The sequence below is a fragment of the Enterobacter sp. 22466 genome, assembly GCF_052044775.1.
Taxonomy (GTDB): Bacteria; Pseudomonadota; Gammaproteobacteria; order Enterobacterales; family Enterobacteriaceae; genus Enterobacter; species Enterobacter dissolvens.
This window is the reverse complement of sequence record NZ_JBQENX010000003.1, coordinates 285,160-340,142: the sequence shown is the minus strand read 5'-3', so window position 1 is coordinate 340,142 and position 54,983 is coordinate 285,160. Positions and strand designations below refer to the sequence as shown.

Sequence of the window (54,983 nt, the reverse complement as noted above, 5' to 3'; positions counted from 1 at the left end):
AGGACTTCCACACCCTGCTCGCGCAGCGTGTTTGCGAAAATGTCATGCTCCTCACCCGCCCGCTCAACCGAGAGCACATCATCAAATAACAGCTCCTGACAGTTTGATGGGGTTAAGCGTTTCAGACTTAAATTAGGGCGGTGCAGCATCACGCTACGCAATTGACCAATTTCAGAACCGACATAATGCTTTTCCATAATTATTCCTTTAACTGTTTTTCAGAATAAAAAGGGCATGCGCCATATTCGTGTAATGATATGGCGGCTAAGCTCAATTGATTTCGTGGTCAATAGTAGGCGCTTAAATAAACCGTATTGTGACGTTGCTCACGTGAAATTAGGTATTGAGGGGTTTGTTTTCATTTGCATGATTCGCATCAGATAATGATTAATTTAATATTATTAACCGGTGAATAGCTAAGCAGGATCCGTTGGCATTATTTGAAGTTGTTATTATTTTGTAGAATTTAATGTTTTGACATATTTGGTTATGCTATTGATTTTAAATGATTTAATTCCGGTCTAGGAATGGCTATGCAGAATAGCCAATTAACTATTTTTGACTTAAGAAAAATCAATAAATAATTATGGAATTTAATAGCAAATAAACAAAATGATAAAGTGTGAAGCTGACGCGAGTTTTATGATGAAGGCAGTACGATCAGTGAGTTAGCGCCACGGCATCGTCACGGCGCGCTGAGGTTATGCATAACAACTGCATAAATGCCTGTGAGGGATTAACAGCAGATTAACACCTTTCCCGATAAACATGCGTTCGCGCAACTCTCCGCGAAAAAGGGCTGGTATGGCAGTTTGAATTCTCGTATAAAAGATAAAAATGAAACAATGTTTTATAATGAGGGTTTGATTATGATTATCGGCAACATCCACCATCTGCAAGTCTGGCTACCAGAACCCCTGCGTCAGGCCATTGAGCACGTTAAAGCCCACGTCACCGACGCCACGCCGCTGGGCAAACACGATATCAACGGCAACAACCTGTTTTATCTGGTCTCCGAAGACATGACCCAGCCGTTTGCCGAGCGCCGCGCGGAGTACCATGCGCGCTATCTGGACATTCAGATTGTGCTCAAAGGACAGGAAGGGATGACGTTCAGTACCTTGCCGCACGGCACCCCGGACACAGACTGGCTGGCGGATAAAGACATCGCGTTCCTGCCGGAAGGCGAGCAGGAGAAAACCGTGGTGCTGAGCGAAGGGGATTTCGTGGTGTTCTGGCCGGGTGAAGTGCATAAGCCGCTGTGCGCGGTGGGGGCGCCTGCTAAGGTCAGGAAAGTGGTTGTTAAGATGTTGGTGGGGTAACCCCTTACCCCTCACCCTAACCCTCTCCCCGTGGGAGAGGGCCGGGGTGAGGGCACCAGACCGCACCCTCTAATATGTGATCCAGCTTAAACTTCCCACACTCCCTCTTCCCTTCCCATTTACCTGCGCTTTTTCTGCGTCATAGTATGATCGTTAAATTAATGAACGCTGTTCTATAATGTAGAACAAAATGATTCAGCAAGGAGATCTCATGCCGCAGTCCGCGTTGTTTACGGGAATCATTCCCCCTGTCTCCACCATTTTTACCGCCGATGGCCAGCTTGATAAGCAGGGCACCGCCGAGCTGATCGACGATCTGATTGCGGCTGGCGTTGACGGCCTGTTCTTCCTGGGCAGCGGCGGCGAGTTCTCCCAGCTCAACGCCGAAGAGCGTAAAACCATTGCCCGCTTTGCTATCGAGCACGTCGATCGTCGTGTGCCGGTGCTGATCGGCACTGGCGGCACCAACGCCCGGGAAACCATTGAACTGAGCCAGCACGCCCAGCAGTCGGGGGCGGACGGCATCGTGGTGATCAACCCCTACTACTGGAAGGTGTCGGAAGCGAACCTTATCCGCTACTTCGAGCAGGTGGCCGACAGCGTTACGCTGCCGGTGATCCTCTACAACTTCCCGGCGCTGACTGGACAGGATCTGACGCCGGCGCTGGTGAAAACCCTGGCCGACTCGCGCAGCAACATCGTCGGCATTAAAGACACCATCGACTCCGTGGCCCATCTGCGCAGCATGATCCACACCGTCAAAGCCGCCCATCCGCACTTCACCGTGCTGTGCGGCTATGACGATCATCTGTTCAATACCCTGCTGCTCGGCGGCGACGGGGCGATCTCGGCCAGCGGCAACTTTGCTCCGCAGGTGTCGGTGAATCTTCTGAAAGCCTGGCGGGATAAAGACGTGGCGAAAGCGGCTGAGTATCATCAGACCTTACTGCAAATACCGCAGATGTATCAGCTGGATACGCCGTTTGTGAACGTCATTAAAGAGGCTATTGTGCTCTGCGGCCGCCCGATTTCTACCCACGTGCTGCCGCCCGCCTCTGCGCTGGACGCGCCGCGTAAGGCGCAGCTGAAAACCCTGTTGCAACAGCTCAAGCTCTGCTGAGCCGGACGATAACCATGACCATCGAGAACATTTTCACCCCGCAGGATGATGCGTTTTATGCGGTGATCACCCATGCGGCGGGGCCGCAGGGCGCGCTGCCGCTGACCCCGCAGATGCTGATGGAATCCCCCAGCGGCAACCTGTTCGGCATGACGCAGAACGCCGGGATGGGCTGGGATGCCAACAAGCTCACCGGCAAAGAGGTGCTGATTATTGGCACCCAGGGCGGCATCCGCGCCGGGGACGGACGCCCGGTTGCGCTGGGCTACCACACCGGGCACTGGGAGATCGGCATGCAGATGCAGGCGGCGGCGAAGGAGATCACCCGCAACGGCGGGATCCCGTTTGCGGCCTTCGTCAGCGATCCGTGCGACGGCCGCTCGCAGGGCACGCACGGCATGTTTGATTCCCTGCCGTACCGCAACGACGCGGCGATCGTGTTTCGCCGCCTGATCCGCTCCCTGCCGACGCGGCGGGCGGTGATCGGCGTGGCAACCTGCGATAAAGGGCTGCCCGCTACCATGATTGCGCTGGCCGCGATGCACGACCTGCCGACCATTCTGGTGCCGGGCGGAGCGACGCTGCCGCCGACCGTGGGGGAAGACGCGGGCAAGGTACAGACCATCGGCGCGCGCTTCGCCAACCATGAACTCTCCCTGCAGGAGGCCGCCGAGCTGGGCTGTCGCGCCTGCGCGTCGCCGGGCGGCGGATGTCAGTTCCTCGGCACGGCGGGCACCTCGCAGGTGGTGGCGGAAGCGCTCGGTCTGGCGCTGCCGCACTCCGCGCTGGCGCCGTCCGGTCAGGCGGTGTGGCTGGAGATCGCCCGCCAGTCGGCGCGGGCGGTCAGCGAGCTGGATAACCTCGGCATCACCACGCGCGATATCCTCACCGATAAAGCCATCGAAAACGCCATGGTGATCCACGCGGCGTTCGGTGGCTCCACCAATTTACTGCTGCACATTCCGGCCATCGCCCACGCGGCGGGCTGCACGATCCCGGACGTTGAGCACTGGACGCGGGTTAACCGCAGGGTGCCGCGCCTGGTGAGCGTGCTGCCCAACGGCCCGGACTATCACCCGACCGTGCGCGCCTTCCTCGCGGGCGGTGTGCCGGAGGTGATGCTCCACCTGCGCGATCTCGGCCTGCTGCACCTCGATGCCATGACCGTCACCGGCCAGACGGTCGGCGAGAACCTCGACTGGTGGCAGGCGTCCGAGCGCCGGGCGCGCTTCCGCCAGTGCCTGCGCGAGCAGGACGGCGTGGATCCGGATGACGTGATCCTGCCGCCGGAGAAGGCAAAAGCGAAAGGGCTGACCTCGACGGTCTGCTTCCCGACGGGCAACATCGCGCCGGAAGGATCGGTGATCAAGGCCACGGCCATTGACCCGTCGGTGGTGGGTGCCGATGGCGTTTACCGTCATACCGGCCGGGCGAGGGTGTTTGTCTCGGAAGCACAGGCCATTAAGGCCATCAAGCAGGAAGAGATTAAACAGGGCGATATCATGGTGGTGATCGGCGGCGGGCCGTCCGGTACCGGCATGGAAGAGACCTACCAGCTCACCTCTGCGCTCAAACATATCTCGTGGGGCAAGACGGTGTCGTTAATCACCGATGCGCGCTTCTCGGGCGTGTCGACGGGGGCCTGCTTCGGCCACGTGTCGCCGGAAGCGCTGGCGGGCGGGCCGATAGGCAAGCTGCGCGACAACGACATCATTGAGATTGCCGTGGATCGCCTGACCCTGACGGGCAGCGTCAACTTTATCGGCACCGCAGAAAACCCGCTGACGCCGGAAGAGGGCGCGCGCGAGCTGGCAGTAAGACAGACGCACCCGGACCTGCACCCTCACGACTTTTTGCCGGACGATACCCGCCTGTGGGCGGCATTGCAGTCGGTGAGCGGCGGCACCTGGAAAGGCTGTATTTATGACACCGATAAAATTATCGAGGTAATTAACGCCGGTAAAAAAGCACTCGGACTTTAATTATTTTCTGAGCAATACCGTCTACGGGAAATATTCCGTGGACGGTTTTTTCGTATCTTAAATTTATCAATATAAACAATGCGTTGTGATATATCGTTGGCGTCACAAAAGCAAAATATCGTAATTCGGAAATAAGATATGACCATTGCTGGTTAATTGAACAGCTCATTACACTCCATTAACACGATGTTGTGAAATCAGCATACGAAAATAAAGGTGCGATGATGATGCAATTAACCATGAAAGATAAAATTGGCTACGGGCTGGGTGACACCGCCTGCGGCTTTGTCTGGCAGGCCACCATGTTTCTGCTGGCCTACTTTTATACCGACGTGTTTGGCCTGTCGGCGGGGATTATGGGCACGCTGTTTTTGGTCTCCCGCGTGCTCGACGCCGTGACCGACCCGTTGATGGGGCTGCTGGTGGACCGCACCCGCACGCGTCACGGCCAGTTCCGCCCGTTCCTGCTGTGGGGGGCGATCCCGTTTGGCATCGTCTGCATGCTGACCTTCTACACGCCGGATTTCTCCGCGCAGGGCAAAATCATCTACGCCTGCGTGACCTACATTCTGCTGACCCTGGTCTACACCTTCGTTAACGTGCCGTATTGCGCCATGCCGGGCGTCATTACCGCCGACCCGAAAGAGCGTCACGCCCTGCAGTCGTGGCGTTTCTTCCTGGCGGCGGCGGGCTCGCTTGCCATTAGCGGCATCGCGCTGCCGCTGGTAAGCATCATCGGCAAAGGGGACGAGCAGGTGGGCTATTTCGGCGCCATGTGCGTGCTGGGGCTGACAGGCGTGGTGCTGCTCTACGTCTGCTTCTTCACCACCAAAGAGCGTTACACCTTTGAGGTGCAGCCGGGCTCGTCGGTGGCGAAAGACCTTAAGCTGCTGCTGGGCAACGGCCAGTGGCGGATCATGTGCGCGTTCAAGATGATGGCGACCTGCTCCAACGTGGTGCGCGGCGGGGCGACGCTCTACTTCGTCAAATACGTGATGGATCACCCGGAGATGGCGACCCAGTTTTTACTCTACGGCAGCCTCGCCACCATGTTCGGCTCGCTCTGCTCCTCCCGCCTGCTGGGCCGCTTCGACCGCGTTACCGCCTTCAAGTGGATCATCGTCGCCTACTCGCTGATCAGCCTGCTGATTTTCGTCACCCCGGCGGAGCATATCGCCCTGATTTTCGCCCTCAACATCCTGTTCCTGTTTGTCTTTAACACCACCACGCCGCTGCAGTGGCTGATGGCCTCTGACGTGGTGGATTACGAAGAAAGCCGCAGCGGGCGACGCCTGGACGGGCTGGTGTTCTCCACCTACCTGTTCAGCCTGAAGATTGGCCTGGCAATTGGCGGGGCGGTGGTGGGCTGGATCCTGGCGTACGTCAACTACTCCGCCAGCAGCAGCGTGCAGCCGGTTGAGGTGCTGACCACCATCAAAATTCTGTTCTGCGTGGTGCCGGTGGTGCTCTACGTGGGCATGTTCATCATGCTGTCGTTCTATAAGCTCACCGATGCCCGCGTGGAGGCCATCAGCCAGCAGCTGATCAAGCACCGCGCGGCGCAGGGCGAGGCCGTTCCCGACGCTGCGACAGCCGCATCCCATTAACCGGAGGCAATATGGAAATCACCAACCCAATACTCACCGGCTTCAACCCGGATCCGTCTTTGTGCCGTCAGGGCGAGGACTACTACATCGCCACCTCGACCTTCGAGTGGTTCCCGGGCGTGCGCATCTACCACTCCCGCGACCTGAAAAACTGGTCGCTGGTCAGCACGCCGCTGGACCGCGTGTCGATGCTCGACATGAAGGGCAACCCGGACTCCGGCGGCATCTGGGCACCGTGTCTGAGCTACGCCGACGGCAAATTCTGGCTGCTCTACACCGACGTGAAGATTGTCGACTCGCCGTGGAAAAACGGCCGCAACTTCCTCGTCACCGCGCCGTCCATTGAGGGACCGTGGAGCGAGCCGATCCCGATGGGCAACGGCGGGTTTGACCCGTCCCTGTTCCACGATGACGACGGCCGCAAGTACTACCTCTACCGTCCGTGGGGGCCGCGCCACCACAGCAACCCGCACAACACCATCGTGTTGCAGGCGTTTGACCCGCAGACCGGCACGCTCTCGCCGGAGCGCAAAACCCTGTTTACCGGCACGCCGCTCTGCTACACCGAAGGCGCGCACCTGTATCGCCACGCGGGATGGTACTACCTGATGGTGGCCGAAGGCGGCACCAGCTACGAGCACGCGGTTGTGGTGCTGCGTTCAAAAACCCTCGACGGGCCGTACGAGCTGCACCCGGAGGTGACGATGATGACCAGCTGGCACCTGCCGGAGAACCCGCTGCAGAAGAGCGGCCACGGCTCGCTGCTGCAGACCCACACCGGGGAGTGGTACATGGCCTACCTCACCAGTCGCCCGCTGCGCCTGCCCGGCGTGCCGCTGCTGGCCTCCGGCGGGCGCGGCTACTGTCCGCTGGGGCGCGAAACCGGTATCGCCCGCATTGAATGGCGCGACGGCTGGCCGTACGTGGAAGGCGGCAAGCACGCGCAACCAGCCGTGAAAGGCCCGCAGGTGGCGGAACAGCCTGCATCCGTTCAGGGCAACTGGCGGGAGGACTTTGACGGCAGCACGCTTGACCCGGAACTGCAGACCCTGCGCATCCCGTTCGACGACACCCTCGGCTCGCTCACCGCGCGGCCGGGCTACTTACGGCTCTACGGCAACGACTCGCTCAACTCCACCTTTACCCAGTCGACCGTGGCGCGCCGCTGGCAGCACTTCACCTTCCGCTCCGAAACGCGGATGCAGTTCTCGCCGGTCCACTTCCAGCAAAGCGCCGGACTGACCTGCTACTACAACAGTAAAAACTGGAGCTACTGCTTTGTGGACTACGAGGAGGGGAAGGGGAGAACCATCAAGGTGATCCAGCTCGACCACAACGTGCCGTCGTGGCGGCTGCACGAGCAGCCCATTCCGGTGCCGGAGAGTGCGGAGAGCATCTGGCTGCGGGTGGATGTGGATACGCTGGTCTACCGCTACAGCTACTCGTTCGACGGCGAGACGTGGCACACCGTGCCGGTAACGTATGAGGCGTGGAAACTGTCGGACGACTACATCGGCGGGCGCGGCTTCTTCACCGGCGCGTTTGTGGGGCTGCACTGCGAGGACATCAGCGGCGACGGCTGCCACGCGGACTTCGACTACTTCACCTACGAGCCGGCCTGACGGCTCAGGCCGGGTAGCCCAGCGCGCGTGACAGCTGGAGCCCGGCCTGCTGAAGCTGCTCGCGGAAATTAGCCAGCTCTTCGTCGTCCACGCGGGAGGTCAGCGTCGACAGGCTCAGGGCGGCAATCACGCGGGATTCATGGTTCCACACCGGTACCGCCACGCAGCGCACGCCCTGCTCGTTCTCTTCGCTATCCAGGGCATAGCCCTGCTCGCGGGTCTGCGCCAGGGCGCTCATTAAGGCTTCGCGAGAAGCAAGGGTAGAAGGGGTATAGGTTGTGTACTGATAGCCCTCCAGCAGAGCGTTCAGCTCGGGCTCGCCCAGCCAGGCAATCAACACCTTGCCGATGGCGGTGGCGTGAACCGGCAGGCGGCGACCGATGCGCGAATAGGCGATGGCGGCCAGCTTGCCTTCAATCTTCTCGATATAGACCCCTTCACGCCCGTCCAGGATCCCCAGATGGGTGGTCTGCCCGGTCCGCCGGGACAGCTCCGTCAGCCAGCCTTTCGCCTTCTGTCGAATATCGATGGAGCCCACGACGAAATGACCGCGCTCGACCAGCTTCATGCCGAGGCGATACTTGCCGTTCTCCGGGTTCTGATCGATATAGCCATGAAGCTGCAGGGTTTTCAGCAGCGAGTGGAGGGTACTCTTGCTTAGCCCCATCAGTTTGCTGATGTCGGTGATCTTAAGCTCGGTGGCCTGCTCGTTGAACAGGTCGAGGATCTGCAACGCACGTTCAACAGACTGAATAATCGGCATAATGCTGGTATGTCCACGCTGGAATTAAGGCGAAAACGTACCTTTTTCGGGGTGAAAAATCAATGAAATGGAGCCGGTGTTCTCCCTCTCCCTGTGGGAGAGGGCCGGGGTGAGGGCACCAGCGTGCAGAGGACCCAATCACTCCCCAAGCGTCGCCACCATCACCGCCTTAATCGTATGCATCCGGTTTTCCGCCTGGTCAAACACGATGCTCGCCGCCGACTCAAACACCTCGTCCGTCACTTCCATCCCGCCGTGCAGGTCGAACTCCTTCGCCATCTGCTTGCCGAGCGTGGTCTGGTCGTCATGGAACGCCGGCAGACAGTGCAGGAACTTCACGTCCGGGTTGCCGGTCAGCGCCATCATCTGCGCATTCACCTGATACCCGCGCAGCAGCGCAATCCGCTCCGCCCACTTCTCTTTGGCTTCGCCCATCGACACCCACACGTCGGTATAGATAAAGTCTGCGCCCTTCACGCCCACCGCCACGTCTTCCGTCAGGGTGATCTTCCCGCCGTGCTTCTCCGCCAGTGCGCTGCACTCCGCCACCAGGCTCTCTTCCGGCCAGCAGGCCTTCGGAGCCACCAGACGCAGATCCAGCCCGGTCAGCGCCGCTGCTTCCAGCATTGAGTTGCCCATGTTGTTGCGCGCGTCGCCCGCGTAGACCAGCGTCATTTCGTTAAACGCCTTGCCCGGCAGGTGCTCCTGCATGGTCAGCAGGTCCGCCAGCAGCTGCGTCGGGTGGAACTCGTTGGTCAGCCCGTTCCACACCGGCACGCCCGCGTACTGCGCCAGCGTCTCGACCACTTCCTGGCCGTGACCGCGATACTGAATACCATCGTACATCCGCCCGAGCACCCGTGCGGTGTCTTTAATTGACTCTTTATGCCCAATCTGGCTGCCGCTCGGCCCTAAATAGGTGACGCGCGCGCCCTGATCAAATGCGGCAACTTCGAAAGAGCAACGTGTACGGGTCGAGTCTTTTTCGAAGATGAGCGCGATGTTTTTACCGGTAAGCTTTTGTACTTCCTTGCCATTTTTTTTATCGGCTTTGAGCTGTGCGGCAAGAGTCAGCAGAGAATTGAGCTGTGCAGGGGTAAAGTCGAGCAATTTCAGAAAGTGTTTCTTGTACAGATCAGACATTTTATCCTCACATGGCGAACGCCACTTATTGAATTAAAATTCACTTTATATGTGTAATTATTCATTTGCAACCCCGTTTAACAAATCTTTCTTACAAAGGTGGAGGCAAACCCGTCCGTGTGTGAAAATAGAAGTATCTGCCGCACTTTAAAGAGGAATGAGCCATGGCAAACCCGGAACACCTGGAAGAGCAACGCGAAGAGACGCGTCTGATTATTGAAGAGCTGCTGGAAGACGGTAGCGATCCGGACGCGCTGTACACCATCGAGCACCATTTCTCTGCGGATGATTTCGACGCGCTGGAAAAAATGGCGGTGGAAGCTTTTAAACTGGGTTACGAAGTCACCGAGCCGGAAGAGCTGGAAGTGGAAGAGGGCGACACTGTCATCTGCTGCGACATCCTGAGCGAAGGCGCGCTGAAGGCGGAGCTGATCGACGCGCAGGTAGAACAGCTGATGAACCTGGCCGAGAAGTTTGACGTGGAGTACGACGGCTGGGGAACCTACTTCGAAGATCCGAACGGTGAAGACGGCGAAGAAGGCGACGACGAAGATTACGTCGACGAAGACGACGACGGCGTGCGTCACTAAGCGTTTCAGGCGGTGGCCCGCGCCACCGCTTTTTCAAGGCAGAACCATGGATTACCCGCAGATACTCGCCCCCGTACTCAACTTCCTCCAGTGCCCGACCCCGCAAGCATGGATTGATAAAGCCCGCGACCCGGCGAACCTGCCGCTGCTGCTCACCGACCACATGGTGTGCGAGCTCAAGGCCGCCCAGACCGCGCTGCTGCTGGTGCGTAAATACGTCGCCAATGAAAGCGGTGCCGACACGCTGCTCGACTGGCTCAAGCCCTACGAACTGTTCACCTTCCGCGACGGCCCGGAGCCGGACTTTATCGCCCTGCATAAGCAGATTGGCAAAAGCGTGATGCCCAAAACCGACGACCCGTGGGGCCAGGCGCTTATCGACAGCATGGTGTTGCTAATTAAGGAAGAGCTGCACCACTTCTGGCAGGTGCGCGAGGCGATGCTGGCCCGCGATATTCCGTACGTCAAAATCACCGCCAGCCGCTACGCCAAAGGGATGCTGAAGGAAGTGCGCACCCACGAACCGCTGACGCTGATCGACAAGCTTATCTGCGGCGCCTACATTGAAGCCCGTTCCTGCGAACGCTTCGCCGCGCTGGCTCCGTTCCTCGACGACGACCTGCAAAAGTTCTATCTCTCGCTGCTGCGCTCGGAAGCGCGCCATTATCAGGATTACCTGACGCTGGCCCAGCAGGTGAGCGACGACGATATCTCACCGCGGATAAAGCTTTTTGGCGAAATTGAAGCCACACTTATCTCGACACCGGACAACGAGTTTCGCTTCCACAGCGGCGTGCCGGTGTAAACCGGCATAATTCAAGGATAAGGATGCGAGATGAATAAAAAGTGGACCCGTATTGTGATTGTCGTCATTGCGGCTGCCGCCGTGGCGTTCTGGGTGTTTTTCGACAGGCAGCGCGCCCCGGAACGGCAGATGGATAACGCCCTCAACGCGATGCCCGCCTGGCAGGTGATTAAGGAGCAGGAGCCCGCGCTGCATCAGCGCATCCTCGACCAGATGGCCGCCCTGCAAAAAGCGGGCGAGCCGGAGCAGCAGATTATCGACACCATCCAGCCGCAGATCCTGCATCTGCAGATGACGCGCCTGCAAAACGCCCCGGACGCCAACGTGGTGAACTACATGACCATCAATATGGAGCAGACCGCCGCCATCCAGAAGGTGAGCGACGACGCCTGCTTCCGCTTCCTCTACCCGATGGTGAAGGGCGGCATCAACCCAATGCGCATGCTGGATAAAGACCTGATGGCGCGGCGCATGCAGGCCGACGCCGACATGATGCGCGCGGCCTACGGCAAAAACCGCCACACCGTGACCCCGGCCGAACGCGAGGCGGCCGTCGAGGATGTGCGGCCGATTATGAAGCAACTTGCCGACAAGTACGGTGAGGACATCCAGCTGCTGCAGATGCCGGAGAAGGCGGCGGGCAAAGAGAAGCTCTCCTGCGATATGGTGCAGGAGATGTGGGCGAAGGTGCTGGCGCTGCCGGAGCTGAAGGCGGCGAGGGTGATTCGGCTGGCGGTATCTGAGTTGGACTGACGAAGGGCGCTGGTTTTTTGGGCACTTAGCGCGGGTTTCGCGCGTCGTCGCTTGCATGGCGGCGCGCGACAGGTATAATCCACAACGTTTCCGCATCCCCTTCAGTGCCGAAGTGGCGAAATCGGTAGACGCAGTTGATTCAAAATCAACCGTAGAAATACGTGCCGGTTCGAGTCCGGCCTTCGGCACCAATCTACGCTGAGCGCGCAGCTCCGGCGGCACGTCTGTCTCATCGAAGCTGAAGATCTTAGGGATGATGCGCATAGGGCAAGTGGCGATATAGAATGGTCGTCCAGCCTGGACACCCCTTACGGCGGGGAAAGAGTAGCAATAATCTGCATCAAAGTTAGCCATGTTCTAGTCCCTGTATTAAAGACGCAATTACGTTACATTTTACGTAAAAAATTTCTTAGAACGAAATTTTTATGATGATAAAACACGAATTGTTAAAGTTTTACGTATGGTTTGACGTAACTCTTTGCTGTGTTTGGTTCTTTTTGAATGTAAACCTCGTGCCAAAATTTGAAGTAACAACGTGGCCTTATGAGCTCTGGATTGATACCAATTGCTTTGGCATGGAAGAAGTTTACTTTGTTCCACGGTCTTTCAAGAGCGTTAATCGTTGTGTAGGAGCTGACACCGAAGTTGGCGAGCGAAACCTCGTTCCTTTTCGAGAGCCGCTAAAACATATGCTTTGTACCAAACCATTCTTCATATCCTCTTGGAAAAAATGATTAAACCAGACACTACGATATTCGTAGCTCCTTTGGAATCTATAAAACTACGTTTTACGTAGTTTTGCGAGGGTGCTCGAGGATTTGTGAAATCCTTACGTGAAAATCAATCTAGTGTTTGCACTACGTAAAACGTAGTATCTTCCTTGGGCGTTAACTACGATTATCGTAGTTATGAAAACATCCAATTCCCACAATCAGCTCTTCAGTCGACGCCTCAAAGAGGTGCGCTTAGACATGGCGTTATCGCAAAAAAACCTGGGTATTTTGGCTGGCATAGATGAGTTTGCAGCAAGCGCGCGTATCAACCGCTACGAGAAAGGAGTTCACCAGGCAAGCATTGAAGTCGTCCGTCATCTCGCTAAAGTTCTCGAAGTGCCTGTAGCATACTTCTACACAGAAGATGATGAACTGGCCTCTTTAGTCCGTCTTTGGCCGAAATTGGACTCGGAGAAGAAAAAAAACATCCTTCAGCAGCTCTAAACAAAAAAGAGTGCTTCGCTGTGCTTTCTCGTCTCGAAAGGCTTTCCAGTGATTTAGAACCAAAACCTTGAGTTAGAATCTTGCTTCAGTTCGTCTGATTTCATTTCCTGAATCCCCCTCGCAAATTCCAAATTTCCCCCACACCAAACTGCTGTATTTATATTCAGCCCTGTATAATGAGCACCAGAAATTACGCCGAACGGCAAAGGAAGTATCAAAGAATATTTAACGAGGAATTCGCGATATGAAGGTGCTGCAACACCCCCATACCGCTAACCACAAACAACTATGAAGGAGTTGAAAATGGCTGCGACGAATTTTAAGCCAGAGTTTACTGTTTGCAAAACAGAATCAGACGCTTTCACCGGCATGATTGAAAACCGCGTGCTGGTACGCAAAAACAGCGCCCGCCGTCTGCACGGCAACCAGACCAATGCAGCCCCCGTCCATCCTCGCGCGGAAACGCCGCAGGACAGTGCAGCCTGTTGCGAACTGTATGCACGCATAGACATGAAATATCTTCTTCTGGGCGGAGAGTGGTTAACCCGCGCGGGCTTTATCAACGGCATGCCTGTGAAAATCCGCGCCATGAAAGACTGCATTGTGATTACGCCACAGCATACAAGAGAATTATGGGGATGCCTGGAAGGTATGAGCGTGGTGAATATAAATAAACAGAAAGTCGTGCAGTGGTTAAAAACGTTTCCGGGCGCGTTGAATGATACAGGGGATATACCGGTGATAAAGCGTGGGAATGGGCAGACGAAAGCGTAACGTTTAGAAAAAATAATTTTTTTTGCCCCTCATACTGACAGGCAAGTAATGCTCTTCGGTAAATGCTGCTAACAGTTCCGGTCCAGGCATCCTGCTACGATGGATGAATCTGCATCTTACTCAGTTTGGTGTTCAACTTTTGGGATGCAGTTCATTGTTATGGAGGGGTATGTTTGCCCTGAATTTCCGTAACAGCAAAAAGTGGAGTGATCCTATGTTTGTGACTGGCATCACACTTATCGATTTTTATTAGCACTTTTTAGGGATAGTCCAGAAATGGACATAAATATTACGCTTTTTATCACACCCCTGCGTAACATCTGGCGGTGCGGTGGTATTTAAGGGTTATTCGTTGGCGTAATTTATTGAGATATTTCTCTAATTGATTGCAAAACATTACCACGTTGAGATGGATCAACTTTTAGCGCGTTTTACAAATTTAATTGCCGAGCGACTGCATTTTTCATCTTCTTTGGATAGTTGTTCTGGGAATTAAACAAAATCTGGAGGATTTTGCGAGCTTTCTGGTGCCCCTCGTTTTTATTTTTTCGGATTAATTCCTGTTGTCTGAAGGAATATTCTTAAGAATTTTCCTGTTGAAAAACAAAGATCTGCGTATTTGATTTTGTTCAGCCATTTACCCTGTTATCCGCGTGTAAAGAAATGTAGTCAGGAAACTTTCACACAGTGGTGATAAGAGGGGTTTATGAGCGAGAAAAGCTTCCAGAATGAGATTCCGAAGGCGCGCGTTAATTTAAAACTGGATTTACATACCGGGGGAGCCCAGAAGAAAGTTGAATTGCCGCTTAAATTGCTGGTGACTGGCGATTTCAGTAATGGTGCAGAACAAAGACCGTTATCAGAGCGTGAAAAAATCGATGTAAATAAAAATAACTTTAATGCTGTGCTTTCCGAATATTCCCCAAAAGTGAATCTCACTGTTGAAAATACACTGGCGGGTGATAGCAGCGAAGAGAATATCAGCCTGACATTTCGCGACATCAAGGACTTTACGCCAGAAGAGGTCGCGCGCCAGATCCCCCAACTGAAGGCCATGCTCGCCATGCGCAATTTGCTTCGCGATTTGAAAGCGAATCTGCTGGATAACCAGGGCTTCCGAAAAGAGCTGGAAAAAATCCTGCTTGACCCTGCGCTCAGCCGCGAACTGCGTGATGAATTGTCTGCTCTGGCACCGAAACAGCCGTAACGGTCGCAATGAATTAACGGATTAATGAGGAAATGCTGATGTCTGTAGAAAATCAAAATGCCGTTACGGGCGAAAGTGTTGTGCTGGAACGCCCGCAGACGGGCGGTGTTTATGCTTCCCTGTTTGAGAAAATCAATCTCAGCCCGGTTTCTGAACTGAGCGCGCTGGATATCTGGCAGGATGCGCAGGCCATGTCTGATGCGAGCGCTGACGAGCGTCTGACTGCCGGGATGCAGGTATTCCTGGAATGCCTGAGTAAATCAGGTGCAAAAGTTGAGAAGCTGGATAAGACCCTGATTGACCATCATATTGCCACGCTGGACTACCAGATTAGCCGCCAGCTGGATGCCGTGATGCATAACCCGGAGTTTCAGCGGGTATCGTGCTGGCTCTGCCATTGCTCAGCGCAAACGGTGGCAATCTTGATGACGGCAGCGACAGCGAGCGTCCGCGCCGCTGGAAAGCTGAACGGGTTACCGTACAGGAGCTCGCCGGACATGAGCGCAGTGAACTGGCTGTCCTGCGTCACAGCCTGACGTTGCGTATGGCCCATCAGGAAAATGCGGCGTACCTGACCTGTCCAGTCACCCGGCTGGTACGGGATGCGCAGGGACTGTGGCGGCGCGACAGCAGCTTTATTCCGCCACTGCTTGCCCTGTCGGCCTGCCCGGCACTGGTCTGTGACCTTGCCGATTTACTTCATCGTCTTCAGGCCCGCCGTCAGCGGTTGATGTCCATGCGCCGGGAAAGCAATGCCAGGCTTGCCGATTTTGCCGTGGCTGATGTGTCGCTGTTCTGGCTGCTGAATGCCCTGAACAGCGCAGAACCCGTACTGGCCGAACTGCTTGCTGTACCGGACCGTCATCCGGAGCTGGTTTACCGTGAACTTGCCCGGCTTGCCGGCAGCCTGTTGACCTTCTCTCTGGAGCACGATACGCGTGATATTCCTGCGTACCGTCATGATGCACCGGAGCAGGTTTTCCCACCGCTGCTCTCCCTGCTCGACAAACTGCTGGAAGCCAGCCTGCCGTCCCGGGTCGTCTCTATTGAACTGAAACAGGATGGCGTGATGTGGAAAGGCGCTCTGCATGATGCTCGCCTCAGGGAAGGTGCCGATTTCTGGTTATCGGTTCGCTCCGCCATGCCCGCTCATGAGCTGCAGACGAAGTTTCCACAACTTTGCAAGGCCGGGAGACCGCGCTGGTCGAAGGGCTGGCGCTGCGCATCGCCGAAGGGAATGTACCGGAAACCCTGAAAACGGTGAGCCTGCGCACGCTGGACCTCGGTCTGTTACAGGCGGGGGCGGGCGTGAAGGGGGAGTTTGAACAGCGCCTGAAAAACGTCATTGACGCGGTGCAGCAGTCTCCGTCCCCGGTGCTGCTGTTCATCGACGAAGCGCACACCATTATCGGTGCGGGTAATCAGGCCGGGGGCGCGGATGCGGCCAACCTGCTGAAACCGGCGCTCGCCCGCGGCGAACTGCGGACCATCGCGGCCACCACCTGGAGCGAGTACAAGCAGTATTTTGAGCGCGACGCGGCACTGGAGCGGCGTTTCCAGATGGTGAAGGTGGACGAGCCGGACGACGACACCGCCTGCCTGATGCTGCGGGGGCTGAAATCCCGCTACGCGCAGCACCACGGGGTGCATATTACCGATGACGGCAAATATAAAAATAACGAATTGATGGGTGTTATTTTGCTAAAAACAGGTCATACCTGGGTTTGAGTATTTTTCTTTTAAGATAAATCTGAGTTAATTCGCTTTGGCAAAAAACGGTTCTGAATCAGAAGGGAGGGTTATATAAAGTGATTTAATTCCCCTGAGAAAATACAGGTGTTTTCTCAGGGGCGGGATTATTATTCTGGCGCACTACTGAATATTGACGGCTTTGCCGTCCACCCAGACGCGGCTGATATTATTGCGTCTGGCGTTATAGATAATTTTCTGCAGCCTGTCTTCCGGCGCGTCCTCAGCCGTATCAATATAAATGTCGCTCCCGGCGGCCCGGGTATCGATCACAATGGCATCGAACTGGTAGCCGACCGCCAGTTTGCCCACACGCAGATCAAGCACCTCTCCCGCGCCGCCAGTCGCCAGCCAGAACGCTTCCCGGAAGCTGATTGCCGAGCCGGGTCTGCCGCGTTGTTCCGCGGCGATACGGGCATCGACGCCATCATTCAGGGCTTTACTGGCGGTCATGGCGTGGCGGCAGGCATCAAATACCGAAGGGCTATGGCCGCCCGCAATATCGGTCCCTAAGCCAACGTTAAGCCCGCGGTCCAGCATGGCGCGCAGGGGGAAGACCGCATTGGCAAAGTAGAAGTTGGACAGTGGGCAGTGTGCGACGCCAGCCTGAGTTTGCTTGATCAGGTCGGCATCGTCATCTTCGATGTGGTTTGAATGCGCGAGTACGGTCTTTCTGGTCAGCAGGCCAAAATCCCGCAGCGCCGTGGTATCCGTTTTACCCAAACGCTGCTTAACGTAAGCATGTTCCCAGTCGCTTTCCGAGCAGTGGGTCTGCACGTGGCAGCCCGTCTCTGTGGCAATCTCTCCAAGACCTTCCAGCAGCGCATCCGTACAGGACGGAATAAACCGTGGGGTGATGACCGGCAGCACGCGTTTTGCCGTATTGCCGGGAAGCTGTGCAACCGCGTGAATAAATGCCCGGGTTTCGGCGAGGGCCGTCTCCGCGCTTTCATCCCGGTAGTATTCAGGACACTGGGAGGGATCATCCATAGCCACCCGGCCAACCAGCGCCCGCTGACCCTGCGCCAGACAGATACGGGCCAGCTCCACGCTGCTCTCCGTGTGCAGGGTGGCGAAATAGACGGCGGTGGTGGTGCCATTCGCCAGCAGTGCATTGACCAGTTCCGTGTAGTTGCGGCGGGCAAAGGCGATGTCGGCGTATTTTGCCTCCAGCGGGAACGTATAGTCATTCAGCCACTCTGCCAGCGGCTTATCCAGAGCCTTGCCCATCTGCGGCCACTGCGGGGCATGAACATGGAGATCGATCAGGCCCGGCAGCAGGTACTGATCTGAAGAGAGTTCGGTCAGCTTGCCAGCCTTGCGGGCAGCGTCCCGCACGGGGCTGAACGCACCATCGTCACCTCGTATAATATCGACAATGGTGCCGCTGCCATCGATACAGAACAGCGTGTCGCTAAAGTGGGTCACACGGTCTTTCGATTCCGCCGTGTAGCCCTGAGCGCTGACAACCTGCTGCCAGGGGAATGCGTGTAGGGTGTTCATATCGTCGTCCTTTTTCATCATCACGCTGAAAGGGAAATTGCCCCAGAGTCAGGCATTATTATTCGCTCAAAAAGCCTGGCATAAAACCAAAATACATCAACTGATTGATGGGTTAATAAGATGGCATTGATTGCGGTATTTGCAGGGATAATAAAGGGAGGCTGTAATGATAAACGGGAACTGCCTGGAGTTTATTTGGCAAAATAGTTAAATAGCCGACGTGTTATCAACTCTTTGCACCTCTTTTTTATCACGCTCTTTTTATTATACTTTTTATTGTGGTGAATCCCCCTGTGCGGTGGGGCATAATTTATGGGTTAACGTCATTATGCGGGCTTTGCTCACCGGGAGGCACCCGGCACCACAGTTCTTTTTTTGCAGTATTTCATATAATGATTGTGAATAATAACTGCGAATAGTTGTTTTCAGATGAATGTTTGATTTTTTATGAAAAATAAGCTGTGTCTCTCAAAATAAATTTTTATCAGATTTTATTATCTCTTCCTGGAGCAATCCTCGGAGGAAGAATGGACACAACTGAAGAACTAAATGGAACGTATTTTTATGCTGGCAGAACAAATCTTACCGCTGGCGGCCTTTTCTTTATGATTTATTGCGAATCAATTGCCGATCATTTTGGTATTGACGATGTTGCTGGAATTGCTGCGTTATATAGCGGTGCTAATAATCAGAAGACCAGAAAGAAACCCGCGGGAGCGAAGGAAGGAACGTCCCGAGCCTCGAAAGCCATGAGGCGCTATTTCAAACAAGCTAAGTTCCCGTATGGCATTAGGCTCCCGACATGGATTGGCGGCTACACGCCATGGACTGTACGCTGTAGGATGGTTTCACAAATCAGTACATTTATCGGAAGAACGATTCCATTAGTGGGTATGGTGATATTAGTCGCTGATGTATCACTAATCACCTATGCTGCAATACGTGATTATAATCGAATCGCGCGGGGCAGCGACAAACTATGGTAGAGGATATTGAGCAGCGCATCTACGCCTTAGCCAGACGCTATAACGGCGTTTATCTGATGAATAACGAAGCGAAGCAAAAATTACTGAATGCTAAAACTGATTTGGATACTGACATGCAGCTTGATGTCACTGAAGCAGAAGATTTAATGGAAGAGTTTTTTAAAGAATTTGATGTTGATAGAGGGAATTTTAACATAATCACCTACTATCCTGATGAGCCTTTTTCATTGAATCCATTCAAAAAATTCCCTGTGGTGATGGTTCCTGATTTCACCATTGGAATGCTTATCGAATCCGCAAAAGCGGGCAAATGGTTATACGACTAAAATGCAAGGAGCAATAGAATGGCCGTACCTGTACATCTTTTTTTAACTAATGACGGCGGCACAATGATTCGTGGTTCCTGTGACGTTGCAAACAGGGAAGGAAGTATTGAGCTAAGAGGATTACAACATAACCTCAGCCTGCCAACCGACTCGGCAACGGGCAAGGTCACCGGCACTCGCCAGCATTCACCGTTTCAGTTTACTAAGGAACTGGACAGCTCTTCGCCCTATCTGTTCAAAGCGGCAGCAACGGGTCAGACCCTTAAAACGGCAGAATTCAAGTTTTACCATATTAACTATTCCGGGCAAGAGGAGGAGTATTACCGAATCACGCTCGAGAACGTTAAGGTCATTTCTGTGAGTCCAGTAATGTACGACACCCGAGGCTGTCCGGGGACGGGGCATATGGAGGAGGTGGCGTTTAATTATGAGAAGATTACCCATTTGTACAAGGACGGTAACTTGTTAGCGCACGATGCGTGGAATGAACGTCCAACCTCTGGCTCTGCTGCATAACGTTATATTGAACTTGCCCGCCAGCGTTTCGTTTGTGCGGGCAGAGAATATCATTCTTTATTCCTTTTCGTAAATGATGGCCGAAACATCATAAAAATAACCCACGCAAACATCCCAATAATCTTCATTGGCCAGGGTTCAAACACATCCAGACACAAAATTGCGCCAATAACTAATAGCGGACCTTCTATCAGTTCAGCTATCCTTCCTAAAATATATAACTTATGAGGCAGTACCCGATTAAGTAATGTCGCAATAAGCTGTGCACTTCCTAATATGATTGTTATTGCGATTGTACGGTCCTCCCAGTTATCAAAACTAACCAAAGAAATGGGGCGTATAGTCACTATATAACCACAAAAAATATATTCAGCATGTAAATGATAAACTTGCTCATAACATTTGCTACGACGTTCGAAAAATATAAAGAGTCTATGAATATAGCGCTCTCAACAGAATGACAAACGACATTGGCTAATAATGCATTTAAGAATTGTTGCGCCTCGCTTATTTTCGTAATAAAAGAGTTAGCGGCTTCATGCCGGTACCATACACTCCACCGCTAACTCTCTTAACTCACACTCTCAAAACACCGGCACCCCCAGCCCAACCTTCACCTCCCTCAACGTCCCTTGCGTCACCCCCTGCGCCCGTTCGGTCCCGCGCTTCAGCATCGCCATCAATTCCCCCTTATCCCGCATATACATCGCCCTCCGCTCCCGCATCGGCGCAATCAGCTCCTGCAGGCACGCCTCCAGCTCGTTCTTGCACACCCGGTCGCCCAGCCCGCCCGCCTGATAGTGCGCCTTCATCGCTGCCACTTTCTCCTTGTCCGGATGAAACGCGTCGAGGTAAGTAAACACCACGTTCCCCTCAATCTGCCCGGGGTCGCTCACCTTCAGGTGGTTCGGGTCGGTGTACATGGCGCTGACCGCACGATGAATGGTCTCTTCGCTGGCCGAAAGGTGCAGCGTGTTGCCCAGCGATTTCGACATCTTGGCGCTGCCATCGATGCCGGGCAGGCGGCTGGTGTCGCTCAGCATCGCTTTACAGTGGCGCAGCACCGGGGCGGGCAGCAGGCTGTTCATCTTGTGCACAATCTCGTTGGTCTGCTCAATCATCGGCAGCTGGTCGTCGCCGACGGGCACGCACTCGGCCTTAAACGCGGTGATGTCCGCCGCCTGGCTGATGGGGTAGGCCATAAAGCCGACCGGCAGCGAGCGGGCGAAACCTTTCTGCGCAATCTCGTTTTTCACCGTCGGGTTACGCTCCACGCGGGCGACGGTGACGATGTTCATATACAGCATCGTCAGCTCGGCGAGGGCGGGCAGGGCGGACTGCAGGCAGATCGTGGTCAGGTTCGGGTCGATGCCGGCGGCGAGGTAATCGGCCAGCACCTCGGGGATGTTGTCGCGGATCTTCTGCGGGTTACTGCCGTTGTCGGTCAGCCCCTGCAGGTTGGCAATCAGCACAAACTGGTTGTGCGTCTGCTGCAGCGCCACGCGCTGGCGCAGCGATCCGACAAAGTGGCCAAGGTGCAGCGGGCCGGTTGGGCGGTCGCCGGTGAGGATGGTTTGCGGGTTCATAAAGACTCCTTAACGTTGTAATGCCGAAAGGGGTCTTAGATGTGAGAAAGCCGCCTTTCGGCGGCTATCTGAAAATGGGGAAAACTACTCCGCGCCGCCTTTAAGAAGGCAGCCACCAGCGGTTTACGGTGAGTACGGCGTGGTTTATGTTCATCTCTTTACCGTACCACGTCCGGCGCGAAAAACAAAAGGGCACGTCATGCTGCAATCTCTCAACCACCTGACCCTCGCGGTCAGCGACCTGCAAAAAAGCGTCACCTTCTGGCACGAGCTGCTGGGGCTTGCGCTGCACGCCCGCTGGAATACCGGGGCCTATCTCACCTGCGGCGATCTGTGGGTCTGCCTGTCGTACGACGAGGCGCGCCGGTACGTGCCGCCGCAGGAGAGCGACTATACCCATTACGCGTTTACCGTGGCGGAGGCGGATTTTGAACCGTTCTCACAGAGGCTGGAGCAGGCGGGCGTCACCGTCTGGAAGCAGAACAAAAGCGAGGGGGCGTCGTTCTATTTTCTCGACCCGGACGGGCACAAGCTGGAGCTGCACGTGGGCAGCCTCGCCGCGCGGCTGGCGGCGTGTCGCGAGAAGCCCTATGCGGGCATGGTGTTTACCTCAGACGAGGCTTGAGGCGCGCACCTTCAGCCTGCCCGCCAGCGTCACGTGCGTGGCGGCATCTTCCTGATTACACAGGTACTCCACCGCCAGTCGTCCCAGCTCGCTGTAGGGCAGCTGGATACTGGTCAGCGGCGGGGTGAGCTGCTCGGATATCTTCTGGTCGTCGTAGCCCGCCAGCAGCATGTCCTGCGGGATGCGCACACCGTTCACCGCCAGCGCCTGATAGCAGCCAATCGCCAGCCAGTCGCTGGCGCAGAAGATGGCGTTCGGGCGCTCGGCCAGTTCCAGCAGGGCAGTTGTGGCGGTAAAGGACTCGCTGAACTGCCAGTTGGTCTGGCGCACCAGGCCGTCGTCGCACGCGAGTCCGGCCTGCTGTAATGCCGCCTGGTAGCCCGCCAGACGCTGGCGCGAGGCCTCCATCCAGCTCTCGCCGGTGATGTGGGCGATGCGCGTGGCCCCGCAGGCGATGAGGTGTTTAGTCACCTGGAAGGCGTTGGCGTAGTCGTCCGGGATAAACGACGGCAGCAGCGGCGAGCCGGGGTCGCGCTGGTTAAGCAGCACCAGCGGGATGCGGGTGCAGTCCTGGAATGCCGTCATGTCCACCAGCGTGGTGACCGGAGACGCGAGAATAATCCCGATGCAGTTGCGCTTCTCCAGCTGGCGGATGATGTTCAGCGCCAGCTCGATGTCGTCGCCGTAGTCGTAGACGGTGAGCAGGGTTTCGTTGCGCCACGCCGCTTCCCGCGCCTGGCTGATGGCGTCGATAAACGGGTCGAAGCTTTGCATGGAGCTCACCAGCAGGGCAATCTCTTCCTGGTTGCGCGGGGCGTGAACGGCGGGGAGGCGGTCGTAGCCGAGCTCGGTGGCCACATTAATCACCCGCTGGCGGGTGTCGTCGCTGAGCTTGATGTTGCGGGACTGGTTAAGCACAAGCGATACCGTCGCCTGCGACACGCCTGCCGCCCGCGCAATATCGTTCATCGTTACTTTCGTTTTTCGCTTCATCCATCCTCTCCCTTTCGCGATTTCGCATCATACCCTAACCGCACGCTTTAGCGCCGTCGATCACGTTTCTCATTCATCGAAGCGTGAACTTTGTGAGGGTCGTCGCTTTTCTCAACGCCGTGATTTGCGCATTTATCCTGCAGCTAATATTTATTAGCTAAATATTATCAGTAAGAGGACGCGTAATGAAAGAGCAGTGGAGCAGGGAGCAGGCACAGGCGTGGTATGAACAGAAAGGCTGGCTGTGCGGGTTTAACTATCTGCCGTCGACGGCGGTGAACTGGACCGATATCTGGCAGGCAGAGACCTTCGATGCCGTCACCATCGAGCGCGAGCTGGGCTGGGCGGCGGAGGCGGGCTATAACACCCTGCGCATTAATCTGCCGTTTATCGTCTGGGAGCACGACCGCGACGGGCTGATGGCGCGCATCGACCGGTTTTTGACGATTGCCGACGGTCGCGGCTTCAGCACCATGCTGACCCTGATGGATGACTGCGGCTTCTCCGGCGACGAGCCGTACCTTGGCCCGCAAAAGCCGCCGGTACCGGGCAAGCACAACAGCCAGGCGGCGGCGAGCCCGGGGCGCGACAAGGTGTGCGAGCCCGACTGCTGGCCGCAGATTGAGCGCTATATCCGCGACGTCGTCCGCCAGTTCCGCGACGATAAGCGCGTGCTGCTGTGGGATCTCTATAACGAGCCGGGCAACCGCGGCATTTTCGCGACGGGCACGCAGGAGGTGCAGTACGACGCGAAGCTGGAGACTTGCGCGCACGAGTTGATGAAGCTGGCGTTCCAGTGGGTGCGTGAAGAAGACCCGACCCAGCCGCTCACCGTCTGCGCGTGGCGTCTGCCGCCGGAAGAGGAGGGCGAGACGTTCTTCCAGCATCCGCTGGACCAGACCGCACTGGCGCTCTCGGACGTGGTGAGCTTCCACGCCTACACCCACACTGGCCGCATGACGGCGATTATTCAGCAACTGCAACAGCTTGGTCGGCCGCTGTTCTGCACCGAATGGCTGGCGCGCCACGTGGGCAGCACGATGGAAGAGCAGCTTCCGCTGATGTACGCGGCGAAGGTCGCGCCGTATCAGTGGGGGCTGGTGCGCGGCAAAACCCAGACGTGGCTGCCGTGGCCAGTGGTGATGAAGGAGTCCACGGACTACTGCCGCCTCTGGTTCCACGACGTGTTCGAGGAGAACGGCATTCCGTTCTCACGCCGTGAAATCGCCCTGATGCAGCAGCTGCGCAAGATCGCCCCGAAAGTGCAGGGCTAATAATATCGACCCGGCGGCCGACCGCCGGGCAACCAGGCAGGCATATAACAATGGCAACGACAATGAAAATACCGTCTCGCGAGTTGTGGTCTTATTTTGGCTATGGTTTAGGTCAGTGTTTTAGCTTTGGTTTAGTGGGTTCGTTTATTAACTATTTTTACACCGACGTGCTGGGGATCTCGGCGCTGGCGGCCAGTACCATCTTCCTGATTGCCCGCGCGTGGGACGCGGTTCACGATCCGCTGTTTGCCAGCATCATGGACACCATTAACAGCCGGTTCGGCAAGTTTCGCCACTTTTTGCTGATCGCCCCGCTGCTAATTACCGGCGTCACGCTGCTGTCGTTCTATAAAATCGAAGCGGACATGACCACCAAAATCCTCTACGCCGGGGTGACGTATATCCTGTGGGGGACGCTGTACGCCATCTCTGATATCCCGTTCTGGTCGATGTCGTCGGTGATGACCAACGACTCCGCCCAGCGTACCCGCGCGGTGACGGCGGCGATGCTCGGGGTGAACGCCGGGATTGCCTGCGCCAACATCTTCTTCCCGAAGCTGGCGGCCTACTTCGCCCAGTACAGCAACGATAAAGGCTATTTTATGGCGGCGCTGGTGATGATGCTGGTGGGCCTGCCGCTGATGCTCAACGGCTTTATGCAGATCAAAGAGCGCGTGCCGCCGAGCCCGGAGAAGGTGACCATCCGCGACACCTTCCACAACCTGCGCCAGAACAAGCCGCTGTTTATCGTCCTGCTGTCGTTCTTCTTCTGCGTGTTTCACAACGTGGCGGGCGGGCTGTATATCTACTTCTTTATCAACAACCTGGGCGACGGCAGCCTGCAGATGGCGATTGGCGTGATGGGGATAGTCGCGGCGGTGCTGTGCCTGGTCGCGCCGATGCTGACGCGCCGGATGCAGAAGCGGAAGCTGTTTATGATCCTCTGCGGGCTGGACGTGGCGGTGCGCGTGGTGATGTGGTTTGTCGGGTATCAGCAGGTGACGATGCTGTTTATTCTGCTCGGCCTGAGCACGCTGTTCGTGATGATGACCAACATCCTCACCTCGTCGATGATTGCCGACACCATCGAGTACGCGGAGTACCACACCCACAAGCGCTGCGCGGCGATCACCTTCTCCGGGCAGACCTTTACCGGCAAGATGTCGGTGGCAGTGGGCGGTGGGCTCATCGGCGTGTTTCTGACGATGATCGGTTACGTGCCGCAGGCGCAACTTCAGAGCGAAGGCGTGCTGTCGGGGCTGTTCTTCGGGATTTGCCTGCTGCCGGCGATAGGGTCGCTGATCCGCATGGGGTTTATGTCGCGCTTTTCCTTTACCGAGGAGAAGCACGCGGAGATTTGTCGGCTGCTGGCGGAGCGGAACGCGTCTGCGAAAGCGCCGGGTGGCGGCTGCGCCTTACCCGGCCTGGAAAAAATTACAACGACTTCACAAACGTCAGCAGATCTTCGTTGAGCTGGTCCTGGTGGGTCAGCGCGAAGCCGTGCGGTGCGTTGTCGTACACCTTCAGCGTGGCGTTTTTGATCATCTCTGCCGCCAGCTTGCCGGTGCTTTCAAACGGCACGATCTGGTCGTTGCTGCCGTGGATCACCAGCGTCGGCACGTCGATTTTCGCCATATCCGGGCGGAAGTCGGTTTCGCCGAACGCGGTCACGCAGTCGATGGTGCCCTTCAGTGACGCCAGCAGGGCGATGTTCAGCGTCTGGGTCAGGGCACCTGCAGAGACGGTCTGCCCGGCATTGATGCCGTAGAAAGGCGTCGCGAAGTCGCTGATAAACTGGGCGCGATCTTGACGCAGCCCGTCGCGAATACCGTCGAATACGCTCTGATCCACACCCTGCGGGAAGGAGTCGGATTTACCGAAGATTGGCGTGACCGCGCCCAGCAGCGCCAGACCGGCGACGCGTGCGCTGCCGTAGTTGTTGATGTAACGGGTCACGTCGCCGCCGCCCATGGAGAAGCCCACCAGCGTGACGTCCTGAAGGTCCAGGGTGGTAATCAGGTCGTTGATGTCGGACGCAAAGGTGTCGTAGTCGTAGCCGTTCCACGGCTGATCAGAGCGGCCAAAGCCGCGACGGTCAAAGGCGATGGCACGGAAGCCGCGCTCGGCCAGGTAGTTCAGCTGGCTGTCCCACATGTCGCCATCCAGCGGCCAGCCGTGGCTGAACAGAACCGGTTTACCCGCGCCGCAGTCTTTGTAGTAAATCTGCGTGCCGTCTTTTGCCTTAAACGTTGCCATAGTGTCTTCCTCTACAGGTGATTGTTATGTTTAAACCGGCGCGACCAGATAACGAATAGCCGGTGATGTTGTGCCCTGATGAAAAGCCAGAACGCGGCTCTGCAGCAGGAGGTCATTCATGGTGTGGCGCTCCTGCTGGCGCAGATGCTCAATCCACGAGCCCATCAGGAAGGTCTCGATAAACAGACCGGGGCGCTCAATATCTTCGTATACCGCCCAGCTCATCGCCCCGGCGCGACGGCGTACCCGGCGCAGCTCGTGCACCGCCTGCAAAAACGCTTTCGCGTTGTGCGGCTCGACGATGTACTCGTGCGACACCAGCACCGGGCCGCGCTCGTTCGGCAGGTCGATCTCCACGCCGTCCAGCGGCTGGCCGCTGAGGTCGAGATTTAAATCAGGATCTTTCTCCAGCTTCCAGCGGAACACCGTGGTGCTCGCCAGCACCATCCCCAGCGTGGCGACCACCAGCGAGGTCGGGGTACCAAACTGCGACGCGATCTGTCCCCAGAGGGCGCTGCCTGCGGTCATCGAGCCGAAGAACACCGTCAGATAAACCGCCAGCGCGCGGGCCTTCACCCAGCGTGCGGCACTGCGCTGCGCGCCGAGGTTGAGGGTGGAGAGCACCGCAATCCACGCGAAGCCGGTGAAAAACTCAAACAGGTTCAGCAGCCAGAAGTGGCGCACGAACGCCAGCGCCAGCATGGTAAGAGCAAACGTCAGGCTGGCAGCCACCATCAGCCGATCAGCATTCAGCCGCTGGCGCAGACGTGGCAACAGGATCGCCCCGGCAATCGCCCCCAGGCCAATGCACGCCAGCATCACGCCGTAGCCCGCCGGGCCTAAACCCAGCTCGCGGCGCGCCACCAGCGGCAGCAGGGCCCAGCCCGCACTGCCGAAAACGAAGAAGGCCACCGTGCGCACCAGCACGTTGCGCAGCACCGGCGCGGCGTGCACGTAACGGATGCCAGAGCGCACCGCCGAGAAGAAGTGCTCCGGCGGCAGACGCTGCACTGTCGGTGCGGGACGCCAGCGCCACAGCACCCACGCCACGCCGACCACGGAGAGCGCGTTCAGGGCAAACACCATCCACGGCCCGGCCAGCGACAGCAGAAAACCGCCCAGCGCGGGGCCGATGGCCCGGCTGATGTTCACCCCAAGCGAGTTGAGCGCCACGGCGGCCCCCAGCTCTGGCTTGCTCACCAGGTCGGGCACCACCGCCTGGAACGGCGGCGAGCTCATCGCCGCGCCCACGCTCAGCAGAAACGTTGTTACCAGCAGAACCGCAGGCGTGACGTGGCCGGTGAAGGAGAGCACCGCCAGCCCGGCGGCGGCGATAAATACCCACAGCTGGGAGAAGAGCAGGTATTTACGTCGGTCGACGATGTCCGCCATCACCCCTGAGGGCAGGGCGAAGAGGAACATCGGCAGGCTGCTGGCCGCCTGTACCAGCGCGATATCCAGCGGATCGGCGCTCAGGCTTAGCATGCTCCAGTTGATGCCGACGTCGCTCATCCATGAGCCGACGTTAGAGACCACCGTGGCGATCCACAGCATGCGGAACACCGGCTGGCTCAGCGGCTGCCAGGGCGAGACCGTCTGCGCGGATGTCGGCTCAACGTGTGCGTCGCGAACGTCGTTAACCTGAGTCATGCGAACCTCTCCGTGGCGTTACGCTGCAGCCGCCACTGGCCCGGCCCGGTCAGGGCAAGAGTGGTGAAGATGATCAGCAGCAGCCAGCCAAACTGCCCTTCGGCAATCGACCAGTCCGGGTGCACCGCCAGCATCGCCACCAGCAGCACGGCGATGATTGGCAGGCAGGCCAGGCGGGTGTAAACGCCGACCATGATAAACAGCGGGCAGATCACCTCCGCGACGATCGCCGGGATCAGGCTCATATACGGCCCCAGGCCAAACGGATCTTCGATGCGCGTCAGCTCTTCACTGAAGTGCAACACCTTCGGCAGGCCATGCACGTACAACAACAGCAGGCTGCCGGTCAGGCGCAGGAAGAACAGCCCCAGGTCGATCCGGGGCGGAGCAATGGTATTTTTCATCAGAATGCAAAGCAGCTGCAGCCCAGCGCCCCCCAGAAAGCGTTATCGTCGGACACCGGCATCTCTGACGTGCGCGCAAAGTCATGCTGGTGGCTGTGAACCCCGCACGGGCCGCTGCAGTGGTGGACGGCGTTCATACCCACGCGGGTGGCCTGTGGCGGTGCGCTGCGGTAGTGGCCTGGGACTTTTACCACCGGTGACCACTCGGGCAGAACCGGAATGGCTGGCGGGGCCAGCGGGCCAAAGGTACCTGCGGCGTAAACGATATCGCCGTTGACCACCGTCAGGACGGATTCGATGCCCTTGATCTCCTCTTCCGGCACGCGGAAGTAGTCTTTGCTCAGTACTGCCAGGTCGGCGAGCTGGCCGACTTTGATCTGCCCTTTCTGATTTTGCTCGCTGGAGAACCACGCGCTGCCCTGGGTCCAGAGCATCAGGGCGGTGTCGCGATCCAGACGGGCGCTGTGATCGAACATCTGCATCCCGCCGACGGTGCGCCCGGAGACCAGCCAGTAGAGGGCGGTCCACGGGTTGTAACTCGCCACGCGGGTGGCATCGGTGCCTAAGCCCACCGGTACGCCGGTCTCGAGCATTTTTGCCACCGGTGGCGTATGGCGGGTGGCTTCAATGCCGTAACGCTCGGCAAAGTATTCGCCCTGGAAGGCCATGCGGTGCTGCACGGCAATGCCGCCGCCGAGCGCTTTGATGCGGTCGATGTTGGCCTGGGTGACGGTTTCCGCATGGTCGAAGAACCAGTGCAGACCGTTGAACGGAATGTCGCGGTTTACTTTTTCGAACACATCCAGCATGCGGCTGATGGATTCGTTGTAGGTGGCGTGCAGGCGGAACGGCCAGCGGTGCTCTACCAGATGGCGCACCACGCGCTCCAGCTCATCCTCCATGCCCGGCGCGAGGTCCGGGCGCGGCTCGAGGAAATCTTCAAAATCGGCGGCGGAGAAGACCAGCATCTCGCCCGCGCCGTTATGGCGGAAGAAGTCGCTGCCCTGGCCCGGCGTGAGCATGTCGGTCCATTTCTCAAAGTCTTCCAGTTCGTGGCCCGGACGCTGAGTAAAGAGGTTGTAGGCGATGCGGATGGTCATCTGCTTTTTCTCGTGCAGCTCGGCAATCACCTCGTAATCTTCCGGGTAGTTCTGGAAGCCGCCGCCCGCGTCGATGGCGCTGGTCAGCCCCAGACGGTTCAGCTCGCGCATAAACTGGCGGGTGGAGTTGACCTGCTGCTCCAGCGGCAGCTTCGGCCCTTTGGCCAGCGTGGCGTAGAGGATCATGGCGTTAGGACGGGCAATCAGCATCCCGGTCGGGTTGCCGTTGGCGTCGCGCTGGATCTCACCGCCCGGCGGGTTCGGCGTGTCTTTGGTATAGCCCACCACCTTCAGCGCCGCGCGGTTGAGCAGGGCGCGGTCGTACAGGTGCAGGATGAAGACTGGGGTATCCGGCGCGGCGTCGTTGATCTCATCCAGAGTTGGCATGCGGCGCTCGGCAAACTGGAACTCGGTCCAGCCGCCCACCACGCGCACCCACTGGGGCGACGGCGTGCGCAGGGCCTGCTCTTTCAGCATCCGCAGGGCATCGGCCAGCGAAGGGACACCTTCCCAGCGCAGCTCGAGGTTGTAGTTCAGCCCGCCGCGAATGAGGTGCAGGTGGGAGTCGTTCAGGCCGGGGATCGCGGTGTGGCCTTTTAAATCGACCACTTTGGTGCCGTCGCAGTGGTGTTGCATCACCTCGGCGACGGTACCCACTTCCAGGAATTTACCGTCGCGCACGGCGACGGCTTCGGCGACAGGATTCTCGCGATCGACGGTGTGAAACAGGCCATTAACCAGAATGAGATCGGCTTTTCCAAGGGTAACCATAACTGCTCCTGACTGAGAGGGGAATGGTCAGGATTATGGGAACCGGTTTCGGCAAAGATCCAGTTATACAATAGGATAGGTATACCAAAGTATAACTATACCTAAGGTTAACTATACGAAGAGATAATTACGCACAGGGACGGAAAACCGCAGGATGAGGGTGACTTTATCGTCGTGGCACTCACGGCGATTTCACCCTTAACCACTGGAAAATGCTATGACCACTTCAAAGCTCGAAGTTTTAACCCCTGCGAACTGTCAGATTATTTTCATCGACCACCAGCCACAGATGGCGTTTGGCGTGCAGTCTATTGACCGCCAGGTGCTGAAAAACAACACCGTGGCGCTGGCGAAAGCGGCCAAAGTGTTCAACATCCCGACCATCATCACCACCGTAGAGACCGAAAGCTTCTCCGGTAACACCTACCCGGAGCTGCTGGACGTGTTCCCGGGCCAGGACATCCTGGAGCGTACCTCCATGAACTCCTGGGATGACCAGAAAGTGCGTGACGCGCTGAAAGCCAACGGCAAGAAGAAGGTGGTGGTTGCCGGTCTGTGGACCGAAGTGTGCAACAACAGCTTTGCCCTGTGCGCGATGCTGGAAGGCGATTACGAGATCTATATGGTGGCGGACGCCTCCGGTGGTACCTCAAAAGAAGCCCACGACTTCGCCATGCAGCGCATGATCCAGGCGGGCGTGATCCCGGTGACCTGGCAGCAGGTGATGCTGGAGTGGCAGCGTGACTGGGCGCGTAAAGAGACCTACACCGCGGTGATGGACATCGTGCGTGAGCACTCCGGCGCGTACGGCATGGGCGTCGATTACGCTTACACCATGGTGCACAAAGCGCCGTCTCGCCAGAAGAGCGAGCACCGTACCTTAGCGCCAGTTCCGGCCCGCTAAGTCCCGGCGGCAGGCTGGTCCCTCATCCGGCCTGCCACTGACTGCTTTCTGGAGTTCTCTATGAGTACAGGGTTGATATCCCTTGCGGCAGGCGTGTTGATCGGCCTGATGTATGCCGTGCTGAAGGTACGCTCTCCCGCGCCGCCTGCGCTGGCGCTGATTGGTCTGCTGGGGATGCTGGCCGGGGAGCAGGCGACGCGCCATCTGTTAGCCCGCGACAGCGTAGCCAGTGTTCTGGTAGTGGTTCACCATCCGGCAGGAGAGTCGTCATGAAGGCCTGGATAATTTCGCTGGTGTGCGGCGTAGTGGCTGGGGTAATTTACGCTCTGCTCGATGTCCATTCTCCGGCACCGCCGGTTGTCGCCCTGCTTGGCCTGTTTGGTATGCTGGTCGGCGAACAGTTGATCCCGGTGGGACGTCGGCTGATGAGTCGCGAGCCGCTGACCCTTGCCTGGTTTCGTCACGAATGTGTGCCGAAAATCAGCGGCACGGCGCCTCCCGCGCCTGCGAAGGAAAATCGCGACGTTTAATGATTTGTTTGAGGAAAGACCGCATGACGCTGCCGTGGCGCATTGCCATCATTGATGACGAACGTTCTGTCCGCAGCGGGCTGAGTAACCTCCTGGAGTCGGAAGGGTATGCGACCCATGCCTTTGATTCGGCAGAGGTGTTTCTGAGCCACCCTTTCGCGCTGCCGAATGCGGCCCTGGTGATCACCGATATCAAGCTGCGGGGCATGAGTGGCCTGGAGCTGTTCGAAAAGCTGCGGCTGCTGGCCGCACCGCCACCGCCCGTGCTCTTTATCTCCGGTCATGCTGATGAAAATATGCAGCGGTACGCCCTTAGCCTGGGCGCCGCTGCATTTTTGCGTAAGCCCATTAACATCGATATTCTGCTGGATCATATTCAGCGGGAGCTGGCCCGCCGACAATAAGGATCGCGGATGAACGAAAACGAGCTGCCTGCATTCTGGCCCGCCCAGGGAAATCTCCATGATGGGCGGGTTTTTGTCCTGAAAGAGGATGTGATTTTTACCGTGCTGGCGCAGGAGGGCGGGATCTCCTGGATGAATGCGCGACATCCCCATTCTGGCGGCTCCTTTATCATTGCCACCGCGGTCAGCGACGAAGAGGAAGAGCGGGCCACCCGGCTGCTCAAAAATGAGTTCGCGTTGCGCGATCACCTGCAGGACAACTGGGCCATCCGCGCCGTGGCCTCCACCCAGTACCGGGGGCGTTTTGCGCTGGTCTATGCGCCGTTTTCGTTTGAGCTGCTGGCGCGACGCGCGGGCAGGGCGATCTCCGGGATCGCGCGGTTTATCGAGCTGGCGATCCAGATCTGCGCGCCGCTGCGCCAGATGCATCTGCAAAACCTGATTCATGGCGATATCAAACCCGGCAATATCTTCGTTCATCACGATGCCACCTGCCGTCTGGGCAGCTTTGGCCTTTCATGCAGTATCTCCGGGGCCTTTTCCCAGACCCGGCTGGCCGTCTCTGGCGGAACGCCCGCCTATATGTCGCCGGAGCACACCACCCGCACACAGCGGGCCGTCGATTGCCGCAGCGATCTCTACAGCCTCGGCATTGTGCTTTATGAGCTTTTGACCGGACGCCTGCCGTTTGAGCTGGGCGCGGACGAGCAGACCAACTGGGCGCATTACCACATTGCTTCTGAGCCACTTTCTCCTGACGTGATGCGTCCGGATGTGCCCGGCATGCTGTCAACCATCATTCTCAAGCTGCTGGAGAAGAATCCCGATAACCGCTACCAGACCGTCGACGGGCTGATTGCCGATCTACGACGCTGTCAGGCAACGTTAACCTCGGAGGGCGAAATCGTCGCCTTTACGCCCGGCCAGCAGGACCGGACGCCGGCGATCCATCTGGCGGACTCTCTCTTTGCGGCGCATCCGCAGGCAAACGACGTGATCGCCGCGTTTGAGCGGGTGGCGCAGAATATGGTTCCGGAGCTGGTGACGATCGGCGGGCCCTCAGGGATTGGTAAATCGTCGATCATTGCGACGGCGCTAAAAACGCTGCAGCAGCGCAAGGTGCTGCTGGCAGTGGGTAAAGTGGATCAGTTCTCCCCGACGTTACCCTACGGTGTATTAAGCTCGGCGTTTCGCACCCTGACGCTGCACCTGCTCGGGCTGCCCGCGGAAGAGGTGGCGAAGTGGAAAATCCGTCTCTCACGCGCCCTGGAGGGGTATGAGGAGCTGGCCGTCAGCCTGGTGCCGGAACTGGGTCTGCTGCTGGAGAGTAAACCCCGCTTCTCGGCAGATACCTTTTCCATCGATGCCCGGGCGCGCTTCAGCCATATGGTACTGGCGCTGGTGAAGACCTTTGCCTCTCAGGGCTGTCCTTTGGTCTTGCTGCTTGACGATCTCCAGTGGAGCGACGCCGCCAGCCTGCAAACGCTGAAGCACCTGCTGGTGACCTGCGGTGCCATCCCGCTGCTGGTGGTGGTGGCGCACCGGGACATCGCGTCGTTATCCGACCCGACGCTACAGCAGCAGCTCGCGAGCCTGCCGGCGTCGGCGCAAAACACCATCGAGGTTATTCCGCAGCCGCTGACGGTGAAGGCGGTAGCACGCTGGCTGGGCACGCTATTTCGCGTCCGCAGCGCTACGACCACCGATCTCGCCACGCTTATTCACGAAAAAACCGGCGGTAACCCGCTGTTCGTGCATGAGTTTTTCCGCCGCATTGTCGATGATGGTCTGGTGGTCCACAACAAGTACCAGGATAAATGGCAGTACGATCTGCAGGCGATCCGAGCCCGGCATTACACCGAAAACGTCGTCACCCTGGTGCTGGAAAAGCTCGAAGAGATGCCCGACGAAACGCGTCGACTGCTGGGCAGCATTGCCTGTCTTGGCGGCACGGGCGAGCTGGAGATGCTGTGCCGGGTGGTCGGGATGTCGGTGGCGGAAATCCGTTACGCGCTGCACCCGGCGGTGATGGCGCAGCTCATTGTGCTGACGGAAAAAGAGTACGCCTTTACCCACGACAGGGTGCAGGAAGCCGCCTTTGCGCTGCTGGACCCGGGTGAAAAAAGCCACCTGCACCTGACCACCGCCAGCCTGCTGGCCGAGGCCGCGCGCCAGGCGGCGGGGAACGAACTGCTGTTCCGCGCCGTGCACCACGTGTCGGCTGCTCTGGACAGCATCCAGCCCGCTCCGCAGCGGCAGATGTTCCGCGAACTCAGCCTGCTGGCCGCACGGCGGGCGAAGCGCACGGGCGATTATCATTCGGCACTGAGCTACATACAGACCGCCAGGGCGTTGGGCAATACCGGGACGGTGTCTGACTTTATGCTCGACATCGAAGAGGCGGGCTGTGAATTTGCGCTCGGCCACCTGGAGCGTACCCGAGAACTGTGTGATTTGATCCTCGGCTGCCCCGGCGGTCTGACCGAAAAAGCGCTGGCGGCTAACCTGCTGGTGGAAGTGTATATCCGAAAGTCCGACAGCCGTCTGGCGCTGGAGGCGGCGCTGTGCTGGCTGGGGATTTTTGGTATCCAGATCAGCCACTACCCGGAAGACAACGAATGCGACGAGGCCTGGGAACAGTTCTGCAACCGCGCGGGTGACGCGCCGCACCCTCTTTTTGTTCAGCTCTCGCAGATGGACAACCCGGAAACCGAAGCGGTGATGAATCTGCTCTACAGTGCCAGCATTTGCGCCAGCTTTATTTGTCCGCGCCTGCACTTTTTGCTGCTCTGCCGCATGATGCACCTGACCCTCGACCATGGTATCACCGGCGCCTCCACCACGGCGATGGCCTGGTTTGGGGTGTTGATTGGTCAACGCTACGCCGAGTATCGCCTTGGGTTCCAGTACGGCACGCTGGCCCGCGAGCTGGTAAACCGTCACGGCTACGATGCCTTTGAAGCCAAAACCCTGCTGCCGCTCGATCAGCTCAGCGTCTGGACCCAGCCGCTGTCGTTCACCATTGAGTGCGCCAAGGCCTGTTTTACCGCCGCCGTCACCCACGGTGACATGACGGTGGCCTGCTTTGCGGCCTGTCACCAGGTGATCAACTTCCTCTCGCGGGGCGATCATCTGGATGGGGTGCTGACCAGCATCGATCGCGGTCTGGCCTTTGTCCGCAAAACCCACTTCCAGGACATCGAAACGATTTTGATGCTCCAGCGCGGCTATGTTGAGTTTCTGCGTACGCCGGTGATCGGCACCTGGAGCGCCGCGCAGGTGCTGCCTGAAGCGATGCTGCCGGCGGCGCCTGAGCAGGCCCCGGAGCAGACCTCGACCATGCTGTTCTGGTACTGGCTGTACCGCGGGATGGCGCACTTTACCTGCGGGGAGTATGCCGCCGCGCAGGCGGAGCTGGAGCAGGCGGGCTGGTTCGCGTGGTCTGCGCCCGGCCATATTCACCTGCTGGATTACCATCTCTACAGCGCCCTGTCGCTTTCCAGACAGCTGACGCCGGAGACCTTCTCGGCGGATCACCGGCGCAGTATTCACGCCCATTACGACAAAATTGCCCTCTGGGCGCGGATTAATCCGGGCACGTTTGCCGACAAAGAGGCACTCATCTACGCCGAAATCGTGCGTCTGGACGGGATGAACAGCATTGCGCTTGAGCAGTATGAGAAAGCGGTGCGCCTCTCGCGGGAGGGCGGTTTTAATCCCCTGAATGCCCTGGCCCACGAGCTGGCGGGACGCTTTGCCCTTGCCTGCGGCTACCCGACGGCCTCGGACGCTCACTTTCGCGGGGCGATCGCCGCCTGGGGTCGCGCCGGCGCACAGGCCAAAGTGCGCCAGCTTGAGCAGGATTTCCCGCATCTTCTGAGCTCCGCGCAGGCCAGCGCCTACGACACGGTGGCCTTCGCACAGAATGAAGTGATCCGCGATCTGCAAAGCGTGATCAAGGCGTCACGCGCGCTGTCTGAAGAAATTAACCTTGAGCGGTTGATCGAAAACCTGATGACGCTGCTGCTTGAACGGGCCGGGGCGCAGCGCGGTCTGCTGCTGCGCGTGAGCGACAACCATATCCCGGAGATCGAGGCCAGCGCGTGGACCAGTACCGACGGCGTGCGGGTGCGGATCCTGAAAGAGGTCCCGATGGCGACCGATATGCCGCTGTCGGTGCTGGCGGCGGTGATCCGCACCGGGCAGGAGATCCGCACCGGCAAGCCGGAAGAGTTCCACCCCTTCAGTCAGGATCCTTATCTTGTGACCTCGGGGGCGGCCGTGATGTGCGTCCCGATGTTCAAACAGGCGCGGCTGGTGGGCGTGCTCTACCTCGAAAACCGTCTGATGCCGGAGGTCTTTACCGCCGAGCACTCCCGCGTGGTGAGCCTGCTGGGGGCGCAGGCGGCGGTCTCGCTGGAGACGGCACGTCTTTATGCCGAACTGCTGGCGGAAAACATCCAGCGTCGCCGCGTGGAGAAAGAGCTGCGATCCAGCCAGACCTCGCTGATGCTGGGCGAGCAAATCAGCCACACCGGCAGCTGGCGCTGGGAGCTGGAGCAGGATCTGATGTTTATCTCTGAGGAGTACGCCCGCATCCTCGGCCTGCCTGAACAGCAAAAAATGATCTCGATGGCCGAGTTTCTGACCTTTGTGCATCAGGACGATTACGCCCGGATCAGCGCCATTGTCACCCAAAGCGTAGGTGAAGGGCTCTCCATGCGGGCGGAGTTCCGCATCAACCGTACCGATGGCTCAATCCGCTATATTCTCGGCATTGGCGATCCGGTGGGTGTGGGCAGCGAGGTGAATGAGTATTACGGCATCATCACCGACATCACCAGCCAGCGTGCGGCGGAGGATGCGATGCGGGTGGCGCAGGCAGATCTGGCGCGCGTTTCCCGGGCCACCACCGTCGGGCAACTGACCTCCTCCATCGCCCATGAGATCAACCAGCCGCTGATGTCGATCGTCTCCAACGCCGGGGCGAGCCTGCGCTGGCTCAGCCGGGAGCCTGCCCGGCTGGATAAAGTGCGGGAAGGGCTGGAGGAGATCGCCGCTGAAGGCGCGCGGGCGGGGGAGATCATCCGCAGCATTCAGTCTCTGACGCGTAAGCAGGATCCGACCTTCTCACGCATCGATCTGCACTACCTGATCCACCATATCATCGCACTCTCGCGCAGCGAGCTTGAGCAGCGACACATTAGCGTTGATTATCTGTTGAAGGCCAGTGACAGCTTTATCACCGGCGATAGCGTGCAGATCCAGCAGGTATTGCTCAACCTGGTGATGAATGCAGTAGAGGCGATGGCCGAGGTGAAAGATCGCCCTTGCACCATCACCATTACCACCAGCAACGCGGAAGGGAGAGTGCTGGTTGAGATAGCCGATACCGGCAGCGGCATTGAGCCTGAGCGGCTGGAGAAGATTTTTGACTCGTTCTATTCCACCAAAGCGCAGGGCATGGGGATGGGGCTGACCATCAGTGCCAGCATCATTGAGCGGCACTGCGGGAAACTGAGCGCGCGCCGCCGGGAGCCGCACGGCACCGTCTTTGCCTTTGCGCTGCCGCTTGCGGCACAGGAAGGGTAACGATTACTCCGTCGGCAGACTTTTGCTCAGGCGTTCCACGACCCTGACCAGCTCTGCCACGGAGCGCACCTGCATCTTCTCCATCACGCGGCGGCGATGGACTTTCACCGTGATTTCGCTGACGCCCAGCTCGGCGGCAATCTGCTTGTTCAGCATGCCGCTAATCGCCAGCTGGAGCACTTCATGTTCGCGCGGCGTGAGGGACATATGGCGCTGCTTCAGAGCATAGTGCTCTTTATTGCGTGCGGCGTTGTTTTCCGCCAGCCGGAGCGCGGATTCAATGGCGTCGATAAGCGCGGCGGATTCAACCGGTTTGGTCAGAAACTCGTAGGCTCCGCCTTTGATGGCGCGAACCGACATGGGAATAGTACCGTGGCCGGTGAGAAAAATAATCGGGATCTCGCGTCCGCTGTCCCTGAGGGCATCAGCAACCTCGAAACCGGAGATGGTGGGCATTTGCATATCGAGGATCACGCATGAGGGCAGGTCCTCGAAGCGGTGCTGAAGAAACGCTTCTGCCGAGGAAAATCCGATGGCCTGTAAGCCTGCCGATTCCAGCAACCCGGCGACCGAGTGCCTGACGGCGTCATCGTCATCAACCACATACACAATGTGTTCCATTCACCGCCCCGGTGTGTGATCAGCAAAATTTGAGAGTAAAAACAGTCCCTTTCGATGGAAAGAGACGGTTTGCCATGCTCATTTATACTAACACATTAGCGACCATTATCATTTAACAATATGATAATGATATGAATATGAAGTGTAATCAAAATGTGGCCAGGTGGTGAGTGACGAAGCGCTGTTTTTATGCACCAACAAGCTCAATCCGGTTACCGTCGGGGTCGGCAATCACCGCCTCATAAAATCCGTCTCCCGTCATGCGCGGCGCGCTGAGCAGCGTGCCGTTTGCCCGTGCCGTCTCCGCCATGCTGTCCACCGTGGCTTTGCTGCCAACGTGCAGGGCGATATGCGCCCAGCCGATAAACTCCGGGAGCGCGGGCGCGTCGGGCAGCTCCGGGACGGTCATTAGCTCAATCGTTGGTCCGTCACCCAGGGTAATAAAATGGGATTCAAAGCCCGGACGATTTTTACTGACGTAGCGTGCGTTGCTGCGGCCATTAAACACCGTTTCCCAGAACTGAACCTGCGCGTCCAGGTTTCGGGTCCAGAGTGCGACATGTGCAATATTCATTATAACCCTCGTTGTTTGTGTTGCGCGGTTATGCAACATTATGCGCATTGATACTCGATTAGAATTCTTAAAGGACTTTAAATGCTCGATTATGCAGCTTTTCCTGAACAGCGACAAGAGCGGATCCGCCAGATCCTTCAGAAGAGCGGAAGGGTGGTCTGTACCGAGCTGGCGAGCCAGATGAACGTATCCGAACACACGATTCGCCGTGATTTACATGAACTTAGCAAAGAGGGCTATTGCAAAAAGGTCTACGGCGGCGCGGTGCTTCAGCTTCCGGATGCGGGTAATTTTTTAAGCCGCGAGCAGAAAATAAGTGCAGAAAAGCACACAATCGCGCATAAAGCAGCAACGCTGGTTCAGGCGGACGGGTGCATTTTTATCGACGCGGGGACAACAAACCTGGCGCTGGCGAAAGCCCTCCCGGCGGATCTCCACGTCACGGTGGTGACCAACTCCCCGGCCATCGCAACGGAGCTGCTGCGCCATCCCCTGTGCGAGGTGATCATCACCGGCGGGCAGATCCAGCGGGCATCCGGCGGGTCGGTGGGCGCCACGGCCGCTGGTCAGATCCAGGGGATTATCTTCGATCAGGCCTTTATTGGCGGCTGCGCGATGGATCCGCAGATGGGGCTCACTGGCTTTGACTTTGCCGACTGCGAATTCAAAAAAGCGGTTATCGCCCAGAGCAACCAGACCATCGTGGCCCTGACGGCAAATAAACTTCCCGGCGTGGCGCGCTTTGTGGTGGCGACGTGCCAGAACATCGATATGCTGGTGGTGGAAGAGGCGATGGCGCAGGACCTTGTCGACGCGTTTGCGGCACAGGACATTCGCATTGTGTGCGCCTGAGGACTTTCACGGGTAAAACAGGCTACACTCTGGTTTTGAGCGCTAAATGCTGAGGACATAACAATGCACTACACACTGAAAGACGGCGACAAGGATAAAGCGGAAGGGACACAGGGCGCACTGCAGCAAAAGCTGCTGGAATCCCGCTCGATTGTTATCTCCGGTGAAATCAACCAGGCGCTGGCAGAGAAAGTCATCACCCAGTTGATCCTGCTGCAAAGCGTGAGCAACGATCCGATCAAACTGTACATCAACAGCCAGGGCGGTCACGTGGAAGCCGGTGATACCATTCACGACTTCATCAAGTTCATCCGCCCGGACGTGCACGTGATCGGCACTGGTTGGGTGGCGAGCGCCGGGATCACCATCTTCCTGGCGGCGAAAAAAGAACATCGCTACTCGCTGCCAAACACCCGCTTTATGATCCACCAGCCGCTGGGCGGCGTGCGCGGTCAGGCGACGGATATTGAGATTGAAGCGCGCGAGATCATCCGCATGCTGGATCGCGTGAACAAGCTGATCGCTGATGCCACCGGCCAGCCGCTGGAAAAAGTGAAAAAAGATACCGATCGCAACTTCTGGATGTCTCCTGCAGAAGCGCTGGATTACGGCATTGTGGGTAAACTGATTACCCATTATGACGATCTGAAGCTGGATTAAGTTTTTATCGCCGTGTACGTGTCGGGTGGCGGCTACGCCTTACCCGACCTACGCGTGCTGGTTTGACCCATGACAAGTTCCCCCTCTGCCTTCTTGCCTATAATCGCGCCTGTTTCCCCTCTCACTGGTGCTATCCATGGCGTATCAACTGAACCTGAACTGGCCGGAATTTCTTGAGAAATACTGGCAAAAACAACCCGTTGTGCTGAAAAATGCCTTCCCGAATTTTGTCGACCCGATTACCCCGGACGAGCTGGCAGGCCTGGCGATGGAGCCGGAGGTCGATAGCCGTCTGGTGAGCCATTTCAACGGCAAATGGCAGGCCAGCAATGGTCCGTTTGAGCACTTCGACGGTCTGGGCGAAAGCGGCTGGTCGCTGCTGGCGCAGGCGGTAAACCACTGGCATATGCCGGCGGCGGAGCTGGTGCGCCCGTTCCGCGTGTTGCCGGACTGGCGTCTGGATGATCTCATGATCTCCTTCTCCGTGCCGGGCGGCGGCGTGGGGCCGCATATCGATCAGTACGATGTGTTCATCATTCAGGGGATGGGCAGCCGTCGCTGGCGCGTGGGTGACAAGCTGCCGATGCGTCAGTTCTGCCCGCATCCGGCGCTGCTGCACGTGGATCCGTTTGAACCGATCATCGACGAAGATCTGGCCCCGGGCGATATTCTCTACATTCCACCAGGATTCCCGCACGACGGCTTCACCCATGAAACCGCGCTGAACTACTCTGTGGGTTTCAGGGGGCCAAACGGCCGGGATCTGATCAGCAGCTTTGCCGATTACGCGCTGGAAAACGATCTGGGCGGAGAGCATTACAGCGATCCGGATCTGACCTGCCGCGAACACCCTGGGCGCATTGAGCAGTACGAGCTCGATCGCATTCGCCAGATGATGATCGACATGATCGGTAAGCCTGAGGATTTCACAAAATGGTTCGGCAGCTTTGTCTCCACGCCGCGTCACGAGCTGGATATTGCCGCCGCCGAGCCGCCGTATGCGCCTGAAGAGGTGCTGGACGCGCTGCAGGGGGGTGAGAGGTTGTCTCGCCTGAGCGGCCTGCGCGTGCTGAATATCAACGGCAGTTTCTTTATCAACAGCGAACAGCTGGAGACGGTAGACGCGAAGGCGGCGGATGCGCTGTGCCGCTACACCGAGCTGGGCCAGGCCGAGCTGGGCGATGCGCTGAACAACCCGGCGTTTGTCGAGGAGCTCACCGGGCTGATTAACCAGGGGTACTGGTACTTCGACGAGTAGTGCTGTACGGTTTTCTCCCTCTCCCTGTGGGAGAGGGCCGGGGTGAGGGCATCAGGCCGCACTAGCCCTCCTCCATCGCAATCACAATCGCTTCACCCATCTTCTTCAGCGCCTCGCGATGTTTCTCCGTCGGCGGTAGCGCCACGTTAATCCGCAGGCAGTTGCGGTACTTTCCGGAGGCGGAAAACAGCGACCCGGCCGCGGCCTGGATCTTCAGGCGACACAGCTGCTTGCTTACGCACACCATATCGACCTTCTCCGGCAGCTCCACCCACAGTAAAAAACTGCCCTGCGGGCGCGTCACGCATATGTCTGCCGGAAAATACTGCCGTACCCAGCAGGTATAGGTTTCCATATTCTGCTGATAAATCTGGCGCATACGCCGCACGTGGCGATGATAATGGCCGTCGCGGATAAACGCCGCCACCGCCATCTGCGTACCCGGCACGTTAAACCCACCCGCGGCGTATTTCATGTGCATCACCCGGTCGTAGTAGCGTCCCGGCACAATCCAGCCGACGCGTAACCCCGGCGCCACGGTTTTGGTAAACGAGCTGCAGAGGATCACGCGGCCATCAATATCCATGGAGTGAATGGTCCGCGGGCGCGGGTATTCCGCCGCCAGCTCGCCGTAGATATCATCCTCAACAATCACGATATCGTGCCGCTGGGCCAGAGCCAGCACCTGCTTCTTACGCGACTCCGGCATGATAAACCCAAGCGGATTATTGCAGTTGGGCACCAGGATCACCGCTTTGATGGGCCACTGCTCCAGTGCCAGCTCCAGTGCCTCAATGCTGATCCCGGTTTGCGAATCGGTCGGAATTTCTATCGCCTTGATGTCAAACCCGCGCAGCATCTGCATGGTGCCGTGGAACGACGGCGACTCGACCGCCACAATGTCTCCTGGTTTACAGACCGACAGCAGGGCGATGGAGAGCGCGCCGTGGCAGCCGTTGGTGATCACAATCTCGTTCGCCGCCACGGTGGAGCCCCCGTCCAGCATCAGCCGGGCGATTTGTTCGCGCAGCTCCAGACGGCCGTCGAGTACGTCATAGCTCAGCATTTCGGCGGGGTTGTGCTGTGCGATGCGGCTCATCTCACGCCACAGGGGCTTCAGGCTCGGCTGGTTAACGTCTGGCGAACCGCCGCCAAAGGAGATCATCTCTTTGTCGGCGCGGGCATCCAGCAGCATCATCACCTCATCCCACTGGGTGACGTCCACCGGGCGCTGCACCGGACGCGTCATGGCCGGCACCGGCGGCTGGGCCTTGCGCTTAGACACAAAATAGCCGGAGCGCGGCTGGGGGGTGATGAGCTGCAGGTTTTCGAGGATCTGATAGGCCTGCTGTATGGTGCTGATGCTCACGCCGTGCTCCTGGCTCAGCGCACGTACCGACGGCAGACGTTCACCGCTGCGATACAGCCCTTGTTCAATGCGTTCTGCCAGTAGATTGGCCAGATGTTGGTAGCGCGTCATGCTGTATCCTTTGTTGTCACCATACAGATTACAAAACCAGTACAGATTGCCGCAAAAAACGGCATGCAGATACTGTTTTAGCGGATCTGTATGTTAAACAAAAGTTGTTTTTGAGTCTGTATTGCTAAAGCCGTTTTCCACGATCATAGCCCCACTGACACGGTGAGGAGAGCATCATGGAATTCTACGAAAATCGTTCAAAACGTCCGTTTATCGCGTTTGTGTGGGTAGCGAAAACGCTGCGTAACTGGTATCGCGTCAACCGTACCCGCCGCATTCTGAGCCAGATGAGCGACGAGCAGCTCAAGGACGTTGGATTGTCCCGCAATGATATTTAAACCGTAAGCCGGGTAAGGCGCAGCCGCCACCCGGCAATGCTCAGCTGAACAGTTCAAGCGTCTGCTGTTTCGGCCTTTCCAGCAGTTCAACCGCCTCCTGATATGACCGCACGTTGTTATAGCCCATCACCAGCCCGTAGCGTTTGCCCGACCCGCGATACCACTCTGAAAGGGCATTCACCTGCAGCTGCTGCGCTTGCCAGCAGCACGCCACCTCCCGATCGTTGCTGCCTTTTGCCAGAAACGCCACGATATGCATTCCGCCGTCGTTTTGCTCGGTGAAAAACAGATCGCCATACACCTCACGCAGGGCGGCAATCATCCACTCCCGGCGGGTCTGGTACAGCGTGCGCATCTTCTTGAGATGACGGAAAAAATGTCCTTCGTTGAGAAAGGTCGTGAGGATTTTTTGCGTCAGTACCGGCTGGCCGCTGGCGACGATGTCGGCGCAGTCGGTAAACGCCTCAACCGTGCTGGCGGGCATCACGATGTAGCCCATGCGTAAGGACGGCATAATGGTTTTGCTGAAGGTGCCCATAAAGATCACCCGGTCATGGCGGTCGAGGCTTTTCAGCGACGGCAGCACCTTGCGGGTGTAGTGAAATTCCCCGTCATAGTCATCCTCAATGATCCACGCCTCATTCTGGCTCGCCCAGTCGAGAAGCTGCTGTTTACGCGGCAGCGAGAGCGTCACCGCCAGCGGGCTCTGGTGCGACGGGGTGACGATGGCAAAACGGGCGTCGCGGTGATGGCGCAACAGGTACTCCGTGTCGATACCGCTGCGATCGACCGGTACGGTGTGCAGACGCGGGACGATCCGCTTAAGCAACTGCTGGCCCATAAAATAGCCCGGATCTTCAAACACCACTTTGTCGCTGCGACTGGCGAGCGTATCAAGGATCAGGCGCAGGCTGCCGCTGTAGCCGCTGGTGATCGCGACCTGTTCGGCGGTACACGAAAGCCCACGCGAGATATTCAGATAGCGGGCAATAGCCTGGCGCAGCGGATACCAGCCCAGAACCGGCGGGTTGAGCATCTCTTCCGGACGCATGGAGCGCGTCGCCTGACCTGCCAGCAGCAGCCATTTTTTATAGGGAAAGCTGTCGAGAGAGGGAATGCCGGGGCGCAGAAAACCTGCCCGTTCACGCTGGCTGATAAGCGAGGCCGGGAGCGTACCGGTGGTCTGTTCCGTTGGCGCTGGCGTCGCCGGCAGCAAGAGATCCGGATTGACCCGCGTGCCGCGTGCGCCCTGGCTCACCAGATAACCTTCGCCGATCAGAATGGCATACGCCGTTTCGACGGTTTTGCGCGCCACTTTCAGCTCTTCGGCCAGTACGCGGATGGCGGGCACCTTATCGCCAGGCTTCAGCACGCCGCGGGTAATATTGTCGCGATAGCGGGTATAAATGTCGTGATAGCCCGGCTTCATGTCCTACCTCATTTCACGCTTTTTGTACCTTTTTACTATGTCATGATCCGCGTAGATTGTCCTCATCGCATGACACATGCTACACAAAAAGAGGAAAGACAATGAGCACTCGCGTAAACCACCATAAAGCCACCCCTGCCCTTGCCAACGCGCTGTCCGCCCTGAGCATGGAAGTGGCGAAAACCTCCATCGACCCGGCGCTGAAGCACCTGATCGACATTCGCGTTTCCCAGCTGAACGGCTGTACTTTCTGCCTGGACATGCACTCGAAAGAGGCCAAAATTGCCGGTGAGCGCGAACTGCGCCTCTACCACCTGGCGGCCTGGCGTGAGTCGCCGCTGTTCAGCGCCCGCGAGAAAGCGGCGCTGGCCTTCGCCGAAGCGTTGACCCAGATTGGCGTTCACGGGGTGAGCGACGCGCTGTACCGCAGCGTGGCGGAACACTTTTCTGACGTGGAGATTTCAGAGTTGAACTTCGCCATCGTGGCGATCAACGCCTGGAACCGTTTAGGTATCACCTCGCGCATGGCGCCCGGCTCGCTGGACGCGGCTTACGGGCTGAACAAGGCTAACCTGGAATAATCCCGCGCTCGCGGATCATCGCCACCAGCGCCCGCAACCCCGGCGGGATGTGGCGATGGCCCGGATAGTAAAGACGCAGCCCGGCAAACGGCTGCGTCCAGTCGTTTAACACGCTCACCAGTTCCCCGCTTTTCAGTTCATCCCGGATATAGAGTTCCGGCAAGAAGCCAATCCCCAGACCCGCTTTGACCGCGCGGATCGAGGCAAAAAGATCGGATGTCGCAAAACGCGGCGGCACGGCCAGAGCATACTCTTCTCCCCGGCGGGCCAGCTCCCAGCGGTAGATCCCGCCGTGGGCCATGCGCATCCCGATCCCCTGATGCAGCAGCAGATCCTCCGGCGTGTGCGGCATACCGTGGCGGGCAAAGTAGTCCGGTGTGGCGGTCACGAGCTGGCGGATCTCACCGGTCAGCGGCACGGCGATCATGTCCTGCGGCACCGCCTCTTCAAGGCGGATCCCGGCGTCGTAGCCTTCGGCGACGATATCGATCATCCGAGCCTCGCTCACCGTTTCAACACGCATTTTCGGGTAGCGGATCATAAAGTCGATCAGCAGCTGGTCCAGAAACAGGGTGCCAATATTGTTCGGCACGTTCAGGCGCAGGGTGCCTGCGGGTTCGCCGGTGTCGCTGTGGATCTCTTCCCCGGCCTGACGTATTTCCTGAAGCGCCGGGCCGATGCGCGCCACATAACGCTGCCCGGCGTCGGTGAGCGCCACGCTGCGGGTAGTGCGGTTAAAAAGACGCGTCTCGAGGCGGCTCTCCAGCCCGGCGATGGCATTGCTGACCGCCGTGGCGGACATGCCCAGCTCCAGGGCCGCACCGCGAAAACTGCCGCGTCGTACCACCGCCATCACCACTTCCAGCTCTGTTAACCCTGAACGATGCATAGATTATCCTGAAAATCGGAATAACCCTTGCAGCATAGCGTGGATTATCGCAACAGAGAAGCCGTGCCAGACTGTGCTCACACAGCCTGAGGAGGTTTATATGCACCACATCGAACAGATCTTTATTAACGGCGAGTTTGTTACCCCGCATGGCACCGAGCGTTTTGATTTATACAACCCGGCGACGGCACAGGTCATAGGGCAGGTGCGTCTGGCAGATGAGGTCGACGCTGAACGCGCCATTGCGGCAGCCAAAGCCGCTTTTCCGGCGTGGTCGCAGACCACAAAACAGGAACGCATCGTCGCGCTGAAACGCATGCATGCCGCTGTGGCCGCCCGTCATGACGAACTGCTGGAGGCGATTATCGAAGAGTACGGCGCACCGGCCGCGCGCTCGGCGTGGATGGCCAGTTATCCGGCCGATGTCATAGCCCAGGCGATTGAGGCCCTGGAGGCGTTTGAATTTTCATTTTCAGCAGGCGCGGCATCGGTGCAGATGACGCCGCTAGGCGTTGCGGGCCTGATCACGCCGTGGAACAGCGATGCGGGGTTTATCTGCGGTAAACTGGCGGCGGCGCTCGCGGCGGGCTGCACGGCGGTGATCAAGCCCAGTGAAATGAGCGCCCTGCAAACGCAGATTATCACCGGGGCGCTGCGTGATGCCGCATTGCCACCGGGCGTGTTTAATATCGTGACGGGGCGGGGTGATACGGTTGGTGAGACCATTAGCCGTCACCCGGACGTGGCGAAAATCTCGTTCACGGGGTCGACAAATACCGGCAAAGCGATTCTGCGTAACGCAGCGGAGAGTTTTAAGCGCGTCACGCTGGAGTTAGGCGGTAAATCGCCGACGATTTTGCTGGATGATGTCGATCTGGCCCAGGCGATCCCGCTGGTGATTCAGGCCGGATTTATGAACAGCGGCCAGGCGTGCGTGGCCGGCACCCGTATTCTGGTGCCGCAGTCGCGCAAGGCCGAGATGGAAACCGTCCTCGCGCAGGCGGTGGCGGCGGTGAAATCGGGCGATCCGCGCGATAGCGCGACAGAGATTGGCCCGATGGTCAGCGAAAAGCAGTGGCTGCGGGTACAGGGGTATATTCGCAAAGGGCTCGACGAAGGCGCGCGACTTCTGGCGGGGGGAGAAGGACGTCCCGAAGGCACGCGAGACGGCTGGTTTGTGCGCCCGACGCTGTTTACTGATGTGAACAACCAGATGACCATCGCGCGTGAGGAAATTTTTGGCCCGGTGCTGTGCATTATTCCTTATCAGGACGAAGCGGAGGCTGTCGCGATGGCCAACGATACCGAGTACGGCCTGAGCGCGATGGTGCTGGGTCGTGATACCGGGCGTGCGCGTCGCGTGGCGCAGCAGATTGTTTCTGGCCGCGTGCTGGTGAACACCCTCGCGCATGAGCCAAAAGCGCCGTTTGGCGGGTTTAAACATTCCGGGATGGGGCGTGAGATGGGGGAATGGGGGATCGGGGCGTTTATGGAGCCGAAGTCGATTGTGGGTTAAATCCTGCCCGGTGGCGCTACGCTTACCGGGTCTACAAAAACCGTAGGCCGGATAAGCGCAGCGCCATCCGGCACAACACTTCGCTCCATACCGAAGCATCCTTGTTATCTGTCCTGCATTCTCTCCACACCATCACAACGGAGAGACCTTCATGATCGCAGTCATTTTCGAAGCCAACGCCGCGCCGGCGCATCAGGCGCGCTACCTGCAGCTCGCGGCCGAACTTAAACCCCTGCTGGCAGATGTTGACGGTTTTATCGATATCGAACGTTTCCAGAGCCTGACCACCGACGGCAAAATTCTCTCGCTCTCCTGGTGGCGGGACGAAGAGGCTATCCGCAACTGGAAGCAGAACGTCTTTCATCAGGCCGCGCAGGCCGAGGGGCGGGAGTCGATTTTTACCTACTACCGCATTCGGGTGGCACAGCTGGTGCGGGAATACAGCGCCGAAAACGGAGGGCACGCGGATGTATGATGTTCATGTGATTTTTAACGATACGCCGGGTGAACTGGCGCGCTTTGGTCAACTGTTGGGCAGTAAGGGGATTGGGCTGGAAGGCGGTGGCGTATTCGGCGTTGAGGCACATTTTCTGGTGGAAGACGGCGAAAAAGCCCGCCATGTTCTGCTTGAGGCCGGATTTAACCTGAAAGCGGTTCGTCGGCCCATCATCAGAAAACTGCGGCAGGAGCGCCCCGGCGAGCTGGGGGAGATAGTTGCCGCTCTGGCGGCTCGCGGGGTGTCTATTCTTACCCAGTACAGCGACCACGCGAATCACCTCATTCTGCTGACGGATAATGATAAGCTGGCCGCAGCGATCACCGAACCCTGGGCAACCTATGTTAAAGACGAGCTTACCGCCAGATAACAGCGCAGCGCTGGAGCAGGCCATTGCCGCAGTGGCAACCGCAATGGCCGATCCGTCGCGCGTGAAAATGCTTTGTGCGCTGATGGACGGACGGGCGTGGACGGCCACCGAGCTGAGCGCGGCGGCGGATGTGGCACCGTCTACCGCCAGCGGGCACCTTGCGCGGCTGCTGGACGGAAAGCTCATTACCTGCCTGTCGCAGGGGCGCCATCGCTATTATCGCCTGGCAGGGCATGACGTAGCGGAGCTGGTCGAGCAGATGATGGGGCTGTCGTGGCACCGTATTTCCCCGCCGGAAACCAGCGCGCCAAAAGCCCTGCGTGAAGCCCGCACCTGCTACGACCATCTGGCGGGCGCGGTGGCGGTGCAGATCTACGATTTCATGCAGGCCGAGAGTTGGCTGGAGCCAGACGGTTCGGCACTGACCCTGTATGGCCGGGAGCAGTTCCTGAAACTCGGTATTCCGTTAAGCACGCATCCCCGCCGAAAGGCCTGCTGCGCCTGTCTGGACTGGAGCGAGCGGCGGTTTCATCTGGGCGGCGAAGCTGGTGCGGCGCTGCTCATGCATCTGGAAAGCAAGGGCTGGATCCAGCGGGTAGCGGGGTATCGGGAGGTGGTGCTTACGGCTTCGGGGAAGGGGGCCATTACCCGACATTTTAGCCGCTAAACTCCGCTGCGGGCTGTGCCCTCACCCCAACTCTCTCCTGCCGGGCTGAGGGTTCCCATAAATAATGTCTGCACAGACGGCTCCCTCTCCCTTTGGGAGAGGGCTGGGGTGAGGGGGAACATACGGCTGTGGAGGTCATTCCGTTCACTTTATGTTCCTTGCTACTCTGTAACAACATGACCCGTGAACGTGCCAGGGCGGCTCAATCGCCGCCGCCCTAGCGACCCGGGCTCCCGGCGGTAAATCGCCGCTTCGCGGTGCCCTCGGCTTATTCCTTCCGGCTTATCGGGGACGGGCGGATGTAACGTCCCTGTAAAGCCGCCCTCTCGGCGCATCCATGCGCCTCGCCCCGGCCTGCAGGAAACGCCTCAGCGATTTACAGCCGGACCAGGGCATCGCTGAATGCTCTCAGTCATTCTGAGAGCAGCGTTATCGCTTATAGTTAAAAAATTACTGGGGATCCCTCAGCCCGCCGGGAGAGTGAGATATCCTTTCGCAATTCCTGCGCTTTTGCCTCTCGTTTCTTGATACTTACCCTGATAACTATTATCTTGACGACGTGTTTCGAGAGGTCCCCCCATGAGTGAAGAACAACTGTTTTGCCGCAGGCCGATGGGCATGCGGATGGCGATGATCGTGCGTCAGTGGCGCGCCGTTATTGACGACGCCATTCTTGATACCGGGTTAACCCAGTCGAGCTGGACAGTGATGATGCAGCTTCATCAACTGGGGGATAACGTCTCGGTGAGTGAGCTGGCGGAGGTGCAGGGCATTGAACTGCCCCCGCTGATGCGCACCCTGACACAGCTGGAAAAGCAGGGATACCTGCTGCGCACCGTATCGCCGTATGACAAGCGCATCCGGCTTCTGACGCTGACGCCTGAGGGAAAAGCCATACTAAAAAGGCTCACCCAGGTGATTGAGACGTACCAGACGCGCGTATCGCAAAACATCGCGCCTGAGCATATCGAAATTTTCAGCGCCACCTTGAATCAAATCGCCTGCAATTTGCGGACAATCCGCGAAGAAGATAACAAGACCGAAAAATAATGACTCCTGAACAAAAGTTTGCCCGCTGGGTAAGGGTGAGTATTGCCTCTTTCCTGCTGATGTTTGTCTACTTTGTCGTCGCCGATATCTGGATCCCGCTGACGCCGGACTCCACTGTGATGCGCGTGGTGACGCCGGTTTCACCGCGCGTCTCCGGCTATGTAGCGGCCGTGCACGTACACAACAACAGCCAGGTGAAGCGGGGCGACCTGCTGTTTGAGCTGGATGACACGCCGTTTCGCAATAAAGTGGAAGCGGCGCAAATCGCGCTTGAGCAGGCACGTCTGTCCAATGAACAGCTGGACGCGCAGATCGCCGCCGCTCAGGCCAGCCTGAAAACCGCCGTGCTGACCGCGCGTAACGACAAAGTGACCTTTGACCGCTACCAGAAGCTGAGCACGTTACAGAACGTTTCGCAGGCGGATCTGGATAAGGTCCGTACCACCTGGCAGAGCAGCGAGCAGTCCGTGAGCTCGATTCAGGCGAACATCCATAACCTGCGCATCCAGCGCGGCGAGCGGGAAGAGCACCGCAACGTGACGCTGCAAAAATACCGTAACGCACTGGATGAGGCGGAGCTGAACCTCGGCTGGACGAAAGTTTACGCCCAGGCGGACGGCACGGTCAGCAACCTGCAACTAAGCCCCGGGTTTTATGCCTCGTCCGGCTCGGCCGCGCTGGCGCTGGTGAATAACCAGACCGATATTGTGGCGGATTTTCGTGAGAAGAGTCTGCGTCACACCCGTCAGGGGACCGATGCCGCCGTGGTGTTTGACGCCTTTCCGGGCCAGGTTTTCCGCGCCCACGTGACCAGCAGTGATGCGGGGATCCTTGCCGGACAGGAGGCGGTGAGCGGCGAACTGTCCGCCCCGGAAACGTCCAACCGTTGGGTGCGCGATGCCCAGCGAATGCGTATTCACGTGGCGCTGGATGAGGCGCTGCCGAAGCCGCTCCCGACCGGCGCTCGCGCCACCGTGCAGCTCTACAACAGCGAAGGGCCGTTTGCGCGCTTCTTCTCCGGGATGCAAATCCACCTGGTGAGCCTGCTCCACTATGTCTATTAGCACCCTGGCGCGGGTCTTTACCCCGCACGGCAACATCGTTTACACGGCCAATGACTTCCGCCAGACCCTGCGCATCGTCTTCGCCGGGATGATCGCCCTGAGCATTTCGAGTTTCTACAACACCAGCTACGGCGTGTTTTTTGTAGTCTACCCGATCATGCTCCTTTCGCTGGTGCCGGTATTTAACCGCCACGTGGCGAAGCAGTTTATCTTCAGCGCGTCGCTGAACTGCGTCGAAATGGTGATTATCATCGGCTATTTATCGCAATAGCCGGTCATTATGACGCTGGTGGTGTTTGCCCTGTACGTGATGCGTTTTCGTTTTATGAGCAAGGGGCCGCTGTTCCTGTTCGGCTCAATGGGCGTGGTATGCCAGAGCGTGATGCTCAACTTTATGAGCTACCCCACCACCAACTGGCACACGCTTTTGTTCTCCAACATCGAAGCGAGCGTAATGGCGGTGTGTCTGAGCGCGTTGATGAACTACCTGCTGCCGGATGTTGAGCCGCGTAGGCCCCCGCCGCTGATCGAAAAAGACGCCGCCCGGGTTCGCCATGAGTCGCTGCTCTCCGGCACCGTCGCGACGATGATTTTCGTCGTTTTTCAGATGAGCGATTTGAGCGATTCACTCTCGGCGCTGATGGCGGGGATTTTGATTCTGTTCCCGATGCACTATCGTGGCGCGGTGATGAGTTCTATCTGGCGCGTGGTCGGCGTGGTGCTGGGCTGTCTCTATATTCTGGTCGTCCAGCTTATCCTCTACGATCACAGCAGCCATATGCTGCTGATGATGCCGCTGATCGGACTCGGTCTGGCGTTTGGCGCGCGCCTGCATGTGATGGAGAAGGTCGGTGCCGGAGTGGGGTTTTCCAGTATTACCACCATCGGCATTATGTTCGGGCAGAACATGCACCCGGACAGCGACCTTGTGTTCAGCGATCTGTATCGCATCACGTCCGTCACTTTTTCGCTGGTGGCGACGCTGACGATGGTTTTTCTGGTGCACTTGATCCTCAATCGCTTTGAGGCGACGCGCTACGTCATTGCGCCGCCCAAAGCGGATTAATGCGTAAGCACAGTGGGCAACTGCGAGAGTAAAAACAGGATCAGACCAATCGTCCCGCCCACCAGCGTGCCGTTGACGCGGATAAACTGCAAATCTTTGCCGATATTAAGCTCGATCTGGCGGGACATGTCTTTGGCATCCCAGCTTTTGACCGTGTCGCTGATATGGCGAGTGAGAAACACAGCGAAATCCGGTGCCACGCGGTGCGCCGCCTGCTCCAGGTGCTCGTTCAGCGATGCCCGCAGGCTGGCGTCAGCGAGCAGCGTTTCGCCAAACCACAGCCCGGCGTTGGCGATGCGCTGCTTCACGCGTGAATCCTCACGTTGCATATCCGCTTTCAGCCACTGACGCAGGTCGGCCCACATTTCACCCAGATAGCGGTTAAACGCGTCATCGTTCTTCAGGTAGTGCTTGATGTTCTCTGCCTTCGCGGCCATCTCCGGATCGTTTTTCAGGTTGTCGATAAACTTCAGCGTGGCGCGGTCAAACGCCTGGCGGATCTGGTGCGTGCGGTCGTGGCTGATATCGTCCAGCAGGGTATTCACCGCGTTCGACACCATCTCCGCGCTCTGATCGCCCAGCCACTCGGTGGGCAGCACCATCGCCTTGCGCGGATGCTCGGTCTTGAGCCAGTGGACAATCTGGTCGGCAATAAATTCCCGCGTGCTGTCCCGCTGGATAAGCGTAATCAGTCGGTTGATGATGGCGTCCAGCATTGCCTGATGACGATTGTTACGGGTCATGCTCTCCAGCATCACCGCGCTGGTTTCGGTGAAGTCCACTTTGTCGATGGCCTTATGCACCGCCCGTTTGAGCAGGCGCTGAATGCGCCCGTCATCGGTCAGCTCCAGAAAACCGCCCATCACCTGCATCAGATGCAACCCGACACGCTGGGCATTGTCGGGCTTGCTAAACCAGGTGCCAATCATCTGCGCCGGTTCATAGCGGCGGATCAGCGCCACCAGCGACTGGGTATCGAGAAACTTCTCCTGCACGAACTGGCCGAGATTATCGCCAATCCGGTCTTTATTGCGCGGGATAATCGCCGTATGGCGCGAGATAAACGGAATGGGCACCCGGCGAAACAGCGCGACGACCGCAAACCAGTCTGCCAGCGCGCCAACCATCGCCGCCTCGGCAATGGCCTTCACGCCGCGTACCCAGAAGGTTTGCGGCAGAAACAGGGTGGTGATAAACGCCGCGACGGCAATCAGCAGCAGCGACAGCGCCAGCAGCTTGGCGCGTTTGAGTTCAGCGATTTTTTCCATGGGTTAAGGATAGAGGGAGACGGGGGGAAAGTGCAAAGACGGGAGCGTTATGCCATCTTCGCTTCTGGAATCTGTCTTCAGAAATTAAACATCGCTTTTGCTTATTTGGTTTAATCCTTGCGCAGTTTGTATATGCTTTTTTGTATATACAATCAGGGAAGGGTACACTATGCCAACGGAGTATGAGTGGGATAGCGATAAGGCGAAAAGTAACCAGCAAAAACATGGCATACGCTTTGAGGATGCCGTTTTGGTTTTCGACGATCCTTATCATTTGTCTGTTCAGGATCGCTATGAGAACGGTGAGTTTCGCTGGCAAACCATCGGCCTTGTGCAAGGCGTCATTGTTATCCTGGTCGCACATACGGTACGTTTCGAAAGCGGAGGCGAAATTATTCGTATCATTAGCGCACGTAAGGCGGACCGTAAAGAGAGGAGCCGTTATGAGCATCGTTAAACATAAACGAGGTAGTTCGTCTGAGGTTAGCGCTCGTCGTGACGCTGAGCTAAAAGCATTAGCTGAAAAACCAGAAGCAGAAATCGATTACAGCGATATTCCTGCCACGGACGATAAACAATGGTCCGGGGCGGTGCGAGGGAAGTTCTATCGGCCACTTAAAACTCAGGCATCGGTACGCATTGACGCCGACGTGATGGAGTGGCTTAAACGGCCTGGAAAGGGTTACCAGACGCGGCTAAATGCCATTTTGCGTGAAGCGATGCTGCGCGA

General features: G+C 57.9%; 52 protein-coding genes, 1 tRNA gene and 5 pseudogenes (2 of these 58 only partly in view). 40 read left to right on the top strand and 18 right to left on the bottom strand.

From position 1 onward, the window contains the following. Window positions 1-197, bottom strand: the 5' end (the start) of a protein-coding gene (arcA, locus tag ACTJJI_RS11440) for an arginine deiminase (RefSeq protein ID WP_440654106.1). Its footprint begins 1,024 nt before the window's first position; the window shows 197 of its 1,221 coding nt (coding positions 1-197); it begins with the start codon at window positions 195-197; its stop codon lies beyond the left edge, outside the window. 672 nt (window positions 198-869) lie between these two features. Between arcA and ACTJJI_RS11435 the strand changes: the two genes are divergently transcribed. The 5 genes from ACTJJI_RS11435 to ACTJJI_RS11415 all read left to right on the top strand — a co-directional run bounded on the left by ACTJJI_RS11435 (window position 870) and on the right by ACTJJI_RS11415 (window position 7,653). Next, window positions 870-1,322, top strand: coding sequence for a YhcH/YjgK/YiaL family protein (locus ACTJJI_RS11435; RefSeq protein ID WP_046887660.1), 453 nt, complete (start codon window positions 870-872; stop codon window positions 1,320-1,322). Between the two features lie 211 nt (window positions 1,323-1,533). Then, window positions 1,534-2,442 carry a 2-keto-3-deoxygluconate aldolase gene (gene yagE / locus ACTJJI_RS11430; RefSeq protein WP_153908244.1) on the top strand — a complete coding sequence of 303 codons (909 nt, stop codon included), beginning with the start codon at window positions 1,534-1,536 and terminating at the stop codon, window positions 2,440-2,442. Between the two features lie 14 nt (window positions 2,443-2,456). Then, window positions 2,457-4,424, top strand: coding sequence for a xylonate dehydratase YagF (yagF, locus tag ACTJJI_RS11425; protein WP_440654103.1), 1,968 nt, complete (start codon window positions 2,457-2,459; stop codon window positions 4,422-4,424). A 224-nt stretch (window positions 4,425-4,648) separates the two neighbouring features. Continuing rightward, window positions 4,649-6,031 (top strand): MFS transporter, encoded by a 1,383-nt coding sequence (locus ACTJJI_RS11420; RefSeq protein WP_440654212.1) that lies wholly within the window; start codon window positions 4,649-4,651, stop codon window positions 6,029-6,031. Window positions 6,032-6,042: 11 nt separating this feature from the next. Next, window positions 6,043-7,653, top strand: coding sequence for a glycoside hydrolase family 43 protein (locus tag ACTJJI_RS11415; RefSeq protein ID WP_440654101.1), 1,611 nt, complete (start codon window positions 6,043-6,045; stop codon window positions 7,651-7,653). Between the two features lie 4 nt (window positions 7,654-7,657). On the opposite strand, the gene xynR is transcribed toward ACTJJI_RS11415, so the two are convergent. The 3 genes from xynR to argL all read right to left on the bottom strand — a co-directional run bounded on the left by xynR (window position 7,658) and on the right by argL (window position 9,624). Beyond that, window positions 7,658-8,416, bottom strand: a complete 759-nt coding sequence (xynR, locus tag ACTJJI_RS11410; RefSeq protein ID WP_440654099.1) for a DNA-binding transcriptional repressor XynR — start codon at window positions 8,414-8,416, stop codon at window positions 7,658-7,660. Window positions 8,417-8,554: 138 nt separating this feature from the next. Then, window positions 8,555-9,559 (bottom strand): ornithine carbamoyltransferase, encoded by a 1,005-nt coding sequence (gene argF / locus ACTJJI_RS11405; RefSeq protein WP_440654097.1) that lies wholly within the window; start codon window positions 9,557-9,559, stop codon window positions 8,555-8,557. After that, window positions 9,529-9,624 (bottom strand): putative translational regulatory protein ArgL, encoded by a 96-nt coding sequence (argL, locus tag ACTJJI_RS11400; RefSeq protein WP_213014347.1) that lies wholly within the window; start codon window positions 9,622-9,624, stop codon window positions 9,529-9,531. Before argL ends, argF begins: the two co-directional genes overlap by 31 nt. Window positions 9,625-9,723: 99 nt before the next feature. Here argL and rraB point away from each other — a divergent pair, with 99 nt between their 5' ends. The 4 genes from rraB (at window position 9,724) to ACTJJI_RS11380 (ending at window position 11,898) form a co-directional block, all read left to right on the top strand. Then, window positions 9,724-10,149 (top strand): ribonuclease E inhibitor RraB, encoded by a 426-nt coding sequence (gene rraB, locus ACTJJI_RS11395; protein WP_006810300.1) that lies wholly within the window; start codon window positions 9,724-9,726, stop codon window positions 10,147-10,149. A 46-nt stretch (window positions 10,150-10,195) separates the two neighbouring features. Beyond that, window positions 10,196-10,954, top strand: coding sequence for a tRNA isopentenyl-2-thiomethyl-A-37 hydroxylase MiaE (gene miaE, locus ACTJJI_RS11390; protein ID WP_440654094.1), 759 nt, complete (start codon window positions 10,196-10,198; stop codon window positions 10,952-10,954). Window positions 10,955-10,984: 30 nt separating this feature from the next. Then, entirely contained in the window at window positions 10,985-11,707 is a 723-nt protein-coding gene (locus ACTJJI_RS11385) for a topoisomerase II (RefSeq protein ID WP_440654092.1), read from the top strand. A gap of 106 nt (window positions 11,708-11,813) precedes the next feature. After that, a tRNA-Leu gene (locus ACTJJI_RS11380) sits at window positions 11,814-11,898 on the top strand. Between the two features lie 4 nt (window positions 11,899-11,902). Here ACTJJI_RS11380 and ACTJJI_RS11375 read toward each other — a convergent pair. Continuing rightward, window positions 11,903-12,061 (bottom strand): annotated as a pseudogene (locus ACTJJI_RS11375) (DNA sulfur modification protein DndB); the annotation flags it as partial. A 554-nt stretch (window positions 12,062-12,615) separates the two neighbouring features. On the opposite strand from ACTJJI_RS11375, the gene ACTJJI_RS11370 reads away from it, so the two are divergent. The 6 genes and pseudogenes from ACTJJI_RS11370 to ACTJJI_RS11345 form a co-directional block, all read left to right on the top strand. Next, window positions 12,616-12,924 (top strand): helix-turn-helix domain-containing protein, encoded by a 309-nt coding sequence (locus tag ACTJJI_RS11370; protein ID WP_071922641.1) that lies wholly within the window; start codon window positions 12,616-12,618, stop codon window positions 12,922-12,924. A gap of 303 nt (window positions 12,925-13,227) precedes the next feature. Then, complete coding sequence (locus ACTJJI_RS11365; protein ID WP_440654090.1) at window positions 13,228-13,698, top strand: SymE family type I addiction module toxin; 471 nt, start codon at window positions 13,228-13,230, stop codon at window positions 13,696-13,698. 706 nt (window positions 13,699-14,404) lie between these two features. Beyond that, complete coding sequence (gene tssB / locus ACTJJI_RS11360) at window positions 14,405-14,905, top strand: type VI secretion system contractile sheath small subunit (protein ID WP_270784314.1); 501 nt, start codon at window positions 14,405-14,407, stop codon at window positions 14,903-14,905. 32 nt (window positions 14,906-14,937) lie between these two features. Beyond that, window positions 14,938-15,294: pseudogene (locus ACTJJI_RS11355) on the top strand (type VI secretion system contractile sheath large subunit); the annotation flags it as partial. Continuing rightward, window positions 15,276-16,097 (top strand): annotated as a pseudogene (tssK, locus tag ACTJJI_RS11350) (type VI secretion system baseplate subunit TssK); the annotation flags it as partial. The pseudogenes ACTJJI_RS11355 and tssK, both read left to right, overlap by 19 nt. Beyond that, window positions 16,097-16,567 (top strand): annotated as a pseudogene (locus tag ACTJJI_RS11345) (AAA family ATPase); the annotation flags it as partial. The pseudogenes tssK and ACTJJI_RS11345, both read left to right, overlap by 1 nt. A gap of 210 nt (window positions 16,568-16,777) precedes the next feature. Here the strand turns inward: ACTJJI_RS11345 and guaD are convergent. Beyond that, entirely contained in the window at window positions 16,778-18,157 is a 1,380-nt protein-coding gene (gene guaD, locus ACTJJI_RS11340) for a guanine deaminase (RefSeq protein WP_440654087.1), read from the bottom strand. Window positions 18,158-18,684: 527 nt separating this feature from the next. Here guaD and ACTJJI_RS11335 point away from each other — a divergent pair. The 3 genes from ACTJJI_RS11335 to ACTJJI_RS11325 are packed head-to-tail and all read left to right on the top strand — an operon-like array spanning window position 18,685 to window position 19,985. Continuing rightward, on the top strand, window positions 18,685-19,143 hold the full coding sequence (locus ACTJJI_RS11335; protein ID WP_025912045.1) for an STM2901 family protein: 459 nt from the start codon (window positions 18,685-18,687) through the stop codon (window positions 19,141-19,143). Beyond that, window positions 19,137-19,469, top strand: coding sequence for a DUF1493 family protein (locus ACTJJI_RS11330; protein ID WP_125365211.1), 333 nt, complete (start codon window positions 19,137-19,139; stop codon window positions 19,467-19,469). The genes ACTJJI_RS11335 and ACTJJI_RS11330 overlap by 7 nt, the downstream gene beginning before the upstream one ends. Before the next feature lie 18 nt (window positions 19,470-19,487). Next, window positions 19,488-19,985 (top strand): Hcp family type VI secretion system effector, encoded by a 498-nt coding sequence (locus ACTJJI_RS11325; protein WP_014830487.1) that lies wholly within the window; start codon window positions 19,488-19,490, stop codon window positions 19,983-19,985. A 584-nt stretch (window positions 19,986-20,569) separates the two neighbouring features. Here ACTJJI_RS11325 and trpS read toward each other — a convergent pair. Further along, the gene (trpS, locus tag ACTJJI_RS11320) at window positions 20,570-21,571 is read right to left on the bottom strand and encodes a tryptophan--tRNA ligase (RefSeq protein ID WP_440654084.1); all 1,002 of its coding nucleotides are present in this window, start codon (window positions 21,569-21,571) and stop codon (window positions 20,570-20,572) included. Window positions 21,572-21,770: 199 nt separating this feature from the next. Here trpS and fosA point away from each other — a divergent pair, with 199 nt between their 5' ends. Further along, the gene (fosA, locus tag ACTJJI_RS11315; RefSeq protein ID WP_045620185.1) at window positions 21,771-22,196 is read left to right on the top strand and encodes a FosA/FosA2 family fosfomycin resistance glutathione transferase; all 426 of its coding nucleotides are present in this window, start codon (window positions 21,771-21,773) and stop codon (window positions 22,194-22,196) included. On the opposite strand, the gene ACTJJI_RS11310 is transcribed toward fosA, so the two are convergent. Beyond that, window positions 22,182-23,189: a LacI family DNA-binding transcriptional regulator gene (locus ACTJJI_RS11310; RefSeq protein WP_440654082.1), complete on the bottom strand. Its 1,008-nt coding sequence runs from the start codon at window positions 23,187-23,189 to the stop codon at window positions 22,182-22,184. The two genes, fosA and ACTJJI_RS11310, sit on opposite strands and share 15 nt — an antisense overlap. 185 nt (window positions 23,190-23,374) lie before the next feature. Here ACTJJI_RS11310 and ACTJJI_RS11305 point away from each other — a divergent pair, with 185 nt between their 5' ends. After that, window positions 23,375-24,463 carry a cellulase family glycosylhydrolase gene (locus ACTJJI_RS11305; protein ID WP_440654080.1) on the top strand — a complete coding sequence of 363 codons (1,089 nt, stop codon included), beginning with the start codon at window positions 23,375-23,377 and terminating at the stop codon, window positions 24,461-24,463. A 50-nt stretch (window positions 24,464-24,513) separates the two neighbouring features. After that, window positions 24,514-25,935 carry an MFS transporter gene (locus ACTJJI_RS11300; RefSeq protein ID WP_440654078.1) on the top strand — a complete coding sequence of 474 codons (1,422 nt, stop codon included), beginning with the start codon at window positions 24,514-24,516 and terminating at the stop codon, window positions 25,933-25,935. Here ACTJJI_RS11300 and ACTJJI_RS11295 read toward each other — a convergent pair. From ACTJJI_RS11295 to ACTJJI_RS11280, 4 genes are read right to left on the bottom strand one after another with little or no spacing between them, the layout of a single operon-like run. Next, window positions 25,898-26,719, bottom strand: a complete 822-nt coding sequence (locus tag ACTJJI_RS11295; protein WP_440654076.1) for an alpha/beta fold hydrolase — start codon at window positions 26,717-26,719, stop codon at window positions 25,898-25,900. The two genes, ACTJJI_RS11300 and ACTJJI_RS11295, sit on opposite strands and share 38 nt — an antisense overlap. Before the next feature lie 30 nt (window positions 26,720-26,749). Next, window positions 26,750-28,369, bottom strand: a complete 1,620-nt coding sequence (locus ACTJJI_RS11290) for an MFS transporter (RefSeq protein ID WP_050859709.1) — start codon at window positions 28,367-28,369, stop codon at window positions 26,750-26,752. Then, window positions 28,366-28,773, bottom strand: a complete 408-nt coding sequence (locus ACTJJI_RS11285; protein WP_050859710.1) for a DoxX family protein — start codon at window positions 28,771-28,773, stop codon at window positions 28,366-28,368. Before ACTJJI_RS11285 ends, ACTJJI_RS11290 begins: the two co-directional genes overlap by 4 nt. Further along, window positions 28,773-30,644: an amidohydrolase gene (locus ACTJJI_RS11280; RefSeq protein ID WP_440654073.1), complete on the bottom strand. Its 1,872-nt coding sequence runs from the start codon at window positions 30,642-30,644 to the stop codon at window positions 28,773-28,775. The genes ACTJJI_RS11285 and ACTJJI_RS11280 overlap by 1 nt, the downstream gene beginning before the upstream one ends. Window positions 30,645-30,861: 217 nt before the next feature. Here ACTJJI_RS11280 and ACTJJI_RS11275 point away from each other — a divergent pair, with 217 nt between their 5' ends. From ACTJJI_RS11275 to ACTJJI_RS11255, 5 genes are read left to right on the top strand one after another with little or no spacing between them, the layout of a single operon-like run. Further along, window positions 30,862-31,548, top strand: a complete 687-nt coding sequence (locus ACTJJI_RS11275; protein WP_003863053.1) for a hydrolase — start codon at window positions 30,862-30,864, stop codon at window positions 31,546-31,548. 60 nt (window positions 31,549-31,608) lie between these two features. Beyond that, window positions 31,609-31,821 (top strand): DUF1427 family protein, encoded by a 213-nt coding sequence (locus ACTJJI_RS11270; RefSeq protein WP_050859712.1) that lies wholly within the window; start codon window positions 31,609-31,611, stop codon window positions 31,819-31,821. Continuing rightward, a complete protein-coding gene (locus ACTJJI_RS11265) occupies window positions 31,818-32,078 on the top strand; it encodes a XapX domain-containing protein (RefSeq protein ID WP_014830499.1) in 261 nt (86 codons plus the stop codon). The genes ACTJJI_RS11270 and ACTJJI_RS11265 overlap by 4 nt, the downstream gene beginning before the upstream one ends. Window positions 32,079-32,101: 23 nt before the next feature. Then, on the top strand, window positions 32,102-32,482 hold the full coding sequence (locus tag ACTJJI_RS11260) for a response regulator transcription factor (RefSeq protein WP_014830500.1): 381 nt from the start codon (window positions 32,102-32,104) through the stop codon (window positions 32,480-32,482). Between the two features lie 9 nt (window positions 32,483-32,491). Next, window positions 32,492-38,074: a trifunctional serine/threonine-protein kinase/ATP-binding protein/sensor histidine kinase gene (locus ACTJJI_RS11255; protein WP_440654070.1), complete on the top strand. Its 5,583-nt coding sequence runs from the start codon at window positions 32,492-32,494 to the stop codon at window positions 38,072-38,074. A gap of 3 nt (window positions 38,075-38,077) precedes the next feature. On the opposite strand, the gene ACTJJI_RS11250 is transcribed toward ACTJJI_RS11255, so the two are convergent. Then, window positions 38,078-38,695 (bottom strand): response regulator transcription factor, encoded by a 618-nt coding sequence (locus tag ACTJJI_RS11250; RefSeq protein ID WP_046887643.1) that lies wholly within the window; start codon window positions 38,693-38,695, stop codon window positions 38,078-38,080. Window positions 38,696-38,882: 187 nt separating this feature from the next. After that, entirely contained in the window at window positions 38,883-39,269 is a 387-nt protein-coding gene (locus ACTJJI_RS11245) for a VOC family protein (protein WP_440654068.1), read from the bottom strand. An 81-nt stretch (window positions 39,270-39,350) separates the two neighbouring features. On the opposite strand from ACTJJI_RS11245, the gene ACTJJI_RS11240 reads away from it, so the two are divergent. The 3 genes from ACTJJI_RS11240 (at window position 39,351) to ACTJJI_RS11230 (ending at window position 42,039) form a co-directional block, all read left to right on the top strand. Further along, entirely contained in the window at window positions 39,351-40,121 is a 771-nt protein-coding gene (locus ACTJJI_RS11240) for a DeoR/GlpR family DNA-binding transcription regulator (protein WP_440654066.1), read from the top strand. Between the two features lie 63 nt (window positions 40,122-40,184). Then, window positions 40,185-40,781, top strand: coding sequence for an ATP-dependent Clp protease proteolytic subunit (locus ACTJJI_RS11235; protein ID WP_014830505.1), 597 nt, complete (start codon window positions 40,185-40,187; stop codon window positions 40,779-40,781). Between the two features lie 136 nt (window positions 40,782-40,917). Beyond that, window positions 40,918-42,039, top strand: coding sequence for a ribosomal protein uL16 3-hydroxylase (locus ACTJJI_RS11230; protein ID WP_232943447.1), 1,122 nt, complete (start codon window positions 40,918-40,920; stop codon window positions 42,037-42,039). Between the two features lie 61 nt (window positions 42,040-42,100). Here the strand turns inward: ACTJJI_RS11230 and ACTJJI_RS11225 are convergent, their stop codons facing one another. Next, window positions 42,101-43,519 (bottom strand): aminotransferase-like domain-containing protein, encoded by a 1,419-nt coding sequence (locus ACTJJI_RS11225; RefSeq protein ID WP_046887651.1) that lies wholly within the window; start codon window positions 43,517-43,519, stop codon window positions 42,101-42,103. A 176-nt stretch (window positions 43,520-43,695) separates the two neighbouring features. On the opposite strand from ACTJJI_RS11225, the gene ACTJJI_RS11220 reads away from it, so the two are divergent. Further along, entirely contained in the window at window positions 43,696-43,857 is a 162-nt protein-coding gene (locus tag ACTJJI_RS11220; protein ID WP_014830508.1) for a DUF1127 domain-containing protein, read from the top strand. Window positions 43,858-43,897: 40 nt separating this feature from the next. Here ACTJJI_RS11220 and pdxR read toward each other — a convergent pair whose 3' ends face one another. Continuing rightward, window positions 43,898-45,286, bottom strand: coding sequence for a MocR-like pyridoxine biosynthesis transcription factor PdxR (gene pdxR / locus ACTJJI_RS11215; protein ID WP_440654062.1), 1,389 nt, complete (start codon window positions 45,284-45,286; stop codon window positions 43,898-43,900). 101 nt (window positions 45,287-45,387) lie between these two features. Here pdxR and ACTJJI_RS11210 point away from each other — a divergent pair, with 101 nt between their 5' ends. Then, a complete protein-coding gene (locus ACTJJI_RS11210; protein WP_014830510.1) occupies window positions 45,388-45,867 on the top strand; it encodes a carboxymuconolactone decarboxylase family protein in 480 nt (159 codons plus the stop codon). Here ACTJJI_RS11210 and ACTJJI_RS11205 read toward each other — a convergent pair. Next, on the bottom strand, window positions 45,854-46,756 hold the full coding sequence (locus ACTJJI_RS11205; protein ID WP_440654060.1) for a LysR family transcriptional regulator: 903 nt from the start codon (window positions 46,754-46,756) through the stop codon (window positions 45,854-45,856). The two genes, ACTJJI_RS11210 and ACTJJI_RS11205, sit on opposite strands and share 14 nt — an antisense overlap. Before the next feature lie 100 nt (window positions 46,757-46,856). Between ACTJJI_RS11205 and ACTJJI_RS11200 the strand changes: the two genes are divergently transcribed. The 7 genes and pseudogenes from ACTJJI_RS11200 to ACTJJI_RS11170 all read left to right on the top strand — a co-directional run bounded on the left by ACTJJI_RS11200 (window position 46,857) and on the right by ACTJJI_RS11170 (window position 52,985). Continuing rightward, a complete protein-coding gene (locus ACTJJI_RS11200; RefSeq protein ID WP_440654058.1) occupies window positions 46,857-48,272 on the top strand; it encodes an aldehyde dehydrogenase family protein in 1,416 nt (471 codons plus the stop codon). A gap of 151 nt (window positions 48,273-48,423) precedes the next feature. Continuing rightward, complete coding sequence (locus tag ACTJJI_RS11195) at window positions 48,424-48,747, top strand: antibiotic biosynthesis monooxygenase family protein (RefSeq protein WP_014830513.1); 324 nt, start codon at window positions 48,424-48,426, stop codon at window positions 48,745-48,747. Further along, window positions 48,740-49,138: an amino acid-binding protein gene (locus ACTJJI_RS11190; protein ID WP_440654056.1), complete on the top strand. Its 399-nt coding sequence runs from the start codon at window positions 48,740-48,742 to the stop codon at window positions 49,136-49,138. Before ACTJJI_RS11195 ends, ACTJJI_RS11190 begins: the two co-directional genes overlap by 8 nt. Beyond that, complete coding sequence (locus ACTJJI_RS11185; protein ID WP_248063328.1) at window positions 49,110-49,805, top strand: ArsR/SmtB family transcription factor; 696 nt, start codon at window positions 49,110-49,112, stop codon at window positions 49,803-49,805. Before ACTJJI_RS11190 ends, ACTJJI_RS11185 begins: the two co-directional genes overlap by 29 nt. Before the next feature lie 579 nt (window positions 49,806-50,384). Beyond that, complete coding sequence (locus ACTJJI_RS11180) at window positions 50,385-50,855, top strand: MarR family winged helix-turn-helix transcriptional regulator (protein ID WP_013095432.1); 471 nt, start codon at window positions 50,385-50,387, stop codon at window positions 50,853-50,855. Further along, window positions 50,852-51,919, top strand: a complete 1,068-nt coding sequence (locus ACTJJI_RS11175) for an HlyD family secretion protein (RefSeq protein WP_170289911.1) — start codon at window positions 50,852-50,854, stop codon at window positions 51,917-51,919. The genes ACTJJI_RS11180 and ACTJJI_RS11175 overlap by 4 nt, the downstream gene beginning before the upstream one ends. Then, window positions 51,909-52,985 (top strand): annotated as a pseudogene (locus ACTJJI_RS11170) (DUF2955 domain-containing protein). Before ACTJJI_RS11175 ends, ACTJJI_RS11170 begins: the two are co-directional and overlap by 11 nt. On the opposite strand, the gene ACTJJI_RS11165 reads toward ACTJJI_RS11170, so the two are convergent. Beyond that, complete coding sequence (locus tag ACTJJI_RS11165; RefSeq protein ID WP_440654053.1) at window positions 52,982-54,253, bottom strand: DUF445 domain-containing protein; 1,272 nt, start codon at window positions 54,251-54,253, stop codon at window positions 52,982-52,984. The pseudogene ACTJJI_RS11170 and the gene ACTJJI_RS11165 sit on opposite strands and share 4 nt — an antisense overlap. Window positions 54,254-54,422: 169 nt before the next feature. On the opposite strand from ACTJJI_RS11165, the gene ACTJJI_RS11160 reads away from it, so the two are divergent. Both ACTJJI_RS11160 and ACTJJI_RS11155 read left to right on the top strand, forming a co-directional pair. Beyond that, a complete protein-coding gene (locus ACTJJI_RS11160; protein ID WP_047023211.1) occupies window positions 54,423-54,710 on the top strand; it encodes a BrnT family toxin in 288 nt (95 codons plus the stop codon). Next, window positions 54,697-54,983: the 5' portion of a BrnA antitoxin family protein gene (locus tag ACTJJI_RS11155; RefSeq protein WP_047360255.1), read on the top strand. Its footprint extends 16 nt past the window's final position; only the first 287 of its 303 coding nucleotides appear in the window; its start codon is at window positions 54,697-54,699; the stop codon falls past the right edge of the window. Before ACTJJI_RS11160 ends, ACTJJI_RS11155 begins: the two co-directional genes overlap by 14 nt.

Excerpts from the sequence above, each read along its gene's own strand:
- ACTJJI_RS11435 (WP_046887660.1), top strand. The coding sequence starts at position 870 with ATGATTATCGGCAACATCCACCATCTGCAAGTCTGGCTACCAGAACCC.
- yagE (WP_153908244.1), top strand. The coding sequence starts at position 1,534 with ATGCCGCAGTCCGCGTTGTTTACGGGAATCATTCCCCCTGTCTCCACC.
- yagF (WP_440654103.1), top strand. The coding sequence starts at position 2,457 with ATGACCATCGAGAACATTTTCACCCCGCAGGATGATGCGTTTTATGCG.
- ACTJJI_RS11420 (WP_440654212.1), top strand. The coding sequence starts at position 4,649 with ATGATGCAATTAACCATGAAAGATAAAATTGGCTACGGGCTGGGTGAC.
- ACTJJI_RS11415 (WP_440654101.1), top strand. The coding sequence starts at position 6,043 with ATGGAAATCACCAACCCAATACTCACCGGCTTCAACCCGGATCCGTCT.
- xynR (WP_440654099.1), bottom strand. The coding sequence starts at position 8,416 with ATGCCGATTATTCAGTCTGTTGAACGTGCGTTGCAGATCCTCGACCTG.
- argF (WP_440654097.1), bottom strand. The coding sequence starts at position 9,559 with ATGTCTGATCTGTACAAGAAACACTTTCTGAAATTGCTCGACTTTACC.
- argL (WP_213014347.1), bottom strand. The coding sequence starts at position 9,624 with ATGAATAATTACACATATAAAGTGAATTTTAATTCAATAAGTGGCGTT.
- rraB (WP_006810300.1), top strand. The coding sequence starts at position 9,724 with ATGGCAAACCCGGAACACCTGGAAGAGCAACGCGAAGAGACGCGTCTG.
- miaE (WP_440654094.1), top strand. The coding sequence starts at position 10,196 with ATGGATTACCCGCAGATACTCGCCCCCGTACTCAACTTCCTCCAGTGC.
- ACTJJI_RS11385 (WP_440654092.1), top strand. The coding sequence starts at position 10,985 with ATGAATAAAAAGTGGACCCGTATTGTGATTGTCGTCATTGCGGCTGCC.
- ACTJJI_RS11370 (WP_071922641.1), top strand. The coding sequence starts at position 12,616 with ATGAAAACATCCAATTCCCACAATCAGCTCTTCAGTCGACGCCTCAAA.
- ACTJJI_RS11365 (WP_440654090.1), top strand. The coding sequence starts at position 13,228 with ATGGCTGCGACGAATTTTAAGCCAGAGTTTACTGTTTGCAAAACAGAA.
- tssB (WP_270784314.1), top strand. The coding sequence starts at position 14,405 with ATGAGCGAGAAAAGCTTCCAGAATGAGATTCCGAAGGCGCGCGTTAAT.
- guaD (WP_440654087.1), bottom strand. The coding sequence starts at position 18,157 with ATGAACACCCTACACGCATTCCCCTGGCAGCAGGTTGTCAGCGCTCAG.
- ACTJJI_RS11335 (WP_025912045.1), top strand. The coding sequence starts at position 18,685 with ATGGACACAACTGAAGAACTAAATGGAACGTATTTTTATGCTGGCAGA.
- ACTJJI_RS11330 (WP_125365211.1), top strand. The coding sequence starts at position 19,137 with ATGGTAGAGGATATTGAGCAGCGCATCTACGCCTTAGCCAGACGCTAT.
- ACTJJI_RS11325 (WP_014830487.1), top strand. The coding sequence starts at position 19,488 with ATGGCCGTACCTGTACATCTTTTTTTAACTAATGACGGCGGCACAATG.
- trpS (WP_440654084.1), bottom strand. The coding sequence starts at position 21,571 with ATGAACCCGCAAACCATCCTCACCGGCGACCGCCCAACCGGCCCGCTG.
- fosA (WP_045620185.1), top strand. The coding sequence starts at position 21,771 with ATGCTGCAATCTCTCAACCACCTGACCCTCGCGGTCAGCGACCTGCAA.
- ACTJJI_RS11310 (WP_440654082.1), bottom strand. The coding sequence starts at position 23,189 with ATGAAGCGAAAAACGAAAGTAACGATGAACGATATTGCGCGGGCGGCA.
- ACTJJI_RS11305 (WP_440654080.1), top strand. The coding sequence starts at position 23,375 with ATGAAAGAGCAGTGGAGCAGGGAGCAGGCACAGGCGTGGTATGAACAG.
- ACTJJI_RS11300 (WP_440654078.1), top strand. The coding sequence starts at position 24,514 with ATGGCAACGACAATGAAAATACCGTCTCGCGAGTTGTGGTCTTATTTT.
- ACTJJI_RS11295 (WP_440654076.1), bottom strand. The coding sequence starts at position 26,719 with ATGGCAACGTTTAAGGCAAAAGACGGCACGCAGATTTACTACAAAGAC.
- ACTJJI_RS11290 (WP_050859709.1), bottom strand. The coding sequence starts at position 28,369 with ATGACTCAGGTTAACGACGTTCGCGACGCACACGTTGAGCCGACATCC.
- ACTJJI_RS11285 (WP_050859710.1), bottom strand. The coding sequence starts at position 28,773 with ATGAAAAATACCATTGCTCCGCCCCGGATCGACCTGGGGCTGTTCTTC.
- ACTJJI_RS11280 (WP_440654073.1), bottom strand. The coding sequence starts at position 30,644 with ATGGTTACCCTTGGAAAAGCCGATCTCATTCTGGTTAATGGCCTGTTT.
- ACTJJI_RS11275 (WP_003863053.1), top strand. The coding sequence starts at position 30,862 with ATGACCACTTCAAAGCTCGAAGTTTTAACCCCTGCGAACTGTCAGATT.
- ACTJJI_RS11270 (WP_050859712.1), top strand. The coding sequence starts at position 31,609 with ATGAGTACAGGGTTGATATCCCTTGCGGCAGGCGTGTTGATCGGCCTG.
- ACTJJI_RS11265 (WP_014830499.1), top strand. The coding sequence starts at position 31,818 with ATGAAGGCCTGGATAATTTCGCTGGTGTGCGGCGTAGTGGCTGGGGTA.
- ACTJJI_RS11260 (WP_014830500.1), top strand. The coding sequence starts at position 32,102 with ATGACGCTGCCGTGGCGCATTGCCATCATTGATGACGAACGTTCTGTC.
- ACTJJI_RS11255 (WP_440654070.1), top strand. The coding sequence starts at position 32,492 with ATGAACGAAAACGAGCTGCCTGCATTCTGGCCCGCCCAGGGAAATCTC.
- ACTJJI_RS11250 (WP_046887643.1), bottom strand. The coding sequence starts at position 38,695 with ATGGAACACATTGTGTATGTGGTTGATGACGATGACGCCGTCAGGCAC.
- ACTJJI_RS11245 (WP_440654068.1), bottom strand. The coding sequence starts at position 39,269 with ATGAATATTGCACATGTCGCACTCTGGACCCGAAACCTGGACGCGCAG.
- ACTJJI_RS11240 (WP_440654066.1), top strand. The coding sequence starts at position 39,351 with ATGCTCGATTATGCAGCTTTTCCTGAACAGCGACAAGAGCGGATCCGC.
- ACTJJI_RS11235 (WP_014830505.1), top strand. The coding sequence starts at position 40,185 with ATGCACTACACACTGAAAGACGGCGACAAGGATAAAGCGGAAGGGACA.
- ACTJJI_RS11230 (WP_232943447.1), top strand. The coding sequence starts at position 40,918 with ATGGCGTATCAACTGAACCTGAACTGGCCGGAATTTCTTGAGAAATAC.
- ACTJJI_RS11225 (WP_046887651.1), bottom strand. The coding sequence starts at position 43,519 with ATGACGCGCTACCAACATCTGGCCAATCTACTGGCAGAACGCATTGAA.
- ACTJJI_RS11220 (WP_014830508.1), top strand. The coding sequence starts at position 43,696 with ATGGAATTCTACGAAAATCGTTCAAAACGTCCGTTTATCGCGTTTGTG.
- pdxR (WP_440654062.1), bottom strand. The coding sequence starts at position 45,286 with ATGAAGCCGGGCTATCACGACATTTATACCCGCTATCGCGACAATATT.
- ACTJJI_RS11210 (WP_014830510.1), top strand. The coding sequence starts at position 45,388 with ATGAGCACTCGCGTAAACCACCATAAAGCCACCCCTGCCCTTGCCAAC.
- ACTJJI_RS11205 (WP_440654060.1), bottom strand. The coding sequence starts at position 46,756 with ATGCATCGTTCAGGGTTAACAGAGCTGGAAGTGGTGATGGCGGTGGTA.
- ACTJJI_RS11200 (WP_440654058.1), top strand. The coding sequence starts at position 46,857 with ATGCACCACATCGAACAGATCTTTATTAACGGCGAGTTTGTTACCCCG.
- ACTJJI_RS11195 (WP_014830513.1), top strand. The coding sequence starts at position 48,424 with ATGATCGCAGTCATTTTCGAAGCCAACGCCGCGCCGGCGCATCAGGCG.
- ACTJJI_RS11190 (WP_440654056.1), top strand. The coding sequence starts at position 48,740 with ATGTATGATGTTCATGTGATTTTTAACGATACGCCGGGTGAACTGGCG.
- ACTJJI_RS11185 (WP_248063328.1), top strand. The coding sequence starts at position 49,110 with ATGTTAAAGACGAGCTTACCGCCAGATAACAGCGCAGCGCTGGAGCAG.
- ACTJJI_RS11180 (WP_013095432.1), top strand. The coding sequence starts at position 50,385 with ATGAGTGAAGAACAACTGTTTTGCCGCAGGCCGATGGGCATGCGGATG.
- ACTJJI_RS11165 (WP_440654053.1), bottom strand. The coding sequence starts at position 54,253 with ATGGAAAAAATCGCTGAACTCAAACGCGCCAAGCTGCTGGCGCTGTCG.
- ACTJJI_RS11160 (WP_047023211.1), top strand. The coding sequence starts at position 54,423 with ATGCCAACGGAGTATGAGTGGGATAGCGATAAGGCGAAAAGTAACCAG.